Raw genomic sequence first — 57671 nt, 5'->3', positions numbered from 1 at the left:
CGTGCAGCTCGCCCGAGCCGGATCCCGCGTAGAGCGTGTCGCTGCCATCGCCACCGTGCAGGGTGTCGACGCCCGAACCGGCATAGAGCGAGTCGTTGTCAGCGCCGCCGTCGAGAGAGTTGTTGCCGTCGACTGCGAAGAGGTAGTCGGAGCCCGAGCCACCCAGGAGGGTGTCACCGACGCCGCCGCCTGCATACAGCGTGTCGTTGCCGGCGCCGCCGTCGAGAATGCTTCCGGCGGAACCATTCTCGTACAGCACGTCGTCGCCGCCTTCACCGTACAGCGTCGAATTGCCGGAGCCTGCGACGAGCAGGTCGCTGCCTTCGCCGGCGAACACCGTGTCAGCGCCTGCGCCAGCCTTGATCGTGTCCTCGCCGGCGCCGGTGAGAACGGTTGTGTCACCCGAAGAAATCAACTCTACGTAGTCGTCGCCCGTGCTGGTGACGACAAGAAGATCCTCGGTAGATCCGACGACAACTCGCGCATCCGCGGTGGTGTCGACGATAAACGCGTCGGGCGTGTTGTTGCCAGAGAACGTTACCGAAGGTTGAATGGGCTGACTGACGATTACAACTTCAGCAGGATCGGCAGTGACGCCGTAACCACTTTCGCTTGTGGTCGCGCTTCCGTTGAGGAAGACGCCCTGATCGTCCAGGTAATCAAGAATCTGTTCACGCACAGCAGCATCAAAGTTCGACGACAATTCAGCGTCGAGCTGAGCTCCATTAAGATCATAAGTGGCCATCGACCGCCCCTTCCGCCGCTAAAACTGGTGGCTTTCTGCGCTGATACTTCAGCGTCCGCATCCGCTTAGGCTAGGCGACCCGCCTCAACTAGGACGCCCGCCAAAACATCATAAGCCAAGGTAACGATAACCCGTGACAGCGCTTCTAGTTCATAGCTGCCAAGATGTCAACGAAGCTGCGTTCTGTTCTGTCAGCGGCTGTATAGTCGATGCCTATTACATTTTCACGAATAAAGAATACTGCAACCCTACCGCGCAGATTACCTTCAGATAACTGCATTGCCGCAACCTGCGATAGGCAGTCATCGCCGGTCATGCGCAAGATGCATCACAGATGCTCCGCGAACGCCGATATTCTGTGCACGTTGGAGAAGTTTTAAGATAATCGTGCCCGAATTCGCGAATCCGGGAAGCTTACGCGTGACTATCCGGCAACAGGCAGGGGCGTCTTACGTTTGCCTGCTTTGGACGGTTTAACGTATCCTGCGGACGGGCGACGCGTGCGTTGCACGTCAGTCAGAGCGGCCAGACGTGCCGACGGCGGCGCCTGCGGGGTGAGATCAGGATGAACCCGAACGACAAGCTGTCTCCCGTTCTCAGGGAATTGCGCCCGCTCGGGCCCGCTTACGGCGTCCTGCTGGGCTTCAGCCTTTTCCTGGCCATCATCTTTCTTGCCGCGCCGCTGTTCGCGGAGCAGGTGATGGACCGCGTGGTCTCCAGCCGCAGCATCAGCACGCTGGTGGCGCTTACGGTCATCGCGCTCTTCATGATGGCGATCTACAGCGTGCTTGACGTGGTCCGACGCAAGGCGCTGGGGCGGATCGGCATCGAGATCGACCAGCGCCTCAGCCGGCGACTGTTCGATGCGCTGCACCGCTCGTCCTCCGTGCAGAACAAGTCGGTCTCCACCAGCCTGATCGCCGATTTCAACATCGTTCGCGACTTCCTGTCCGGCCCCAATGTGCTGACGGTGATGGACGCGTTGTGGTCGCCTGTCTTCATCTTCATCATGGCGCTGGTGCACTGGGTGTTCGTGGTCATGGCCGTGGTGGTGTGGGGCCTGTCGGCCGCTCTTTCGATCATGAACGAGCGCCTCAGCCGCCAGCACACCGCCCAGTATCAGCGCGCCTCGCAGTCCGCCAACGAGTTCGGAATCGCGGTCGCCCGCAACACCGAGAGCGTGCGGGCATTGGGCATGATCGTCGCCCTGCGCCGCCGCTGGTACGACTACCACTCCGCGATGCTTGGCTGGCGCGACGCCGGCGGGGACAGGACGCGGCTGGTCGGGGGCATCCTGCTGTTCATCCGCAATTCGCAGATGATCCTGCTGTTCTCGGTTGGCGGCTATCTCTACATCATCGGCGAGATGAATTTCGGCGGCCTGCTGGTGCTCAGCATGGCCATGTCCCGCGGCATCACGCCTATTCTCGGCGTGGTCACCAACTGGGCCGCGTTCACGGGCTTTGCGGCCTCCTATTCCCGGCTGAACGGGCTGTTCGCCACTGCCGAGAAGCGGCCCGCCAAGATCTCGCTGCACGATGTCAGCGGCACACTTTCCGTCCAGCGCGTCTTCGCCACCCCTCCGGGTGAAGAGCGCATCATCCTCAACGACGTCACCTTTGCCCTGCCGCAGGGCCGGGTGCTTGGGGTGGTCGGGCCCAACGGTGCCGGCAAATCGTGCCTGGCCCGGGTGCTCGTCGGCGTCTGGCAGCCGCGGCGCGGGACCGTGTCGCTGGGCGACCACGATCTCAGCCATGTCGACGAGGACGCGCTGGGCCGTCGCCTCGGCTATCTGGCGCAGGAGGTGGAACTGCTCCCCGGCACGATCGCCGAGAACATCGCGCGGTTCGAACCCGACTTCGAGATGGCGGACGTTATCGCCGCGGCCGAGATGATCGGCATTCAGGAACTCATCCGCTCCCTGCCCGAGGGCTACAACACGAAGGTGGGGCCGAGCGGCCATGTCCTTTCGGGCGGCCAGCGCCACCGCATCGCCCTTGCCCGCGCGGTCTACGGCGAACCCCGCCTCATTGTACTGGACGAGCCGAACGCCAATCTGGATGCACAGGGCGAACAGGCACTGGCCACCACCATCCAGAAGCTTCAGTCCATGAGCATCACCGTGGTCGTCGTGACCCACAAGATGAACCTGCTGAACTATTGCGACGACATCCTCGTCCTCAATGCGGGGACGGTACAGGCCTTCGGCTCGCGTGAACTGATCGCCAGCCGCATGCCGCGCCTGAAGCCCGCCCCCGCCCTGTCCGTCATACAGGGCACGCTCAAATCGACCGGAGCCGACCGATGAAAGAGCTCGCTGCACCATCGACCGATCCCGTCCCGTCCGCCGACTGGCGGGGCACGGTGCGCGTCGGCCTGTTCGTCGTCATCTTCACCTTTGTCGGGCTCGGCGGCTGGTCGGCGGTCGCGGGGCTGAGTTCCGGTGTGCTCGCATCCGGCTCCATCCAGTCGGCCGGCAGCCGCAAGACGATCCAGCACCTCGAGGGCGGCATTGTGCGCGAAATCTTCGCGCGCGACGGCATGAAGGTGAAGCAGGGCGACCTCCTCGTGCGGCTCGACCCCACGCGAGCCGAAGCGACGGATCTTGCCAACCGGCAGCAGCTTGCCATCGCGCTGTCCATGGAGGCACGCCTGCTCGCGCAGCGCGACATGAAGGACGAGGTCGTGTTCCCGCCTGAGGTGACCTCGCTCCGCAACGATCCCCTGATTTCCACATCGATCATGGACAACAGCCGCCAGTTCGAATCGCGCAAGAGGAGCCTGCAGAGCGCCATCGACGTGCTTGAGGCGCAGCGCTCCCAGGCGCTGAAGGAGATCGAGCAGGCCGGCGTGCAGGAGCAGACGGCCAAGAACCAGATCGGCTCCATAAACACCGAGCTTCCGGCCCTGAAGGACCTGATGAAGCGCGGCCTGGTTCCCCTGCCCCGCGTGACCGCGCTGGAGCGCCAGATGATGCAGACGCAAGGCCAGCTTGAAGCCGCGCAGATCGCACGCGGCGAGGCCGGCAACAAAGTCGAGGAGGTCGCGGCCAAGATCGACCAGCTGAAGCAGGATTACCGGCAGGAGGCGGCGACCATGATGTCCGATGTGCGCGCCACGCTCGGCGAGCTTCAGCAGAAGGTGGTCATCACCAGCGACGCGGTGAAGCGTGGCGAGATCCGGGCGCCCGTGGACGGCACGGTGCAGGAGATGAAGGTGTTCACGGTGGGCGGCGTGGTGAGGGCGGGTGATCCCATCCTCGACATCGCGCCGCTCTCCGACGATCTGGTCGTGCGTGTGCGCGTCTCGCCCCTCGACATCGATCGCGTGGAAGACGGTGCGCGCGTCGAGATCCGCCTACCGCAGTTCGTGAAGTTCCAGAGCCAGGTCATCGAGGGCAATGTGACCGCGATCTCGCGCGACAGCATCACAGATCCGCAGCAGCCGCAGCTGGGGCCCTATTTCGCCGTCGAAGTGGCCGTGGACGGCGGCAGCGTGCCGGAGGACATCGCTGGCCGCTTGTCCGCCGGCATGACGACCCAGGTCATCATCCGCACGGGCGACCGCACCATGCTGTCCTACCTCGTCGCGCCGCTGATGAACCGCATCAACACCGCGATGCGGGAGCGCTGAGGCCGTTCACTCCACGGAAAGGTGGAGGCTGTCCAGATCGTCGAAGCTGAACAGTTCCCCCTCGTCGAGCACGGCGGGCAGGTCGGACAGGCCGGCAAGGAAGGGCGTGTAGTCGGCGGGGTTCGCTTCCGACGGACGTTCCGCAGCCGCAGCATTGCTCCTCTGCGCCATGCGCTCCGGCTTCAGCAGGCGCTGCGAAAAGATGCATGCCACGGCGATTTCCACGGCGTGGAAATCCACTCGCGCCATGGCCCGCAGCCCGCGGCCTGAAAGAGCCGAGAACCGGTCGCGGTCCACAACGAAGAAGGGGTCCGCCGCCTCAGCACGAGAGCCCGCGAGAAGCGGCACCATCAGCTCGGCCATGAAGAGCCGGTCCAGCACGGGCACCATCTGCCGCGCGGACTGCCGGACGCCGACGAGCATCTCATGCAGCTTCTGCATCATGGGCGACGGGGCACCGTTCTCCAGCAGGGGCGCGCCCTCCCCACCGAGCAGCGGCGACGACCTTGGCAGGAGCACGTCACGCATCGCATCGCCGGTGCCGCCTTCGGAGAGTTCGAATGGCTGCGCCCGGAGGGTCAGCGGGCGGTAACCACCAAGCCATTCGCCATTGGGCGCAACGAGGGGCTTCTTCAGATAGCCCGGCGCCACGATGACGCAGAGCTCGGGCCGGTCGCCCCTGAACCGCACAGCCAGCGGAAAGAAGTGGCTCGACAGGTGAAACTCGCTCAAGGCGATGGGCAGCCCGCCAAGCTCCTCGACGAAGCCGAAGGCCTTCGGGGGTGTCAGGCGGAGGGTGCCGGCATCCGCGAGAATGGTTCGTTCCATCGCCACCTAGTCCTCCCAGTCGCCTTGATCGGAGGACAGCAGAAAGTCCTGCTCGCTCTCGGGCTTGCTGGCCGCGGCACGCGCGGCGGCCAGCAGCATGCCGGCACGGTAGAGCGAGAGCCGGTGCAACCCGATGAGCTGGGCGGCCATGGCTCCATGCCGCGCCATCACGAAAGCCAGTCCGCCCGCGGCGAAAAGGGACTGCCTGACGATGAGCATGTCCGGGATGTCGACCTTCGTGCCCTCGACGTCGAACACCAGCTGCCATGGCTCGAGAAGGCCTCCGTCGAGCAGCGTTCGTCCGATCGCTTCGGTTGCGGGGGCGTGCTCGCAGAAGAAGTCGAGCGCGGCGAAGCGCTGCAGCGTCGCGCGGCTCAGCTTGTGGTCAGGCGTGGTTATGGGCGCGCCGACATTGTCGGCAAACTCCGCCACGTCATCGCACAGCATCTTGGGTGAAGCGTGCCCGATGGGCTGCGACGGGTCGAGCCCGAAGGGAAAGGCCTGCAGCAGCACAGGAAGATGGTTGAACGAGCCCCGCACCGGCGCGGGCACCGCGCCTATCTGCGGCAGGAGCGAACGCAGCGCGACCAGTTGAACGCCTCTGTCCTGCCGCTGCCATGCCAGCGGAAACCACGACGCAAGGCGCATGGCTTCGGTATAGACGATGGGGACGATGTTCGCTTCGCGGACGAGGCGATAGGCCAGCGGCGAGAAGATGCGCCTGGAGGAAACATCGCCGGTCAGTGGTATGAGGCCCTGAACGAGCATCCGCCCTTCTTTCGCTAAAGAATCAGGGTACATAGAAATCCAGCGGTGGTCTGATGCCCTACATCATTTCCTTTGTGCAGCGTAAGGGCGGGGTCGGAAAGACGACTTTGGCCGTTTCCGTTGCGTCGGAACTGCGACGGAGGGGCGCCGATCTTGGGCTCATCGACGCCGATCCGCAGGCTTCTTCCTGCGCCTGGGCAGAACCGGGCAACCTCACCTTCCCCGTCTATGAGATCGGCCTGAACGGCGACGCCGTCACGCAATGGGCCGAGCAGGTGAGGAAGGTGCCGCACCACTGCATCGTCATCGACACCTCGCCGAATGAACGCTCCGTCGCAGCGGCACTGGCCTTGTCCACGGTCTGCCTGATCCCCTGCACGCCGTCCGGCCTCGATGTCGATGCCACCCTCAAGACGCTCGATATTGTGCGTGCCGTGCGGGAGCGCCGCCGGCCGCGCCTCAATGTCGTGCTGGTGCCGAACCGCGTGGACCTGCGCACACTGGAAGGACGGCAGATCGTCGAGGAACTGCTGGAACTCGGCGAGCCGGTCGCACCGGCCGTGGGTGCCCGCACCACCTTTCTCCGCGCCTTTTCCACGGGCTCCTCGGTGTTCGAGCAGAAGCCCGGCGGCATGGCCGATCTTGAGATCAAGGAATTGTGCAACTTCCTCGAAGCCGGCTTCGGCCCGGCGAGCGCCGCCCCCGCACGTTCCTACAGCGCCGGCTAGACACGCGCGGCACGGCCCGGGAGAAGCCCTTGTTCTATGGCAATTTGCGGGATCCCGCCGACCGGGCCTTTCTGAAGGACGCCTTGCGCCGTCTCGGCGGCCTGTTCGGGCGCGTGCATGCCACCGACAATCTGATCGCGCTCGGCCGCACCTTCTCGCTGTTCGATGAGCCGCACTATCAGGACGTGCTGCGGCGGCAGGCGCGGAACACGCAGGAACAGAGCCTCGGCTTCCGGCTCAACACCCTGATCTGGGCCGCGCATCAGGCGCTGCATGTGCCCGGCGACTTCGTGGAACTTGGCGTGTGGCGCGGGTTCTGCTCGGCGGTGGTGGCGGACTATATCGGCTTCGAGACGGTGGATCGGACCTTCTGGCTTTACGACACCTTCGAAGGCATTCCGGCCGCCTATGACAGCGAGGGCCACGACAGCCCGGCGCTGCGCGAACCCGGCCTCTACGAGAAGGTTCTCGAACGTTTCGCCGATTACGGGAATGTCCGCGTCGTGCGGGGCGTGGTTCCGCACTCCTTCCGCGGCCAGTCACCGGACGCCATCGCCTATCTGCACATTGACCTGAACTCCACGCGTTCGGAGATCGAGGCGCTGGAGCATCTGTGGGATCGGGTTTCCCCGGGCGGGGTCGTGGTGTTCGACGATTACGGCTGGTGGAACTACCGCGCGCAGCACATGGCCGAGCAGGAGTGGATGAAGGCGCGCGGCATCCGCATCCTCGAACTGCCCTCCGGACAGGGCCTCGTCATCAAGCCCTAGCTGCGCCAGCGCTCCTCGGCGAGACCGGACAATTCTTCCTCGAAGGCGAGAAGCAGCGGGTCACGGCTCCAATGCGCAAGGGCGCGGGCGCGCCCCTCCTCTCCCAGCCTGCGGCGCAGGTCCGCATCGGCAGCGAGCCGTGACAGGGCGTGCGAGAATGCGGCTTCGTCGCCCGGCGGAACGACCAGCCCCCGCCCCAGGGCCTCGACGGCAACCTGCGTGCGCTCGGCGGCCATGGCGACGACCGGGCGGCCTGAGGCCAGCATGGGCGGCAGCTTTGACGGCATGACGAGGTCCATGATCTCGCTGCGCTGCGGCAGCAAGTGGATGTCCGCCGTGGCGAGCAGTTCCGGCAGCCGGTCGAGTGGCTGAAGGTCGAGGAACCGCACATTCGGCAGTCCCGCCATTGCATCCATCAGCACGGGCTTCATGAAGCCCGTGCCGCAGAGCAGGAAGATCAGTTCCGGTCGTGCCAGAGCCATCCGGCGGGCGGTGGGCGCCAGATGCTCCAGCCCCTGCTTCGCAGCCATGCTGCCGGAATAGAGCGCGACCACGTGCTCCCGGGTAAGCCCGAGTTCGGCGCGATAGCCGGTCATGCGGTCGAGCGGGCGCACGGCATCGGTGTCCACCCAATTCCGCAATTCGCGGACGCGATCCGGCGAGACACCCTTCCGCATCAACCCTTCGACCATGCGCGGCGAGATGGTGGAGACGGCATCGAAGCGGCGAAGCAGCGCACGCTCAACATGCAAGGCGGCGCTCTGCGCCAATCGCCCCTTCACGACGCCGAGGGTGAAGGCGGCATCGACCTCGAAGTCCTGCACATGCAGCCAGGATCGCGCCCCCGACAGCGCTGCCGCCGCCAATGCCGGACCGGCGGACATCAGCGATGGGGCTATTCCCACGACCACGTCGGGCCTGAGCCGGCGTGCTTCCCGCACGGCGACTGGGAAGGCGCTCACGGCAAAGCTGGCGCCGCTGGCAATGCGCTTCGCGCCACGCGGATCCGCCGGAACGTAGATCGGACAGCGGACGATCTCGACGCCATCCCGCTGCTCGCGGCGGTAACCGCGGCCGTCATAGCCCTCGCCGATCTGCCAGCTGGGGTAATGCGGAGGCGCGGTGATGACACGGACATCGTGTCCACGTCCTGCAAGCCAGGCGCACATCTCGCCGGTGTACTTGCCGATCCCGGTCAACTCAGGGGTGTAGTTGATGCCGACCACGAGAAGCCTCATGGGCGCGGCCCCGAGGAGTGGCGGTCACCCCGGACATCACCCGGCTGCACGTGCCTCCGGGCCGGGCTGCTGGCGCAGAAACCATTCGTAGACGGAGCGAACGCCCTCTTCGAGGCCGATGCGCGGCGCCCAGCCGAGCTCGCGCAGCCGCTCTCCGCTCATCAGCTTGCGCGGCGTGCCGTCCGGCTTTGAAGGATCGGTGCGGATTTTCCCCTCGAAACCCACGGCGCGGGCGACGAGGTGCGCCAGATCGAGGATCGGGAGATCGGTGCCCGACCCGACATTCACGTGCTCCGGCGCGGAATAGATCTTTGCCAGATGCACCAGTGCGTCGGCGGCGTCGTCGACATGCAGGAATTCGCGCAGCGGTGTGCCGGTACCCCAGATCACCATCTCGGACGCACCCCCAAGCTTCGCCTCATGCGCCTTGCGGATCAGGGCCGGGAGAACATGGCTGGTCTCGGGGTCGAAATTGTCGCCGGGGCCGTAGAGGTTGGTCGGCATGGCGGAGATCACGTCCATGCCGTGCTGCTGGCGATAGGCCTCCCCCAGCTTGATGCCCGCGATCTTGGCGATGGCATAAGCCTCGTTGGTCTGCTCGAGCGGGCCCGTCAGCAAGGCGGTCTCGGTGATGGGCTGCGGCGCGAGGCGTGGATAAATGCAGCTTGAGCCGAGGAACACTGTCTTCGCGACACCCGCGAGATGCGCGGCGTGAACGAGGTTGGCCTCGATCATGAGGTTCTCGTAGAGGAAATCGGCAGGCCGTGTGGCGTTGGCGAGAATGCCGCCCACCCGCGCCGCGGCGATGAAGACGAGATCGGGCCGCGCCTCGGCCATCCAGCGTTCCACCTCGGCCTGCCGGAGCAGATCGAGGTCGGCGCGCGAAGCCGTGATGATCAGGCAATCTTCCCGCTCCAGTCGCCGCACCAGCGCGGAGCCGACCATGCCGCGATGGCCCGCCACGAAGACGCGCCGTCCGGAGAGCGGGAAAACCACCTCAGCCATGGGAACTCAGATGAGCGACGCCGGACGCCCCACGCCGCATGACCTCCAGATCGGAGGCCACCATCTCGCGCACGAGTTCGTCGAAGCCCGTCTCATGCGTCCAGCCGAGACGCTCCCGCGCCTTGGTGGCGTCGCCGAGCAGGACATCGACTTCCGTGGGGCGGAAATAGCGCGGATCCACCTCGACCAGCACGCGTCCGGTGGCGGCATCGAGGCCGCGTTCCCCGATCCCCATGCCCCGCCACTCGATGCCGGTGCCGACCTCGGCGAAGGCGCGCTCCACGAACTCCCTCACCGTATGTGCCTCGCCGGTCGCGAGCACGTAATCGTCCGGCACCTCCTGCTGCAGCATCAGCCACATGCCGCGCACATAATCCTTCGCGTGGCCCCAATCGCGCCGCGCATCCAGATTGCCGAGGAAGACGCGGTCCTGCAGCCCGAGATGGATGGCGGCCACGGCGCGGGTGATCTTGCGCGTGACGAAGGTTTCGCCGCGCACCGGGCTCTCGTGGTTGAACAGGATGCCGTTCGAGGCATGCATGCCGTAGGCTTCGCGGTAGTTCACCACGCTCCAAAAGGCATAGAGCTTGGCCGTGGCGTAGGGGCTGCGCGGGTAGAACGGCGTCGTTTCCCGCTGCGGCACCTCGGCCGCCTTGCCATAGAGCTCGGATGTGGACGCCTGGTAGAACCGGGTCCGCTCCGTCAGCTTCAGCAGGCGGATGGCTTCCAGCAGCCGCAGCGTGCCCAGCCCGTCGGCATTGGCGGTGTATTCCGCGGTCTCGAACGAGACCTGCACATGGCTTTGCGCCGCCAGATTGTAGATCTCGTCCGGCTGGGTTTCCTGCACCACCCGGATCAGGTTGGTGGCGTCCGTCATGTCCCCGAAATGGAGAAAGAAGCGGGCGTCTTCCTCGTGCGGGTCCTGATAGATGTGCTCGACGCGGCCGGTGTTGAAGGAGGACGAGCGGCGCTTCAGCCCGTGGACGGTGTAGCCCTCGGACAGCAGCAGGTCGGCCAGATAGGCACCGTCCTGCCCCGTGACGCCGGTGATGAGCGCGGTCTTCGCCATCAGACCGCTCCCGCCACTCTGCGGCGGCGGCGGATGGACTGACCCTCCAGGAATTGCAGCGTCTGCGGCAGACAGACTGTCCGCAGATCGTAGTTCGCGATGACCGTCTCACGGGCACGAGCCCGCATTCCGAGGAGCCCCCGCCGCTCGCGAAGCGCCGAGACCACTGCGCCCGCCAGCGCATCGGTGTCGAAGAACGGCACCAGCATCCCGTTGCTGCCGTCAATCACCTCCGTCACCGGCGCGGTGTCCGATCCGATGACCACGCAGCCCGCGCTCATCGCTTCCAGCAGCGACCACGACAGCACAAAGGGATAGGTGAGGTAGACATGGGCGGACGAGATCTGCAGCGCGGCCAGGTATTGCTCGTGGCCGAGGAAGCCCGTGAAGTGCACGCGCCTCATGTCGAGCCCGTTCTGCACCTCGTCCAGATAGATGCCCTTCCAGCTTTGCCCCTTCGGCGGATGCGCGCCGTAGGAGGTGCCGTCGCCGCCGATGATGACGACATGCGCCTTCGGACGCTGCGCAAGCACGCGCGGCAGCGCGCGCATGAAGGCGTGATAGCCGCGCAGCGGCTCCAGATTGCGCGCCACGAAGGTGATGACCTCGTCCTGGGCGGAAAGCTCGATGCCGGAGCGCAGGCGCAGGCGCGCATCGGGGTTCGGGGCGATCAGGTCGGTGTCCACGCCGTCATGGATCACGCGGATCTTCGGCTGCAACGGCTCCGGGAATGTGGAGCGCTGCCAGTGCGTGGGCGCCAGCCCCTCGTCGCAGTCGAACAGGGCGAACATCGTCGCCGCATTCTTGAGGTGCAACGCGACATGGCCGTCGAGCCCGCTCTCCGGAAACTCCGGATCGAAGCCGACATCGCGGCCCTCAAGGCCGTAGAAGAACTCGCAATAGGCGACGATCCGGGTCTTCGGGAAGACGGTGCGCAGGGGCAGCGCCTCGCCCCAGCCGGGATGCGCCACGACCACATCCGGTACGAAGCCGGAGGCCCGGAGCGAGGACAAGGAATACAGCACCTGCTCGGCCCGCCGGCATTCCATGTCAAAGCGGCGGGCGAAGGGGTGCGAAGACGAGACGTCCATGTCGCCGGTTGAATAGCGCAGCGCACGCACGCCGGGGACGGCGCGAGAGGTGCGCGAGCCCAGCCCCACGACCGAATGGCCCGCCGCCACCAGCGCCGCTGCGGCGTGGCGGAACTGCGCCGGAAAATTGTTGTGTACGAACAGGAAGTTCATGACGCCGCACCCCCGCGCCCCGCTGCGGGGTAGAATGCACTACAGACGCCAAGTCTTACCAGAACATCTGCAAATGGGGTACGCCTGTTCCTGCGGCGGGCCTGCCGCCGGGGTTGGGCAGCATCCGCGCATGAGCCAGGATTTCACGATGCGCCGCGTGCGCACGGCCTTCGCCGCGCAGGGAGCGTCCCGCCTTGCGCGGCTGGCGGAACAGCTGCTTCTGGTGCCTCTTCTCCTCGCGGGATGGGGCACACAGACTTTCGGCGAATGGATCGCCCTGAACTCGCTTGGGGCACTGGCGGCGGTGGCGAGCCTCGGCATCGGACACGCGGTGTCAGCCGATATCGTGATGCGGCATGCGGAGGGCGATCATGCCGCTGCCTCGGAGAGCTTTGTCACGGGCCTCGCCCTGCTTGCCGTCTCCACGCTTGCCGGCGTGGCGCTGACCGGCCTCGGCGTGTGGCTGTTCGGCACCGGCGTGGCTGCCGGGAACATCATCCCGCCCCGGGACGCACCCCTCATATTGCTGATGGCGGCCGGGGCGATGCTGATATCGTTCTGGATCGAGCCCATGGTGGGCGTGCTCAGCGCCAGCGTCGGAGCGGCGCTGCCGAACATCGTGAGCGCGGCGGTGAAGGTCGTCGAAATCGCGGCCGTGGCGCTCGCGCTGGCCTTGGGGGCCTCGCCTCTCCTGATCGCCGCGATCCTGCTGCTCTCCGCGGTTCTGAATCTTGCAGTGGACGCCGTGCTCGTCCTCCGGCTCGCTCCATGGCTTTCGATCCGGGCCGGGGTCGGCCGCGCGCCGGTGCTCCGCAGCTGGCGCGCAGCCTTGGGCATCTGGTTTGCCTTCCTCTCCTTCAACCTTGTCGCGCTTCACGCCCCCCGCCTCATCATCGCGCACGCCTTCGGGCCGGCTGCCGTCACCGTGTTCACGGTGCTGACCACCTATACGCGGACGGCACGCAGCCTGGCCGCGATGATCGGCCAGTCCGTGCAGGCGGAGATCGGACGCGCCGCGGCATCGGGCCAGCGTGCGCTGCTCGCCCATCTCGTCGCCTCCGCTCTGGGAAGTTCGGCCGGCTTCGCGGCGCTGCTCCTCATCGGCGCAATGGCCGTAGCCCCTGTGGTCGTGCCGATCTGGACCCATGGGCAGGTGCCGCTCGACTGGCAACTTCTCGGGGTGCTCGCAATCGTGGCGCTCGCCGGGTCGGTGTTCGACACGGTGCTGAACGCAACCCTTCCCCTGCATCGCGTTATGCCCGCGGCCCTTGCTTACTGCGCAGGACTGGCGGTCGGTCTGGTCGCGGGAACGGCGCTGCTCGGCACGCTCGGCCTGCCGGCTCTTGCCGGTGGCCTGCTGCTGGCGGAAATCGCGGGCTCCGCCGCGGGGCTGCGCACCCTTTGGGTCCATGCGGGGCTGCGTTTGCGCAACCTGTCGTTCCAGCCGTGGCACTTCCTGATCGCACGGAGCGGGGAACGATGAGCGGCCCCTTAGTCATCGTCATGGGGGCATTTCCTCCGCCGGTGATGGGCCTTGCGGTCGCCAATGAGGCCATGCTGCACGCTCTGGAAGACGAAGGCGCCCAAACGCTCCGCCTCGACACGGCACCGCGTGGCCCGACGTTCCTGCCGCGCGCTCTGAGGGTGCTGGCAGCCCGCCTGCCGGTGCTCGGTCGCATGGCGGTGCTGGCCCTGACCTGCCGGAAGGCCGCCGTCTATTGCGGGCTGTCGCACGGCTCCGGGCAGGCGTTCGACCTCGCCGCGCTGCTCCTCGCCCGTCTCCGCGGCTTCCCCGTCACACTGCACCACCACGGCTATCTTTATCTCGACCGGCCCTCCGCGCTGGCGCGACTGCTGTTCCGCGTTCTTGGACGCACCAGCCGGCACATCGTGCTCAGCGAGGCCATGGCCGCCCAGCTCCGCCACGTCTATCCCGACGCGGCCAATATCCGCGTTCTGTCGAATGCGGCCCTCATCGACATCACGCGGCGTACGGAGGCTCCCGACGCCCCGCTGCGCACACTCGGCTTTCTGGGACATGTCAGCTGCGAAAAGGGAGCCGACCGCTTCGTCGACCTGCTGGACCTGCTGCGTGGTCGTGGTCTGGCCCTGGACGCGCTGGTCGCAGGGTCGATTGCGGACGACGCCGCTGCCCGGAAGGTGAAGGATGCCGAGGCCCGCGGTGTGCTTCGCTATCTTGGGCCGGTCTCAGGCGACGGAAAGGTTCGCTTCTTCGGAGCCGCCGACGTGCTGGTCCTGCCCAGCCGCTACCCCAACGAGGCCGAGCCCCTGGTGCTGCACGAAGCGATGGCCGCGGCCTTGCCCGTCATCGCCAGCGCACGGGGCTGCATTCCCTCGCTCGTGATGCCGGGCACGGGCTGCCTGCTCGATCGTGATGCCGCCGATCTGGCGCCCGCCGTGGAGATGATCGAGCACTGGGTGCGCGATCCGGGAGCTTTCCGGAGTGCCCGCGCCGCGGCCTTGGCCCACGAGATCTCGCTGGCCGCCATCGGCCAGGCAGCTCTCGACAGCGTTCTCGCTGAAATTCTCTCCGACGCCCGAGCCTAGAGCCCCAGCCACTGCGCCCAGCCGGGAAGCTCCCCGCCGCTGCGGGTGCGCACGAGAGCGGAGAGCGCCGCCCGCTCCTCGTCGGTCCGCGTCAGGAGCAGCGGCCGCAGCCGCGCCATCTGCGGCTCCTGCAGGATGGCACCTATGCCAACGAGATCGGCGACAATCGAGAGCTGGCGGGGGCCATCCAGCCGCTCCCAGATGCGCAGGCCAAGATCCACGCGCGCAAGCATCACCCCGTTCTCGCGCGGCGCAGTCCATGCCGAAAGATCGAGGCAGCGGATGACATCCTCGATGGCGGCACCGCGCGCCAGCCTTAGATTGGCCAAAGCGGCCCAGCCGGCGCCATATCCGGGACGCACCGCGAGCAATTCCTTGAGAACCTGCTCCAGCACTGCGCCGTCATCGCGGCCGGCGCGCCATGATGCTTCCTCGATCCCTGCCTGCCGCTCCAGCGCCACACCTCGGAGGGGCCAGTGCACTGCAAGCGCCTCCTCGGCGGTGCGCGGCGGATGAACGGAAAAGACGACGATCCGCGCGCCGTACCAGATCATCCCACTCGCTGTAATGATCAGTGCGGCCGCGACGGCTCGTCCGGAAGTGCTGGCCCGGGTCATCGGCAAGCTGCGCCCGTCAGGCCTGATAATAGGACGAATAATCGCTGCGGTAGCCGTATTCACCGCCGTAGTAAGCCGCCTTGTCGTGGTCCACCTTGTTGAGCACGATGCCCGCGACGCGGCGGTCCCCCTCGATCCGCTGGAGACAGCGCCGCACCATTTCGCGCGGGGTGGTGTTCCAGGCGGCGACAAAGACGACCGTGTCCACTTCCTGCGAGAGGACGATGGCGTCCACGACCGGCGCCACGGGCGCCGCGTCCACCACCACGTAGTCGAACAGTTCCCGCACCTGCGCAAGGAAGGCGCGCATCTTCTCCGAGCCCAGCAGATCGGAGGGCACCTGCGTGTGGGCGCCCGCCCCGATGACATAGAGGCTCGACTCCGGGTCCTTGAAGATGATCTCGCTGAGCGGCACGTCGCCCGCGAGGTGATCCACCAGCCCCTTGCGCTCCTTCAGCCCGAAGGACGCCGTAAGGGCGGGACGCCGCAGATCGCCGTCGATCAGGAGCACGCGCCCCACCGCCTGCGCGGCGGACAGGGCCAGCGCGGTGGAGACGGTGGACTTGCCTTCGCCCGGCACCGACGAGGTGACCCCGACGATCCGGGCGGGCGTGTCCACGTCGGACATCTGCACGCCCACGCGCACGCTGCGCAGCGCCTCGCTGAAACGCGACAGCGGGCGCACCAACAGGAAGCGGCCGGGGGTGACGGACTTGCCGTCCACCATCAGCTCGCTTTTCTTCAGCAGCGGCACGGAGGCGAGTGCCGGAAGCTGCGTCGCCTCCTCGACTTCCGCAAGCGTGCGGAAGCCGCTGCGCAGGGCCTCCATCGCCATCGCGCTGCCGACTCCTAGCCCCAGCCCGAAGAAGACCGACAGCCCGAGGAACAGCTTCTTGCTCGGAAAGCTGGGATCCGTCGGCACAAGGGCCGGCGACACCACGCGGGCCTCCGAGGAATCGAGCTTGGTCTGCTCTTCAGAGAGCTTGAAGCGCGAGAGGAAGCTCTCGTAGAGCGCCTTGTTGGCCGTGGCGACGCGCTGCAACTCGCGCAGTTGCACGGAAAGCTGGTTGTCGGCACCGGTGCGGCCCGAAAGTGCCTGCAGGTTCGTCTGCAGCGCCGTCTCGCGAGCCTTGGCGACCGAAAACTCATGCTCGAGGTTCTGCACCACCCGCGAGGACTCGCGGGAGACCTCCCGCTTGATGTCGCCGAGTTCCGCCCGCACCTTGACCACCGAGGGATGCCGGTCGCCATAGCGCGCGACCAGATCGGCTTCGCGGCGTGAGACCTCGGCCTCCTGCGAGCGGAGGCTGGAGATCACCGGCGAGCGCAGCACGTCGGGAATGGCGTCGATGCGCCCGCCAGCCGCGATGACGCGCTGGGCCTGCTCGTACTTCGCCTGCTTCTCGGCAGCTTCGGTCCGGATGCTGACCAGGCTGGCATTCAGCTCCGACAGCTGTTGCTCCGTCACGCTGCCGGTGCTGGATTCGACGAGATTGTTCTGCGTGCGGAAGGTCTCCACCGCCTGCTCGGACACCCGCAGTTCCTCGCGCAGCGTGTCGAGCCGGTCGCTCAACCATTGCGAGGCGCGGCGAGCCGCCTCGTAGCGAGCCTCGTACTGGTCGAGCAGATAGGCTTCCGCGAAGGCGTTCGCGAGGCGCGCCGCCTTCTCCGGATCGGAGGAGGACAGCGCAACCGTCACCACATAGCTCACGCCGATGCGGCGGACCTCGAGCGCATTCCCAAGCTCCTGAAGGGCGGCGACCTGCCGCGCAGTCATCGGCATCTGTGCCGAGCCCACACCCGTACCGCCGGGAGCACTGCTGCGCGGCGTCTCGCCGCCGAACAGTCCCCGCACCAATCCGGACAGCCCGCCGCTCTCACCCGAGAACTCCGGGTCCTCATCGAGCCGCTGCGCTTCCACGACGCGACGCCGCAGCGCCTCCGACTTCAGGATCGTGACCTGGCTGTCGATCATGGGGCTGTCCATGCTCAGTTCGGCCATCAGGCTTTCGCCCCCCAGCACATTGCTCTTGTTGGGGCCGAGCAGGATGTTGACCGTCGAGGTGTAGCTTGGTGTCAGCGAGAACAGGATGATGGCCATCAGCGCCACCACGCCGGCAGCAATGGTCAGGATCAGCCGCGCATGCCCCCTGAGCAGGGCAACCAGCGCACGCGCGTCGGGCAGCGACTTCTCCTCGGCGGGCGGAGCTGCGTTCAAGCGGCCATGCATGTTATCGGCCTCTCCGGATGCGTACCGGTTCCGCATGAAGGGGCGCGAAGTCGCGGCTGCCATAGGATTGGGCGTAGGCCACGCCCGCCATCGCAGCGAAGACGAGGGTTACCGCCTGCACCTGCAGGCTGAAATCCACCAATGAATGCAGGCCCACGAGCAGACACGCGGCAACGCCGACCGCGGGCGCGAAGATGTTCCGCCGTCGAACCGTTACTCCCCGCATCGTGCGCCAGAGGATCGACAGAAATAGGGCGAAGGCAGGCGCCGCGCCGATCACGCCAAGGCCGAACACGGCCTCCAGGGGTGAATTGTGGGCCTTGTCCCACGCAAAGCGCACGGGAATGGCGGTATCCCGATAGGTCGGGAAGGTGTCAGCAAAGGCACCGAAACCCGTGCCCATCGGATTGAGTGCGATGGCGCGCAGCACCGCTGCATAAACATCCAGCCGGCGCCCGGCATCGTCGCCGACATCCTCGAAGCGGCCGGCCACGGTGTCGCCGTAGACCCACGCCACGAGCATGATCGCCGCCGCGCCGCCAATGAGCACGAGGAGGCCCCAGCTGGTGCGGCTGCGCCGGCGCATGAAACATGCCGACACGAAGACCAGCAGGGCCGCCAGGCTGCAGGCGATGCCGGCGCGTGACCCGCTCATCATCAACGCGATAATCAGCACCAGGGCCGCGCCCACGGCCAGTCCCGCACGTCCCGGAGAGGCTTCGATCATAGCTGCCAGCCGGCGCTGCCAGCCGCTTTGCCCGCGCGCTGCACGGCGGAATGCGGCGGTGGCGACGGCAACGGCCGCGAGAAGCCCCAAGCCGGCATAAGTCGCGAAGCTGTTCCGGTTGACGAAGGTCGAGGTGACGCTGTCGCGGTAGGCGGTCTTCTCGAACCAGAGCAGGGTGGCGGGGGACAGGGTGTGGGCGATGATCCCATAGGCCGCATAGGCAAAGGCGATCGCGGCAATGGCTGTGAGCAGCCTGAGCGCCAAGGTCTCTGAACGCCCGAGCTGCACGGCGATCCAGAAGACGGCCGCCGCAGAGACCGCACGCAACACAGCGAGGCCGGTCAGGTCCGGCGAGAGGCTGATCATGCTGGGAAGCGGCTGTCCAAGCGCCTCGGCAGCACTGGCGCGCAGCGGGTCGGCACCGGGAAGCGGCAGCAGCTGAACGCACGCCACGCCGATGAAAAGGATGAAGAAGATCGCGGGCGCGGCCACGGCCCTCGGCGGAAGCGGCCACTCGGCCGTGCCGAGGAGACGCGGCAGCGCCTGCAGCAGCACCAGACCACCCATCGCCACGGAGACGAGCCCCCAGCAGATCAGGCGGTTGCCACCGAGCCAGAAGGGAGATGCCGCAAGCACCAGGACAAGGCAGAACCAGACCATCTCGGAGGCCGCTGCCGCGACGTCCCGCCCGCGCTCAGCCCACCTCGAAGACATTGCCGCCCGTTCCGGCAGCCCTTCGGCAGTGGACCTCAATACTGGAAACGCAGGGTCGCGCCGTAGACGTTCTGGACATAGCTGTCCACGTCCACAGCATCGGTGTCGAAGTCCGTCCGCTTGTAGTCGAGGCTGACGTTCCAGTGGCGGTCGATCAGGTACTTCGCGGAGAACCGGGTCTGCCAACGCTCGTCTTCGCGGTCGACGCCCTCGAAGGCGTTGTTCACATAACGGAAGGAGCCGGACAGGATCAGGTTGCGCAGCAATTCATAGTCCACGCCGAATGCGGCCGAGGACATGACGAGGCTCGATCCGTCGCCGTAGCCCGAGACGCCTGCTTCACGCGCCGCATTGAGCCAGACGGTCCAGAGCGGCGAGGCGAACCAGCGCAGATTGCCGCCGAAGGTGTAGGTCGAGATATCCTCGAAACCGGCGTCGTCGAAATCCTGGTTCAGATATCCGCCGAACACCTCGCCATGGATGAGGCGCGTGGCCTCGAACCGCACGCCACCGCGCAGCTGGTAGCCTTCGGAATCGAACACGTCCTCGTCGAAGCTGCGGCTGTTGAGGACAGCCTCGCCGAAGACGGCCGTCATCGGGCTGATGTCATAGCCCACGCGCAGGCTGCCGCTGCCGACCGTGTAATCCGGGAACGCGCTCTCCTCGAAGGGAACGCCGTCGAGGCCGTCGAAGCTCACATGCGCGCCGGCGCCGCCACCCGCCACCCAGAGGCGGTTGAAGCGCTTGCTGAAGCCCAGCCGGCCATCGAGTACATTGCGCATGACGCTGTCGTCGACCGTGACCAGCGCCTCGCTGTCGCCCGGCTGGACCAGCTGGCGCCGGAACTCGACGCTCGGCAGGATCGCGAAGTCGCGCTGCACGTCGATGCGCGCCTTGGCGCCGGCGATCGCATCCACATGGTCGTACTCTTCGGCGTCGGAATAGCGCACGGCATCGACACCGCCATAGACGTCGACCTGATGACGCGACCAGTCGGAGCGGATCTTCAGCTCAGGCGCGATGTGGAACTCGGCCGATCCGACTTTGTCGGCCGACGCGGTCACGTTGTCATTGTAGAACAGCGAGGTTGCGACGGATGGCAGGAACACGAAGCCGCCATACCGGATGCCGGCCGGATCGTAATAGGGGCGCAGGCGGTCCGTGACCGCCACAGGTCCGGTCTCCCGCTCGTTCACGGGCATATCGGCCGCGCGGACAGCCGCAGCCGAGCCCGCGAGGCAGGCCAAGCCGCCAAGCACGGTCACGAAGGCTGAACTGATCCTGGGCTTTGCCAAACCTTGCACTCCACCGCGTTCTTATGAGCCGCGCCTAATTGGGGCTGGCCAGACCGCCACCGAAATTGTCGTAGAAGAGCGGGACCTCGTAGCCGGGAGCGGTACCCCCGGCCACCAGCCGGCGGAAACCCCGCGCATGGGCCGTACGAAAGGCGCGGTCGGCACATGATGCGGCTGCGCCGATCGATGCCGCGCCGCTTTCCTGTCCGGCGGAGATAAGTTCGAGCCGGGCCGAGGCGAGAGCGCCCGCCAGCATTTCGGCATCTCGAGGCGCCGCATCACGCGCGGCCAGGATCACATCGGCCGCAAGCGAAGGCTGGCCGACGAGGAGATCCACGAGCGTGCTCTCGGAGCCGGCGCGCAGCGCAGAATTGATATCAGGAGAGACGGCTCCGGACAGGACGCATCCTGCACCGAGACTTGCCGCCGATGCCGGCAGAGCCACTGCGCCCACGGCGCACATGGCGGCGACGCCGAGCGTCAGCCTCTTGATCCCAGTCGGCACCATGGTTGATCCCCGCATTCCCAGCCAGATTTCTAGCATGAGACCGCTTAAGCATCAATGAAATGCAAAGTATAACCTGAGATTGCAAAAGTATTACCGATATACAATCACGGGTTGGTCTGAGATCAGAAATACCTCTCCGGTACACGCACGATGTCTCCGGGGCCCACCTTCACGTCGGGCGTTGCGGGCACCTTGCGCTCCTTCGGCTCGTTCGCGCGCTTCAGATAAACGCTGCTGGAGGAGCCCCGATAGGTGTAGCCACCCGCGGTCGCGACGGCCGAAACCACGTTCATGCCATTGCGGAATGGATATTCGCCGGGCTTCGCCACTTCGCCCATGATGAAGAAGGGCCGATAGCTCTGCACCTGCACGGAAACCTTGGGATCCTTCAGGTAGCCGCCCTTCAGCGCGGAGGTGAGCGCCGCCGCAAAGGACTGCGAGGTCAGACCGGCGGCCTGCACGCGCCCGACCAGCGGGAAGTCGACGGCCCCGCTGGAATCCACCTCGAAATCACCCGTCAGGTCTGCTTCTCCGAAGACGATGACCTTCAGCTTGTCGGAGGTGCCGAGCACATAGGCGCCCTCGGCAAGGGGCTCGGCGGCTGCGGCGGGCTGAACCGCGGCGAGGGTCGATCCGGTGCTTTGCGGGCCGCCCGCGCACCCCGCCAGTGCAACCATCAGCAGCAAAGTCGAGCCAAGAAAAAGCTTCTGGAGAACTTTTCGCTCATTGCGCATGGCACAACCTCTGCTTGCAGGGACGCATATACACCGGCGCTTTGTCTTCGGCATTACATGCGTAGACCGCCAACCGCAAGCCTGAGCAGCTCCGGATCAAGCCGTCAGGATGCGCACCCTCTCACCTTCCAGAACCGCGCAGCTGAGGGTTCCGGTGAGAAAGGCCCCAGTGTCGACATTGATGCGGTTCGGCCGGATGTCCGCCTTCGGCACAGGCGTGTGACCGTGGACCACCACCTTTCCAAAATCGGCGGTGCTGGACAGGAACTCGTCCCGGATCCAGGCGAGATCACGAGCCGACTGGCGGTCGAGAGGCACCCCCGGGCGCACGCCGGCATGGCAGAAGAAGTAGCGCTCCACCGTCAGGGACGTGCCGAGCCCCTTCAGGAACGCCATATGGCTCTCCGGCAGCGCCGCCAGCAGCGCTGTCCTCGCCTGCTCCAGTCCACGGCCGCGCATCACCTCGCCCACCGGCACGCCATAGGAGATGAGCGTCTCCACCGCCCCTTGCCGGCGCCAGCGCTCCAGAACGGCGGCGTCATCGAGAAAATTGAGCAGGATCTCTTCGTGGTTGCCGCGCAGCGCGACATGGGCGCAGGGGAAGCAGCCCTCCGCCAGCCTGTCGAGGACGCCGGCGCTCTTGGGACCCCGGTCCACATAATCGCCGAGCGTTACCACCAGCGCATGCTCCGCATCGGACGAAAGCTCCGCACCGATGCGGTCGATCAGCCGGTCGAGCAGGTCCAGCCGGCCGTGCACGTCGCCGATGGCATAGATGCGGGAGGGCTCGGGACCGGAAAGTTGAAGGGGCTGCGCGTGCAATAGGGCCTCTGGCTTGGGAACGCTGTGCGGAGAGGGAGAGATGGCCACTGTTGCGGAAAACTGCCAGCGGATTGCCCGCAGGGGAGGAACTCACCTCGATGCTCAGTCCGAAGGCATCCGGTCCGCTGGTCCTCCGGCCGGATGGAGCAGTTCGCCGCGACGACGATAGCATCCCATAGCCGTGGGGCCCGAGGTTTCTCCCGTTCCCGACATCATTGATTAAACACGGCGCGAGGTTCCACGTCCCTAGCGCAACCCGGCAGTGGAACCGTTTGCGCGGAGCGGCCATATTGCATCCAGAGGTTGCGATGGCTTTGATCCTGGTATGCTTGCTGTATGTCGATGCCGCAGTGGCGGCCCTGGCGCTTCTGCCAGGGCTCGCCCTCGCGGACGGTCCTGCCACGTGCCTCCACATCGCGGTCAGCGCGGCCAATGTGGCGGTGCTCTCGGCCGTTCTCCGCCATGAGGCTTCCGCCGCGGTCCTGGTGTCCGCCGCTTCCTGCGCGGTCGAAGCCGCACAATTGTTCATCGAGGGCCGGACTGCCTGTTGGGAAGATGTCTGCGCCAATGCCATCGGGGTCGCGCTGGGGCTCGCTTGTACGACATTGCTCCGTCCGAAGCAGCACCCGCCAGCCGCCGGAGGCAGGCTCAGCACCGCCGCGCCAGATCGCGTCTAATCAACCTTTGGTTGCATATTCTCGTGACATGAGCCCCGCTCACGCGTAGACATCCCACTCGACAGCACGGCTGACCGCGACGTCCGCGCTCGCGGCGGGGGCGATGCCACGGCGCTGCCACGGGATGTGCCACATGGCGGTCGAGAAAAGATCAGGGCTGGCGCGGGCGATGGCGCGGTACCGCAGCGGCATCGTGGCCGTGGCGCTGTTCAGCGGCCTGATCAACATCCTGACCCTTACCGGATCGCTGTTCATGCTGGCGGTCTACGACAAGGTCCTGCCGTCCCGCAGCATTCCCACGCTGATCGCCCTCAGCCTGTTCGCGGCCATGCTCTACGGCTTCCACGGGCTGTTCGAAGTGCTCCGGGGCCGCATCCTGAGCCGGGTTGGCAGCGGGCTCGAAGAGGCGCTGGGTCCGCGGCTCTTCTCATGGATGATCAGCCAGAGAGCCAGCGGCGACCCACGGGTGGACGCCTCTGCGCCGCTGCGGGACGCCGAGACCTTGCGCGGCTTCTCCGCATCGCCGGGGCCGGGCGCACTCTTCGACATGCCGTGGATCCCCGTCTACCTGGCGATCTGCTTTGCCTTCCACCCCCTCATCGGCTGGACCGCCACGGGAGGCGCCCTGCTTCTGCTGGCCCTGACAGCGGTCACGGATCTCCTGACGCGGGAGCCGTCCCGACACGTGCATGCGGTGCGGGAAGACAAAACCCGCATGGCGGAAGAATGCCGCCGCAGTGCCGAAGTGCTGGAGGCGATGTCGATCACGCCGGCTCTTGGCAGGCGCTGGGAGGGGATGCAGTCCGGATACCTCGCGCAGCAGCAATGGCTGGCCGACCTCGGAAACCTGCTCGGCACCATCACCAAGACCACGCGCCTCATGATGCAATCGCTGGTGCTCGCGGTCGGGGCCTATCTCGTCATCAACATGGAGGCATCCGGCGGCATCATGATCGCGGGTTCCATCCTCATGTCCCGGGCCCTCGCACCGATCGATCTTGCGGTGGGGCATTGGCGCGCCTTCGTCACGGCGCGCCAGGCCTGGGCTCGGCTGAACGTGGTCACCCGGGACATGTCCGCCGCGGAATCCCGGATGGCACTGCCGCTGCCGACGAGAAGCCTCGATCTGCAGAAGGTCAGCGTTGCGCCTCCCCTCTCGGCGCAGATCACGGCGCATGACATCAATGTGCAGCTTCAGGCGGGCGATGCGCTGGGCGTCATCGGCACCAGCGGCGCGGGGAAGTCCTCGCTCGTGCGCGTCATCGTGGGCGTGTGGAAACCCCTGCGCGGGGCGGTGCGGCTGGACGGTATCAAGATGGATCAGTGGCCGCGCGATGTGCTGGGCCGCGCCATCGGCTACCTTCCACAGGATGTGGAGCTGATCGCGGGCACCGTCGCCGAGAACATCGCGCGCTTCCAGGACGCAGAGCCTTCCGAGGTCGTCGAGGCCGCGCGCAAGGCCAATGTGCATCAGCTGATCGCAGGCTTGCCCGACGGCTACCACACCCAGGTCGGCCTTGGCGGCAGCTCTCTCTCGGCGGGACAAAGGCAGCGCGTGGCCCTGGCGCGCGCGATGTTCCGCGATCCGTTCCTGCTGATCCTGGACGAACCGAACTCGAACCTCGACGGCGCGGGCGAGGCGGCCCTTGCGGACGCCATTGCACGCGCACGAGACCGGGGCGCGATCGTCATCGTTGTCGCTCATCGCCCCAGCATCATGTCCGCGGTCAACAAGGTGCTGTTCATGGGCCCGAACGGTCAAACCCTTATCGGGGACCGCGACGCGGTGCTGGCGCGCGTCCTCGGACGCGATGCGATCGAAACCGGCAGCGCGGCCGATCCGCAGGCCCTTGCGGGAAACCGGAACAAAGCTGGCGACAGCGGCGCCGGCGCCGCTGTGCCGCAGATCACCGGGGCCGACGACGATCCGCGCCGGGCCACGGCGGAGGTGCAGTGATGCGGATGACGGAGCCGAGCCGCTTCGACGTGACCCGCCACACCGTCGCCGGGTTGCTGGCCATGGCCCTGCTTGTGGGTGGCGTCGGAACCTTGGCCGGTGCCACGCTGATGTCCGGCGCCGTCATCGCCCATGGCGCACTCGCCGTCAGCTCCAATGTGAAGCAGGTCCAGCATCTCGACGGCGGCATCGTCCGCTCCATCCGGGTGAAGGAGGGCGACAGCGTGGAGGCGGGCGACGTGCTCATCAGCCTCGACCCCGTGCTGGCCGAGGCGAGCCTCGCGATCCTCACGGGAGACATGGACCAGCACATGGCGCGGCTGGCGCGGCTCGAAGCGGAGCGCGACAGCCGGGACACCATAAGCTTCCCGGCGGAACTGGAGGCCCGCGCGGCGGGGAACCGCAAGGTGGCCGAGATGATGGCAGCCGAACGCACCCTCTTCGCGGCCCGGCGTACCGTGCGCGTCAGCAAGGTCGCGCAGTTGAGTGAGCGAGCGGAGCAATTGCGCCAGGAGATCGGGGGACTGACGGCGCAAATCACCGCCAAATCGCGCGAGATTTCACTGATCGAGGAGGAGTTGCAGGGCACCCGGAAATTGTGGGCCCGGCAACTGGTCCCCATCGCGAGGGTGACCGCGATCGAACGCGAGGCGGCCCAGCTTGGCGGCGAGCGGGGGTCCCTCACTGCCGCGATCGCACGTGCACGTGCGGCGATCGCGGAGACTGAATTGCAGATCCTGCAAGTGGACCAGGATCTGAAGGGCGAGGTGAGCGGCGAGGTGCGTGAGGCGCAGGCGAACCTGTCGAGCCTTGCCGAAAAGCGGCTGGCCTCCGAGGAGACCCTTCGGCGGCTGGACATCCGGGCGCCACAAAGCGGGATCGTCCATGAACTTGCAGTCCAGACCGTCGGCGGTGTCGTGGCCAGCGGGGGCGTGCTCATGCACATCGTGCCCCAGCAGGAAGCGTTCCGCATCGATGCCCGCGTGGCGCCGGATCAGGTCGATCAGCTGTTTGCCGGCCAGCATGCGGTGGTGCACTTCTCGGCGTTCGATCGCTCGACGACGCCCGAACTCAGGGCGACAGTGGGCCATGTGTCGCCGAACCTGACCGTCGACCCGAAGAAGGGAGACGCCTACTACCTGATCCGGCTCGATCTCACCGATGCGGAGGTCGCGAGGCTCGGCAACCTCAAGCTGATTCCCGGAATGCCGGTTGAATGCTTCATCCGCACGTCGGAGCGCACCATGCTGTCCTACGTGACGAAGCCCTTGATGGACCAGATGAACCGCAGCTTCCGGGACTGATCCTCCGAGAACCACAAATCTGTGTAAAACCTGTGGTTGCGTGATCCGGTTGTGAAATTGCAAGGATCCGTGGACTAAACCCCATCAGGGGTAGTATCGCGGTTTGGCGTTTGCCGCGGAGCACCTGCTGCAGCGACGAGGATCCGATGCCCCCCAAAAGCCGACTGGCACGGAAACTCACTTCGGCCATACCCTGGGCCATCGGCGAGGGCTTCCTTTCGGCTCTTGCAACCTTTCTCACCACCTTGGTCGCGGCGCGCTTCGTGGCGCCGGAACAGTTCGGCCTCGCCAGCATCGCCATAGCCGTGCCGGCCATCATCCAGGCTGTGCTCCTTACCGGGCCTACGGTGGCCTTGACGCGCGCGCCGCATGTCGACGGGCAGATATCGGACTCGGTCTTCTGGTCCATGATGGTGCTGGGCATCATCGGCTTCGTGCTGTGCGTGCTGCTCGCACCTGTTCTCGAGCACCTCTATGCCGAGCCTCAACTCTCCGGCCTGATGATCCTGCAAGGCACCACCTGCATTCTGCAGGCGGCAGCCGTCGTGCCGACTGCGCTCCTGTCCCGAAAAATGCGCACGCGCGCACTGACCACGCGCACGCTCTGGCAGAAGATCGCCGGCTTCGTCATCACCGGTGCGGCCGCTATAGCGGGCTTCGGCGCATGGGCGATCGTCCTAGGCTCGACCTTCGGAATGGCGGTCGCCACCGTCGTGCTGCTCTTCCGCCTGCCGCAGCGGCCGCGCCTGCGCTTCAGCTGGCCGGCCGCGTTGCCGACGCTGCGACTGGGTGCCCTGATCAGCGTCGAGGGAACCGCCGGCGCGGCGACGCCCCGTGCGATCCTGCTGATCTTCGGCTGGTTTCAGGACGTCGAGGCTCTTGGGCTTCTGAACTTTGGCGTGCGGCTGATCGACGAACTTGCGAACGTGGTCAACATGGCGACCGCCCGCATCGCATTGCCGATGTTCGCGTCGCTTCGCACCCACGGCCTTGATGTACGCGCAGCCTTCATCAAGGCGAGCCTGTTCGTCACGGCGCTGACCGGCCCCATGCTGCTCGGCCTCGCGGCGATCTCGGCCGATCTTGTGCCCCTCGTCTTCGGCGAACGCTGGACCGCGGCCGTTCTGGCCGTCCAGGTGGTGGCCTTCTTCTGGGCTCTCCGGTTCACGCGCATCTTTGCACCCGCCGTCCTGCTCTCGGAGGGAAAGCAGACGCCGCAGATCATCAACTCCTGGACCGCTCTCGTGGTCGGCGTCGTCGCCACGCTCGTGCTTGCCCGGTTCGAGTTCGGCGTTGCGGTGTGGAGCTATGCCGCGCCGGTCCTGGCCACCGTGCCGCTTGGAATGGTGCTGCTGGCCCGGCACAGCAGGGCGATCAGCGTGCCGGATCAGTTCTACGTCATGCGGCCCCTGATCGGCGCGCTGCTGATGTTCGCCGCCGTCGAGATCCTGCGCCACACCTTTTTCCTCGGAATGGACCCGGCCGTGCGGATCGTCGCCTCGGTCGCCGCGGGAATGCTGGTCTACACGGCCTGGGTGGCCGCCTTCGAGCGTGGCTCCGTCGCGCTCGTCGGTCAGTTCTTCAAGCAACGCCGGCAGAACAGGCTGCCGAACAGATCACGCGGGTCTTGAAAAGGTGCATGAGCGGCAAAGGGTGATCTCTCTGCCTGCTTGGTGGGCATCATGCGGAGAGTTCAGCCAGCAGGGCTGAATCACGCCTTCGCATCCGCTTCGCAACTCGCCTTGCCTTGAGAAAGCGTATACAACCTGAAGCTGCATCTTCGACTTCGAGGACTCAGCCGATGAACTCGACGGACGCCACCGCACGCGCGCATGCCACCGGATTTTCACTGCCGCGCATCAAGGTCTCGCTCGCGCGACTTCAGGCCATCGCACTTACATCCGATGCGCTGGCTCCCCTGCTTGCAGGGCTTTGCGCAGAGGTGATCTTCAGCCAGCATGTCGCTATCGCACCTGACGCAGGCCGGGCGGTTGGCGTTGCCGCCGTGACCGCGCTGCTCTTCATCCTGCTGATGAGGTCTTGCGGCATGTACGGGATAGAGGTGCTGACCTCGCGGCACAGGCAACTCGGCCGCCTCATCCTGTTCTGGACGACGGCCTTCGCCTTTCTGGGCGCCGTCGCCTTCGCGTTGAAGATCGTTCCCCTCTTCCCCCGGATGTTCATCGCGCCCTTCTTCGCCTGTGGGCTCGCGCTCGTTCTGGCCGGCCGCTACGCACTTGCCGCGTGCATCCAGCGCGCACTCGCCGAAGAGAAGATCGCGGGCCCGGAAACCGCCCTCATCGACTGTTGCTCCGACGCCCTGTCCGGCACCACATCCGCCGAGCTCAAGCGGCACGGCTTTCAGGTCAGCCGAAGCTTCGAGGTTCCGCGGCAGGCGACCCGCGAGGACCTGATGCGCATCGCCGACAACGTGGTGAAAGCCGTGCGCGGAAGCGACATCCAGCAGATCCTCATCACCACCGACTGCGAAACCCTGAGGTTCGTGCGCCCAATCCTGTCGAAGCTGCAATTGGCGCCCCTGCCCGTGCGCATCGTCATGAACGAACGGACGACAGAGTTCTTCACGGTCCAGCCACAGCGGATCGGCAAGCTGTCCTCCTTTGAGGTCCAACGTCCGCCCCTCAGCGGCACGGAGCAGGCGATGAAGCGGGCGCTGGACCTGTGCGTGGCGCTTGCCGCCGTTCTCCTGCTCGCACCGCTGATGTTCATCATCGCGCTGCTGATCCGGGTGGACTCGCCCGGTCCGTCGCTCTTTCGCCAGCAGCGGAACGGCTTCAACGGGCGCGGCTTCCGCATCCTGAAATTCCGCACCATGAATGTGATGGAGGAAACGGGCGAGGTGCAGCAAGCGTCCCGCGAAGATCCACGCGTGACCCGCGTCGGACGGCTCCTGCGCAAGTCCAGCCTCGACGAACTGCCGCAATTGCTCAACGTGCTGAACGGCCAGATGTCGATCTGCGGACCCCGTCCGCACGCAATCTCGCACGACGACTACTACTCACGCGAGGTGGCGAATTACGCCTCCCGGCACAAGCTGAAGCCCGGCATTACCGGCTGGGCACAGGCCCATGGCTATCGCGGCCAGACACTCACCGTCGACGACATGGCACGGCGCATCGAGCACGATATCTACTACATCGAGCACTGGAGCCTCTGGCTGGACATCGTCATTCTGCTGCGCACGGCAGTCGGCATATTCCGGGCGAAGAACGCCTTCTGAAAGACCTCAGGAGCGCGCCGCGGCTTCCCTCATGGTGCCGGTGACGCCACGAGCGAGGACCGCCAGAAGATCGGTCTGAGTGATGAGGCCGATCAGGCGGGTGTCGGCATCGACCACCAGCACGGCATGGACGGTGCCGCCGGTAAGCTGATCGGCAAGATCGAGGACAGGCGCAGCAGGCGCGACGGCAACGGGCGTCGACATGACCTGCTCGACGCGCTCACCCTCTCTCGAAAGCTCCGGCCACCCGATCTGCCCCAGTAACTTCCCCCCTGCTCCAACCACGGGAAGGATGCGGAAATCCAGCTCCAGCAGGCGCTTGCGCGCGGCCTCCAGCGAGGTGTCGGGGGTCACACCGATGACGTCCCGGGACATGATGTCCCCGGCCGAGAGCTCCACATAGGAGCGGGCAAGCGCCCGCCGCTCCACCTCGGTGAGAAGGCGCGCAAGATCCTCGTTGCTGATGTCGAAGGTTTCGCCGAGGTCCTGGATCACGCGCTCGACGTCCTCGATGCGGACCCCGACGCGTTCAGCCGCCGCCGGATCGGAGGTCGGGCGTGCCGGCGCGGGCGGCTTCGCCCGGTGAGGATAGGAGTGCCTGGAGACCTGATGGTACAGCAGGCCACCTGCCACCAGCAGGACTGCGTTAAGCCCGACCGGAACCAGCGGGAAGAGGAAGCCCGAACCCGCGACCGCCGGCCCGCCGAACACCGCCACCAGTGCGGCGGCACCGCCCGGAGGATGCAGGCAGCGCAGCAGCGACATGGCCATGATGGCCCCCCCTACCGCGACACCGGCGGCAAGTGCCGGCTGGTCGATCAGGTGGGCGACGAGGATGCCGACAAACGCCGAGACAACATTGCCCCCGATGGTGGACCAAGGCTGCGCTAGCGGACTGGCCGGCACGGCGAAGACCAGCACCGCCGACGCGCCCATGGGCGGAACCAGCAGGATGAGGTGCGGGCCGACGCCCGTCAGGAGGGCGCTGAGAAAGCCTGTGAGCGCGATGCTCACCAGTGCCGCCAGCGATGCAAACACCCGGTCGTTCAGCGTCGCGCCGGCGAGGATGGGCCGGAACAGCCGCCAGCCGGCCTTGGGCTCCGTCGTCGTTTCGCCGGTGTTCTGCATGATCGTTCGTCCCGTGCGAGTGCGTCGGGCGCGGCTCGCGGTGTTCGCTTTATGTGTGCGCTGCCGGCCTAGCTTGATGCAACCGAGGCCGTGGCTTCCTGGCCGGCGGCCTCCAGAGCCGCCAGCCTCTTCTTCAGCGCCTTGGCCTCTTCGAAGCGGGCGGTTACATCGCGCAGCACCGCGATCATCCCGATCACCACGCCGGCCGCATCCCGCAGCATGGTGATGGTGAACTCCACGGAGATGCGCCGCCCGTCCTTGCACAAAGCAGGTACCGAGAGAAGATCGCCCGCGCCATAGCGGCTCTCACCGCTGGCCGCCGTCTCGCGATATCCTTCCCAGTGCCGGGCGCGGAGCCCTTCGGGGATGATGATGTCGAGCGACTGGCCCATGGCGTCCGCCTCGGTGAAGCCGAAGATGCGCTCGGCGCCCGGATTCCACAGGGTGATGTAGCCCTCCCGGTCGCTGACGATCACCGCATCGGCCTGACCATCGAGGAAGGCCTCGCCTATGGCCTCGCGGGTCGTTGCGGGAGCATCTGCCTTCTTCCCCTCCTGCCCCCAGCTGTTCGCGGTGTTGGCCGGTGCGATGTCGAGCGCTTCGGGCCAGACTTCCAGCAGGTCTTCGACGGCTCCGAAGAATTCGTAGTGGATGCGCTCGGCCGCGATGCCGGAGGCGGCAAGGCCCGTCACGAAGCTGCGCAGGAACGGCACCGGGCCGCAGATGAAGAAATCGGCATCGGCCGGCACATGGCTGCGCAGCCATTCCACGGTGATGCGGCCCGCGACATCGAAATCCCGGCCCTGCGCATCCCCTTCGCCCGGCGCGCTGTAGAAGGTCGCGGCCTTGATGTTGTCGCTTCGCGCGGCGAGATCGCGGACATGGGCACCGAAGGCGTGGGTGCGGCCATTGATCGTGCCGTGCACGTAGAAGGCCTGAAGCGCCCGCCGGTCGCGGGCAATCGTCTCCAGCATGCTGACCATGGGCGTCAGCCCGACGCCGCCGCTCAGCAGCACCACCGGGCGGGGCTGGTCATCCGGAAGCACGAATTCGCCGGCGGGCGCGCCGACCTTCAGCTCGGTCCCGACGACCGCCTCGTCGTGGAGCCAGCGGGAAACCGTGCCCTCCGGCTCGCGCTTGACCGAGATGCGGTAGGTGGCGCCACCCGGCGCACATGAGATCGAGTAGTTGCGCTTCTGCGCGCCCTTCCCGGGCACATCCACGAGGAATGTTAGGTACTGCCCCGGTCTGTGAGCCGGGATGGCGCCGCCATCCACCGGCCTCAGGACGAACGAGGTGATCGTCTCGCTTTCCGGGCGCCGCTCCTCCACGCGAAACAGGCGCCAGCCTGCCCAAGAACCGGACGTGCCGCTGCTGCTGGGTACATCGCTCATCTGGGCTTCCTCGCGTCCGCCGAAAACATCGCCGGGCTGATCTGTTGGAACGCAACCGATAACGGCATCAGGCGGCGAGCAGTTCGTCGGCCGGGCCGAAGAACTCGTAGTGAATGCGTGTCGGCGCAACACCTTCCTGCTGCAGCCCGTGGACAAAATGGGCAAGGAACGGCTTGGGGCCGCAAAGGTAGAACTCCGCCTCCCCGAACGGCGTGTTGCGCTTCAGCCAATCCACCGTGATCAGGCCGGCCTCGTCATAATCTTGCCTTGCACGGTCGTCGGCGTGAGGCTCCAGATAGAAGATGGTGGCCTGGAGGTTCGGCTGTACGGCCACGCGGCGCACCTCGGTTCCGAGCGCATGCGTACCTCCGTTCAGCGCGCCGTGCACGAAATGCACGGGGACTTCCGCGCCACCCTCCGCCACGCTGTGCAGCATGCTCAGCATTGGGGTCAGCCCGACCCCGCCGCTCACCAGCACCACGGGGCGCTGAGGGGTGCCGTCAAGGTAGAACTCGCCAGCCGGAGGCGACACCTTCAGCACATGCCCCACCTCGACCTCATCGTGCAGCCAGCCTGAGACGACGCCGTTCGGCTCGCGCTTGACGGAGATGCGGTAGGCTCGGCCATCCGGGGCGTTGGAGATGCTGTAATTGCGCTTGAGCGGATGCTGGCCGGGTATGTCGAGCCAGAAGGTGAGGTATTGCCCCGGCTTGTGGCGGATGACGGCCCCGCCATCCACCGGCACCAGCACGAAGGATGTGATGATGCTGCTTTCCGGGATCTTCTCGGCGACACGGAAATCGCGCCATCCAGCCCACCCGCCATCGGCTGTTTCGAGGCCCTTGTAGAGCGCCTGCTCGCGGGCGATCAGGATATCGGCCAGGAACCAATAGGCCTCGCCCCAGGCTGCGAGCACCTCGTCGGTCGCCGCATCGCCGAGCACCTGCTTGATGGCGGCGAGCAGCGCATTCGCCACGGCCGGATAGTGCTCGGGCAGGATCTGGAGGCCGACATGCTTCTGAGCGATGCGCTCCACAGCCGCGCCGAGCACCCCGAGATTTTCGATATTGCGGGCATAGGCGAGGATCGCATCGGTCAAGGCACGGGGCTGAGACCCGGTTTCGCCGTGATGCGACTGGTTGAACAGATCGCGGATCGCGGGGTCCTCGAACATGCGCGCATACATCGCCCGCACGATCTCGAAACCATGCACTTCGAGCGCGGGAACGGTTGCCTTGACGATCTCGACGGTGCGCGGGCTGAGCTGGGAAGCCATGACGGCCGACTCCTTGGCGGCGTGGCGCCGCGTGGCATACCTAAACATGTACGAACGATGCATGTTTACTCGGCCTGCTTAGCACCTTGGATAAAACATGCAAGCCGAATATATCTTTGAAGAAGGAGGCCGCCGGAGCCCATATGCGCCTGACGCGCTACACAGATTATTCCATCCGCGTTCTCGTCTACCTCGCGGCACATCCCGAGCGTCGGGCGTCGATCGGCGATATCTCGCGCGCCTACAGCATCTCGCAAAACCACCTGATGAAGGTGGTGCATGAACTGGGAAAAGCCGGATATGTCACGACCGTGCGGGGCCGCGCGGGCGGCATCCGCCTGGCACGTCCGGCCTCGGAGATCACCGTCGGCCAGGTGGTGCGCTCCATGGAGGGCGGCTTCGATCTGGTCGATTGCAGCAGTTGCGCCATCGCCAGGGGCTGCGGGATGACGCGGGTGCTGAAGGAGGCGGTGATGGCCTTCCTCGCCGTGCTCGACAGCTATACGTTCGCGGACATCCCGCAGCAGGGCATGGACATCGCGGCCATGCTGCGCGCCTTCCAGGTACCGGTGGTGCCAGTTCCCGAGCCTTGCGCCGCAACCCTCGAACCGGACGCCTGAAGGATCAGGCTGCCGCGGTCTGGATTTCGGGATGGGCCAGGACGACCCTGTTCCGGCCCCGGCTTTTTGCCTCGTAGAGAGCCTTGTCCGCGCGCTCGATGACATCGTCGATGTCGCGGTCGGCGGCACCCGCGAGAGCGGCACCGATAGACACGGTCACCTTGACGGCCTGCGCCTCCGGTCCCTGCATCATCGCCTGGGAGATGCGCGCGCGAACGCGTTCGGCCAGGATTTCGGGACCCGTTTCCTCGGTGTCGCGCAGCAGCACGACGAACTCCTCGCCGCCGATGCGGGCGACCTTGTCCAGCGAGCGGGCTTCCAGCAGCAAGATCTTGCCGATCTCGTGGATTACGAGGTCGCCGAATGCATGCCCATGCTCGTCGTTCACAGCCTTGAAGTGGTCGATGTCGATCATCAGCACGCCGAGGGGCCGGCGGTACCGGCGGTGATACGCCATCGCGTCCGTCGCGAGATCGCGGAAAGCGCGGCGGTTCAACAGGCCGGTCAAGGCATCGGTGTCGGCAAGCACCTGCAGCGCCCTGTTTTCCGCAGTCAGCGCCTCGTTCGCGGCCCGCACCTCAAGGGTCTGGTCCTGCATCGCCTCCGCGGACATCACCCGGCGGAGCAGAGAGCGGATGGCAAGCGACAGGCGCATCACGTCCTTGGACGACTTCTTGAGCTCGACCATGGTGGTGCCCGGCGAACGGCCGATCTGGTCGACGCTTTCAGCCAGCTGGCACAGGGGGCGTGTCAGGCGATGCGTGACACCGGCTGCGACGAACACGCCGGCGACCGCGACGCCCAGTCCCACCAACATGATGATAATCGCCAGGTTATTGGCCGGCGCCATGGCCACATCCAGCGGGCGGCGCGCGATCACGGTCCAGCCGAGACCGGGGTAATCGAGGTAACCCTTGGCGACCACGGCCGCCATCATCGTCCTTGTAGCCTCGTCCTCCAGCGTGACCCGGCCGCTGCTCCTGATGCGTTCCAGCGCGGCGGCGTCCAGCGGGCGCGAACCGAAGCCGGGACCGAGCAGCGCCGTTCCATCCTGCGCCAGCACCCAGATTTCGGTCTGCAGGCCGCGGTCTACCGTGTCGAGCACCGCGCGGCGCACCGCTGTTGCCCAGGTCCAGCTCATATGGGCACCGAGCACGCCAACCACCCGGCCATCCGAGCCATTGACGGGCACGGCGACATCGACGAACCGGAACGGCGCATTGTCCGGCGACGGACCGAGAAGGCCCGCCAGAAGCTTGGCGTCATGCACGTCCTGGGCCGTCGGGCCCTGAAGTCCCTGCTTGAACCACGGCCGTGCGGCGACGCTGTTGCCTTCGAGCATCCCGGACGTCGAGGCTTTCACAGTGCCGTCCGCCGTCGCAAAGCCGATCCAGGTGTATTCAGACAGGGAGGCCTGCAACTGCTCCAGAACATTGCGGGCGTCGCCGGCGTCGTCGGCCTCCCAGATGCGCCGCAGCGGCTCCATGGCCGCGAGATTGCGCACGTCGCGGAGGCGTTCGAACATGCGCATGTCGAGCCGCTCGGCCATGTTGGAGGCGAGGGTCGTCATCTCGGCCTCTACACGGGCCTTGGTCTGCTGGCGCGCGATCAGGGCCGCGCTGATGGACGCGCTGGCCACGAGCACCAGGCAGAGAAGTGCCGCGACAAGGCCCATCTGCTGGCCGAGCGTCGCCTTGTCCCTCAGAGACGACAGACGCTTGGGCAAACTCTTGAACACGTGCGACGTACCCCCATCGGTACAACAATGTACGAGAAAGCTTGTCCAAAGGTTGCTCGGCTGGGTCAACTTTGCCGCGTCTCAGCGTCGCTGTGGCCTAGCCGCTGAGCGGCACGTTCCTTCGCTGGAACTCCCGCGCGAGAGCCGGAACGTCCCCAACCACGGACACCGCTCCCAGCGCCAGAAGCTGCCGGTCGTGCCCCGCCCGGATGTGCGAGCCGCCGACGAAGCCGATGACCTGCATGCCCGCCGCAAGAGCCGCGGTCGCGCCGGTAATGCTGTCCTCCACCACAAGGCAGCGCTCGGGCGCCACACCCATGACATTCGCGGCATGAAGGTAGAGGTCCGGCGCCGGTTTGCCGCGGGCGACATCCTCGGCGCTGAAGACGCGCCCTTCCACAAGACGGTCGAGCCCCGTGATCGCAAAGGTCTTGCGCAGTCGCGCATGCTTGCTGTTCGACGCCACGCAGAACGGCACGGCGAGCCTGCCCAGGAGCGCGTCAATCCCGCCGAAGGCCTTGAGGTCCGTCAGGTAGAGCGCGTCCAGCCGGCGCCGCTTATCCTCGTTGAACCCGGGAGGCACCTTGTGCCCCATCAGGCGTTCGAGTTCGCGGCGCGTGCCGGCCTCGTCCGTGCCGACAAGGGCATCGATCACCTCTTCCGGCGACATCACAAGCCCGGTCTCCGCCAGGCTGTCGGCGATGGCACGTCCAGCCAGGATTTCGCTGTCCACCAGCACGCCGTCGCAATCGAAGATGACAAGAGCCGGGCCCTCCGGCGGCTGGGTGGCGCGGCCGGCGGCGGCGAGGTGTGGATCGGGCGTTTTCATGGGCTCGCAGTATCGGCAGGTCCGTCCGCCATCAACCCGGACCTTGGTGGGCCTCAGCGCGCGATGAAGCGGAGGACGCGGTCGGCCATGGCCCCGTAAGGGGGACGCATCAGGCGGGTTCCGCTGTAGCGGCTCTGGACGAACACCGAGCGGCGGTGGGTGAAGGCATCGAAGCCGGCGCGCCCGTGATAGGCGCCGTAGCCCGATGCGCCGACGCCGCCGAAGGGCAGCGCCTCCACCGCCACGTGCAGCACGGTTTCGTTGATGGCGACACCTCCGGACCGGGTCTTGGCGATCATCTCGTCGATCCAGCCGCGATCCCTCGCAAAGAGGTAGAGCGCGAGAGGGTCCGGCCCGGATGCGATATGTGCCGTAACCTCTTCGGTTCGCGTATAGGTCAGCACCGGAAGCACGGGGCCGAAAATCTCCTCGCGCAGCACGCGGCTGCCCTCCGGAGGGTCAATGACCAGCGCCGGTGCGAGCTTGGGGGTCGCCGGCTCCGCTTCGAAAAGCGGCACCCGCTGCAAGCCATCCTGAAGCGCCAGCAGCCGCGCACGTCCGCCGTCGCCGAGCACCGCGCTGTAATCCGGTCCGGCGCCATTGTCCGGATAGAACCTCCGCGCCGCGTCGCGGCAGGCCCTGACGAAAGCGTCACGCAGGTCAGCCGGCACGAAGACGTGGTCGGGCGCCACGCAGGTCTGGCCGGCATTCAGCAGCTTGCCGCCGATAATGCTGTCGGCGGCGACCTTCAGATCGGCGGAGCTGTGAACGACGGCGGGCGATTTGCCCCCGAGTTCGAGAAGCACGGGGGTCAGGTTGTCGGCGGCCGCGTGCAGCACTTCACGTGCAATCCGGCCGGAGCCGGTGAAGACGATCTTGTCCAGAGGCAGCCGCGTCAGGGATGCGGCCACATCGGCGCCTCCGGTTACAACGGCGAACTCATCCGGGGCAAAGTTGTCGCGCACCAGCTGGGCGAGCAGATCTGCCGTGGCAGGCGCAAGTTCCGATGGCTTGAGCAGGACGCGGCAACCCGCCGCCAAGGCTCCGACCACGGGCATCAGCGAAAGCTGCACCGGGTAGTTCCACGGCGAAAGGACGCCGACGACGCCGAGCGGCTGCTTGACCACCCCTCCCCGTGCCGGCCAATAGCGCCAGCCAACAGATACCCGCTCGTCCGCAGCCCAGCGCCGCAGGCGTGGAAGAGCGTGGTCTATGGCAGCGAGGACGACGCCGACTTCGGACATCAGCGTCTCGTGCCGCGAGCGCCCTCGAAAATCCACGTCCACGGCGGCGGCGATGGCTTCGGCCCCGTCTCTGACGACCGCGCGCAGGCGCTTGAGCCGGTCCCGCCGCTCTTCGGGGGTGAGCCCGCCCCGCTGGTCCTGCGCCGCGCGCAAAGGCCCGAACGCAGCATCCACACCGGCCTCATGCATCAGCTCTGCGCCTGATAGGCACGGCCCCGCCATTGCGTCCGGATGCCGAGCTTCTGCCGCACCAAAGCGGCCCACTGGATGCCGAGCAGAACGAGCACCCCGAGGGGCCGCAGGATCACAGAAGATAGAGGCTCCCCGACCTGTCGGGCCTGCGCGGTCCACGCGGCCAGCACAGCGATGCAGGCGATGCCGGAGATGAGCAGCGAGGCGACGTTTCCGACAACGATGGAGACCAGCAACAGCACGAACGGCAGCACCTGCCCGCCGAGCAGCAGCAGCGTCCAGATCGGCAGGGCAACCGGACGCGCCATGCCCTCCGTCGCGTTTTTCAGCAGACCACTGACGAGAGCCGGTGCGCTGTCGTACATCCTGCAGTGCGCAAGTTGTGTCCCATCGACGAGTTCGGTCCTGAAGCCGCGCTCCCGGAACAGGCGCGGCAGCTTCAGGCCGTCGTGCAGCGATGTGCGGATGGCCGCATGACCGCCGGCAGCGATGTAGGCGTCGCGGCGCACCATCATCATCTGCCCGCAGCCGGCGGCGAGCGTCGGGCGGGGATCGCTGCGCATCAGGCGCATGGGCAGATAGCCGAGCAGCAGGCCGTTGATCATGGGTATGACCATGCGCTCCAGCAGGCTGCCGGTGATCTGGCGCGGTACGCCGCTCGCGAGGTCGGCGCCGGCGAGGCGCATGCCTTCCGCAAGCCTCGCGCCACCTTCGGGGGCAAGTCGCACATCGGCATCGACGAAGAGCAGCACGGGCCTGTCCGTCAGCCCGGCGAGTACTTGGCAGGCGTGCTGCTTGCCGTTCCAGCCGGCGGGAAGCGCGGGTGCCTGCTCCAGCCGAAGGCGCGGGTCCCCGGTCATGCGCTCGCGGACGATCTCCGCCGTGCGGTCGGTCGAGGCATCGTCCAGCACGAAGACCTCCACATCGGCGGCGGTGCTCGCAAGCGCCGCATCCAGGCATGCGCCGATGCCCGCTTCCTCGTCCCGCGCCGGGATCAGGATGGCAATTCGCGGCGGGATAGCCGGAAGCGGCGGCGTCCGCAGCACTGGCAGGTTCACGAAGGTCATGACGGCCGGCAGCACGGCCAGCACCAGCGCGAGGATCGCAAGGAGGGTCATCGCGGCTCCGGCCCATGCGTGCCGGTGAAGCGTTCGCCGCTCAAGCCCGCCCGCGCCCGGCGCCACAGGTCGTAGACGCCTCCCACCCCGGTGCGTCCGGCTTCCAGCGGGGTGAAGAGATCGGCGTTGCGGGAGATGGCCTCCGCCGCCAGCCGGTCCATGCTCTCTTCCAGAGCCTGCTCCAGCAGGGCCAGCCTTTCGCGGCTGGAACGGGCGCGCAGCTCCGCCGCCGTGGTCGCCTCACCGAAGCGCACCAGCAGCTCCGGCTTGCGCTCGTCCCAGAACACATAGTCCAGCGCCAGCGGCACGAAGACGGCGTCCTCGCACCAGTCCGCCACATGGGCAATGCCGGGCTTGAGGACCAGCGGGCGCTCGCGCACATCGGCGAAGCGCCCCTGCGCCGTCACCAGCAGGATGCGCGCAGGATCGGCAAGCACCGCCGAGGCGATGTCCCGGAAGCGCACGGCGCCGGCACGGCTTTCGATGTCCACGCCAAAGACGCCGATGCGTTCGAAGAAGCCGTAGCTCTTCAGCATCCGCTCATCGATGGGTGCGAAGCCCGGCCGCCCATGGAACAGACGGTCCCCCAGGAGCAGGAACGCCACCGGATCCCACCACGAGGGATGGTTGCTGTAGAGCACGAGGTGCGGCGTGCCGGAGGCCGGCAGCGAACCGGACTTCGAAAACCGCATGGCATGGAAATCGCGCAGCAGTGAATGCCGGAAGATACGCGTGAACAGCGCCACCATGCGGGGCGAGCGCCGCCGCAGGACGTCCTCGGCGCTGTTCGGCGCGCCCGGCATCTATTCCGCAGCTTCCGCCGGACGCGCTGCGCGATCGCTGTCCAGTGCGTCGGCGGCAATCCAGCCGGACATCATCACCATGGGCATTCCGGGGCCCGGATGCGCCGCCCCGCCCGCGAGGTACAGCCCTTCGATGTGGCGGCTGCGATTGCCAGGCTTGAACGCTCCGGTGAACTTGCCGTGGCTTGCCAGCCCGTAGATGGCCCCGTTCAGGACCTTGTAGCGGTCATGGATGTCCTGCGGCGTCAGGTGGCTCTCGAAGACGATGCGCTCCTCGATGTCGTGCAGGCCCGCCGTGCGCTTCAGCTTGTCCAGGATTGTCTGGCGGTAGGCCGGGAACATGGCGTTCCAGTCATGGTGGGGCCGAAGATAGGGCGCGTGCACCAGCACATAGAGCGCCTCGCCGCCTTCCGGAGCCACCGTCGGGTCCGTGATGGCTGGCGCGGCGATGTAGCAGGTTGGGTCCGGAGCCGGCTCGCCACGTTTGTAGATGTAGTCGAACTCCTCCTTGGCATCGCGCGAGAACACGAAGTCATGGTGCTGGAGGTGCTCGTAGCGCTTGGACAGGCCGAGATAGAGCACCACGCCCGAGCAGGCGGCCTCATGCCCCTGCCGGTCGTAATGCTCCGCCGCCTTGCCGCCCACGAGTTCGCGATAGGTGCGGATCGCGTCCATGTTCGACACCACCGCGCTGACGGGATGGACCGAACCGTTCGCCGTCTTCACCGCCTTCACGCAGTCGCCCGGCATGTCGAGGCCGGTAACCTCTGTGTCGGTGATGAAGCGGGCGCCATGCCGTTCCGCGAACGCCTTCAGCGCCTCGGCCACCGCGCGTGTGCCACCCCGCGGATACCAGACGCCGCCGCTCGCCTGCATATGGGCGATGGCGCACAGCACCGCCGGCGAGGCGAAGGGCGATGAGCCGACATACTGGGTGTAATGGTCCAGCATCTGCGCCACGCGCTCTTCCGGCACATGGCGGCGGATGATGCCGGCGACCGACTGGCCCATGCGCAGCGCCAGCACGTCCGAAAGGGTCTTCGGATCGAGATTGCGCCGGAAGTCCATCGTGTCCTTCAGGCCCTCGACGGACTTCCAGAAGAAGAAGCGCTCCGAGATATCGTTCAGCCGCTCGGCCAGCTTCTGGAACCGCCGGTAGCCGTCGCCGAGCTTCTTGCCCGGCGCGAACGCCTCCAACTCCCGCTCCATGTCGTCCACGCTCTCGCGCAGGTCGAGCACGCCGCCGTCCTCGAAGAAGCAGCGCCATTGCGGATCGAGCCTGATGAGGTCGATGTGGTCTTCCAGCTTTTCGCCGGCTTCGGAGAAGATGCGGCGCAGCACGGCCGGCACGGTCAGGATGGTCGGCCCCATGTCGAAGCGGAAGCCATCCTGCTCCAACAGCGCCGCCTTGCCGCCCATCCAGCTGTTCTTGTCGAACACCACGACGTCGTGCCCGCGTGCGGACAGGACGGCGGCTGCAGCGAGACCGCCAAGTCCGCCGCCGATGACGCCTACAGGATGGATGCCTCTGCTCATCATGACCTCTGACGATCTGGTGAAGCGCGATGGCGAACCAAAACGGGCGCCATGCGTAGTCTAGCTATCTCTGCCGGAGCATTGGCAAGAGGACGGGAGCGGACGGGATGAGCGGTGCGGCGACGGTTCAGGGCACGACCTTCCGCACCGAACAGACCCGCCATCCCGCTACCCCGATCTTTTTGGCTGCCGGCGCCATCCTCGTTGTGGATCTGGTCTGGCTGGCGGCAAGCGGGATCGCGCTTGAGGTGCAGGGCTTCGGGGTCGCCGCCCTCGTCATCGCCGCACTCGCCGCTGCCGGCGCGTTCTGGACGCGCGTGAAGCCGGAGCCCGTGCTGGCCGGCATGGCGCTGTCCACCGCTGGCCTCGGCGCCTTCACCATCGCGATCGCCGTGCTGCACTATCTTGCAGCCGCGCTCGGCCGTCCGCTGTTCGACGACCAGCTGTCTGCCTGGGAGAGCGGGCTCGGCTTCGACTGGCCGGCCTATATCGCGTGGATCGAGCAGCACGAGACACTCGCCCATCTGCTGGCGCAGGCCTACCACACCAGCGGGCCGCAGGTCGGATTGGTGGTAGTGGCGCTGAGCGCCGCGCGGGAGTTCGACCGCCTCTGGGCCTATGTCCGGATGTTCTGCATCACGCTGGCCGTGGCAATCGGCGTTTCCGCGCTGTTCCCCGCCGAGGGGCCGTACGCCCATTACGGCGTTGCCGCCGGTCTTGACCGGCTGGAGACGGTGGGTGCCGTCTGGCATCTGCAGCCGCTGGAAGCGCTGCGGAACGGAACGCTGCAGACCTTGGCGCTGACCGACATACGCGGCCTCGTCACCTTTCCGAGCTTCCATGTCTGCCTGGCCCTGCTGACCGTCTGGGCGCTGTGGCGCATCCCGGCGCTGAACCTCGTGGCCCTCCTCGTGAACGCCGCCATCGTCGTGGCGACCCTCAGCGCGGGCGGCCATTACCTGCCGGACCTGCTGGCCGGCGGCGCGGTCGCGGCCTTTGCCATTGCAGGACTGCGGGTTCATGCCGTGAGCCTCGATTCCAGCCCCAAATCGCGCAGGATCAGGTCGGACGTGATCCGGGCGCCGTCATAGATCACCGGCAGTCCGGAGCCAGGATGCGTGCCGCCGCCCACAAGGTAGACGCCGTCCACATCCTCGAAGCGGTTGTGCGGCCGGAAGTAGAGCAGCTGGTCAAGACTGTGGGACAGGTTGAACGTCGCGCCGCGATGGATCGCCAGTTCGCTGGTCCAGTCATCCGGGGTCACGATCTTCTCGGTCCGAATGCGCGCGCCTAGTCCTGTCAGCCCAAGTTGCTCCAGCCGCTGCACCACGAGATCGCGGAAGGGCTGGCGCTCTGCGGCCCAGTCCGTCGCGCCGCAATGGCCGACCGGCACAAGCACGTAGAGCGACGAGCCGTCGCGTCCGCCGAATGCAGGATCGGTGCGGCTGGGGTTCTGCACGTAAATCGAAGGCTCAGCCGGCGGACGCAGCCCGTTCTCGATGGCCTCGATATTTCCGCGATAATCCTTGGACAGGAAGATCGTGTGGTGGTCGAGCTCCGGGTAATCGCCCTCGATGCCAAGATAGAGCATGAAGGTGGAGCAGGAGAGCTTGGTCTTGTCGATCTTGGCGTCAGACCAGCGGCGCCGAAGATGATTGGGGATCAGCTTCGGGATATTGGCCGCAAAATCGGCGTTCACGACAACCACATCGGCTTGGCTGACACCGTCTGCCGTGCGCACGCCCTTGGCGGTGCGGCCCTCGAAGACGATCTCCTCGACCGGGTCGCCCAGCCGGATCTCCGCACCGAGCTGGCGCGCGGCCGCCGCCATGGCCTCGCTGAGCTGGCCGCAGCCCCCGAGCGGGTGCCAGATGCCGTACTCGAACTCCAGAAAGGCCAGGATCGTGAACAGGCTGGGGCAGCGGAACGGCGACATTCCGAGATATTTGGTCTGGAACGAGAAGGCCAGGCGCGTGCGCGGATCGCGGAACAGGCTGCCCATATCGGTGTCCACCGAGCGCAGGGGCGCAAGCATCCGCAGCGAGGACAGCACGTCGGGCGCCAGATAGTCCGAGAGGCTGTTGAACGGCTTGCGTAGCACGGGCGTGAAGGCCTTCAGCTTGCGCCGTCCACGCTCCAGGAACAGCCGCACATTGCGAGCGTCCTGCGCATCGATCTTGGCGATCTCGCGCTCCAGCCGGTCTAAATCCTGAGTCGCATAGATGTCGGGCCCGCCCTCGAAGGCGAGGCGGTATTGCGGGTCGACACGCTTCAGCGTGAGGAAGTCGTCCATCTCCAGCCCGCACTGGGCGAAGATGCCGCGCAGGATGTCGGGATAGAGAAAGAAGGTGGCACCCACATCGAAGCGATAGCCGCCGTTCTCGATGACACGCGTGCGGCCGCCGACGGCTCCGAGCCTCTCATGGACGGTGACCTGCATGCCCGAGGCGGCCAGCAGCATGGCCGAAGCGAGACCGCCCGGCCCGGCCCCTACGACAGCGGCGCGGGCGGGTTTTGAACTGGCGAAACGACGAGAGGACATGAAGGAATACGATCCTGCGAGACCCGTTTGTAGAGCGGACGCTAACGAAGGCTAGACACAGTGGCGGGAAGCGTTCAAATGCGGTCATGGATGACCGGATTTCGTCCCTGAATTTCTCCTCAGGCGGGCGCGTGGCGCTTACAGCGTGTCAGATCCGCATGGCGCGCGCCGCCCTTCGGTGGAGCGTGGACGAGCTGGCGCGGCGCTCAGGGGTCAGTGAGAAGACCATCCGCCGCATAGAGCAGGTCTATGGCGTGCCGAATGTCACGCTGGACACCATGCACAAGCTGCAGTTCTGCTTCGAGCAGCAGGGCATGACGATGATCCCCGAGGATGGCGGCGCCGAGGGTCCCGGGGTGCGCTACGGGCGCTATCCCGGGCGGGTTCTTCGCGCATCACCTGATCTTGATGGCGACAGCGACGGTGAGCGGAACGGCACGCCCGAATAATGCTTTGCGGGGGTGCTAGCGGGCTTGTTGCCAGCCGCGATGTGGTGGCACCCTGTACCGTGGATCCTGCGGAGCATGTGATGGACAACGACCTCGAAATCGTCCTGCTGGTGACAGCCCTCGTGGGCGGGACGATCCTCGAGATGCTCCATCTGTTCTGGGTGCCCTACGCCTAGGCCACGCCAGATCAGCCACCACCTGAGCGCGCCCGCGCAACCGCGCGGTGCCAGCCGTCCAGCTTGCGCGCGCGGTCACCGTCGAGTTCAGAGGGCGTGAAACGCCTGTCCAGCTTCCAGCCGCGGCCGAACTGGTCGGGCGGCGGGCACAGCCCGGCCTCCAGACCCGCCAGATAAGCCGCGCCCAGTGCCGTGGTCTCGGCGATAACCGGACGATCGACCGGCGCGCCCAGCATGTCGGCCAGGAACTGCATGGCCCAGTCCGAAGCCACCATTCCGCCATCCACGCGCAGCACCGCGCTCTCATCCGTCGGCCAGTCGGCGCGCATGGCCGTGTAGAGATCGTGCGTCTGATAGCCGACGCTCTCCAATGCGGCGCGGGCGATCTCGGCCCGTCCGGTGCCCCGCGTGATGCCCGTCAACATGCCGCGCGCTTCCGAGTCCCAGTACGGTGCGCCCAGACCGACAAAGGCCGGCACGAGATAGACGTCCTGCCCGGGATCGGCGGCTTCGGCGAGCGCCTGCGTCTCCGAAGCCGTCTTGATGATGCCGAGACCGTCCCGCAGCCATTGCACCGCCGCGCCGGCCACGAAGATGGCGCCCTCCAGCGCATAGGTGCGGCGGCCATTGAGCTGGTAGGCGACGGTGGTCAGCAGCCGATTTCGGGAGGCAACGGGCGTCTCCCCGATATTGAGCAGCGCAAAGGCGCCGGTGCCGTAGGTCACCTTCATCATTCCGGGGCGGAAACAGGCCTGCCCCACCACGGCCGCCTGCTGGTCCCCCGCGATGCCGCAGACGCGGATGGCACCGCCGAACAGGTGCGGGAGCGTGGTGCCGAAATCGCAGGATGAATCCCGCACCTCCGGAAGCACGGCCTCCGGCACGCCGACCAGGCGCATCAACTCCGGATCGTAGGCTCCCTTGGCGATGTCGTAGATCATGGAACGCGAGGCGTTCGTGGCGTCTGTGGCGTGCACCGCCCCGCCGGTCATCCGCCACAGCAGGAAGCTGTCCACCGTGCCGAAGGCCAGTTCGCCCCGCTCCGCCCGGTCCCGCGCTCCGGGCACCTGGTCGAGGATCCAGGCGATCTTAGTGCCCGAGAAATAGGAATCCACGATCAGCCCCGTGCGCGCGGACACCAGTTCCTCCGCGCCCTGCACCTTCAGTTCGGCGCAGCGCTCAGCCGTGCGGCGGTCCTGCCAGACAATGGCATTGTGGATGGCGCGACCGGTCTGCCGGTCCCAGACCACCGTCGTCTCGCGCTGGTTGGTGATGCCGAGTGCGGCGACGTCGGAGGCCTTCAGGTCGGCGCGCGCCAGAACCTCGTTCACCGTCGCGATGGTGGTGGCCCAGAGATCCTCCGGATCGTGCTCGACCCAGCCCGGCTCGGGGAAGTGCTGAGGGAATTCCTTCTGCGCAACGGCGACCACGTCGAGCGCGGCCGTGAACAGGATGGCCCGCGTGGACGTGGTGCCCTGGTCCACCGCAAGGATATGGCCGGCCATGATCTCTCCCCTCTGCCGACGGTCTTGTGCCGCCTGTACGACGGAGGCCGGGATCGCTCCCGGCCTCCGATCTCGTTGCCTCTCCCTTCCTCATGCCGGGCTTGACCCGCATGAGGAGCAAGATCAAGGCGCCTTGGCAGGCTCCATAGCCGGCGCGCCACCTGCACTTGCCCGCGCATTCGGCGGGTTCGCCGGCCACGACTTGATGAGGGTGTCGTAGTCGATCGTCTCGCCCTTGGGCTTCTCGTTGTCGAGCTTGGGCTGGGGCGCGATGTTGCCGTCGGCCTTGGCCTTGTCCATCCAGTACTGCGCGGTCTGCTTCTCGTTCAGCTTCGGACCGCACTCGCCCTGCACGCCGGCACGTTCGAGGCGGGCCATGACCTGGTCCTGCGCGTTGGCCAGCGAGTCCATGGCTTCCTGAGCGGTCTTCGCGCCGGAGGATGCGTCACCGATGTTCTGCCACCAGAGCTGCGCCATCTTCGGATAATCCGGGATGTTGTTGCCCGTGGGCGACCACTGCGTCCGGGCCGGCGAGCGGTAGAACTCGATGAGGCCGCCGAGCTTCGGCGCACGTTCCGTGAACGTCTTGTCCCAGATGTCGCTCTCGCGGACGAAGGTGAGGCCGACATGGCTCTTCTTCAGCGAGACGGACTTGGAGTTCACGAACTGGGCGTAGAGCCAGGCCGCCTTGCGGCGTTCCAGCGGCGTGGACTTCAGCAGCGTCCACGACCCGACGTCCTGATAGCCGAGCTTCATGCCCTCCTTCCAGTACGCACCCTTCGGCGACGGGGCCACGCGCCATTTCGGCGTGCCGTCCGCGTTCACCACCGGCAGGCCGGGCTTCACCATGTCGGCGGTGAAGGCGGTGTACCAGAACATCTGCTGGGCAACATTGCCCTGCGCGGGAACGGGGCCGGACTCCGAGAAGGTCATGCCGCCGGCCTGCGGAGGCGCATACTTCTTCAGCCATTCCACATATTTGACGATGGAGTAGACCGCCGCCGCGCCATTGGTGTCGCCGCCGCGCTCGACCGAGGAGCCCGTGGGCCGGCAGCCTTCCATGCGCACGCCCCATTCGTCGACGGGAAGGCCGTTGGGCAGCCCGCGATCGCCATTGCCGGCCATGGAGAGCCAGGCATCGGTGAAGCGCCAGCCCAGCGAGGGGTCCTTCTTGCCATAGTCCATGTGGCCATAGACCTTGACCCCGTCGATCTCCTTCACGTCGTTGGTGAAGAACTCGGCGATGTCCTCATAGGCCGACCAGTTCACCGGCACGCCGAGTTCGTAGCCGTACTTGGCCTTGAACCGCTCCTTCAGCTCCGGCCGCTGGAACCAGTCCTGCCGGAACCAGTAGACGTTCGCGAACTGCTGGTCGGGCAGCTGGTACATCTTCTTGTCGGGCGCGGTGGTGAAGCTGGTGCCGATGAAGTCCGGCAGATCGAGCGTCGGGCTCGTCACGTCCGCCCCCTCGCCGGCCATGAAGTCGGTCAGCGGGATGGCCTGCTTGTAGCGGAAATGGGTGCCGATCAGGTCGGAGTCGTTCACCCACGCATCGTAGATGTTCTTCCCGGACTGCATCTGCGTCTGGATCTTCTCGACCACGTCGCCTTCCTGGATCAGGTCGTGCGTCAGCTTGATGCCCGTGATCTCGCTGAAGGCCTTGGCCAGCGTCTTCGATTCATATTCGTGCGTGGTGATGGTCTCGGAGACGACGTTGATCTGCATGCCCTTGAAGGGCTCCGCCGCCTTGATGAACCAGTCCATCTCCTTCATCTGCTCTTCCTTGGAGAGCGTCGAAGGCTGGAACTCGGTGTCGACCCAGCGCTGCGCGGCATCCCTGTCCGCGAAGGCCGGCACGCTTCCGAGCACCAGAACCATGGCCGTTGCCGCCATGCCGGTGATGTGTCTGCGCATGTTGTCCTCCCACGTTCGTTCTTCTTTTTTCAGCCACGGGTCCCGAACGCTGGCCCGCGGAATGTCAGTCTCGTCGTCCTCACACCCAGCGGAACACCGCGAATGCGTAGACGACGGAAACGGCAAGGGCCCACCAAAGATCGGGGCCGACAAAGGCCAGCCAGCCGAGATGGATGAAGGCGGCGCCGAGAAGCGAGATGAACAGCCGGTCTCCGCGCGTGGTGGTGATGCGGAGCACGCCGCTGCGTTCACCGGACGGGGAGATGCGCTCCCACACCGTCATGCCGACGAGGAACAGCGCGATGGTGCCGAAGAAGGCGGCGGTCTGAGGCGTCCACGCCATCCAGGCGAAGCCGGAAAGGTCATCCATGCCGCGCGCCCCTTCTCCTCTCCCCGGCAGGGAGAGGGCGACACGCCGCAGGCGTGCGGGTGAGGGCCGGAAGGAAATCGAGGCTTTCAGCCCCCCTACCCCGACCCGTTCCCCTCAAGGGAGAGGGAGCGTGCGCGCCGTGCGGATGCCTCATCACACCCTCCCCAGGGCGAAGCCCTTGGCGATGTAGTTGCGGACGAAATAGATCACGAGCGCGCCGGGAATGATGGTCAGCACGCCGGCCGCCGCCAGCACGCCCCAGTCGATGCCCGAGGCCGAGACGGTGCGCGTCATGGTGGCCGCGATGGGTTTGGCCGAGACCGAAGTGAGCGTGCGCGCCAGCAGCAGTTCCACCCACGAGAACATGAAGCAGAAGAAGGCAGCGACGCCGATGCCGGACGCGATGAGCGGCACGAATATCTTCAGGAAGAAACGCGGGAAGCTGTAGCCGTCGATATAGGCCGTTTCGTCGATCTCCCGGGGCACGCCGGACATGAAGCCCTCGAGGATCCACACGGCCAGAGGCACGTTGAACAGGCAGTGCGCGAGCGCCACCGCCAGCGGCGTGTCGAACAGGCCGATCGCCGAATAGAGGTTGAAGAAGGGCAGCGCGAACACAGCCGGCGGCGCCATGCGGTTCGTCAGCAGCCAGAAGAACATGTGCTTGTCGCCGAGGAAGCGGTAGCGCGAGAACGCATAGGCCGCCGGCAGGGCCACCGCGATCGAGATGACCGTGTTCAGCACCACATAGCTGATGGAGTTGATGTAGCCGTTGTACCAGGCCGGATCGGTGAAGATGACGGCGTAATTGGCCAGCGTCGGCGCCATCGGCACCAGGGTCATCGTGGTCAGGATCTCCTGGTTCGTCTTGAACGACATGTTCACGAGCCAGTAGATCGGCACCAGCAGGAACAGGATGTAGAGGACGAGGATTGCCCGCTTCATGACGTGCCCTCCGGCGCCCTGGCGCTCTCGTCGCGGTTCATCACCGTGTAGAAGATCCACGAGAACAGCAGGATGATGAGGAAGTAGACGATCGACATCGCCGCCGCCGGGCCGAGGTCGAACTGGCCGAGCGCCATCTTCACGAGGTCGATGGACAGGAAGGTGGTGGAATTGCCCGGCCCGCCGCCGGTCAGCACGAACGGCTCCGTGTAGATCATGAAGCTGTCCATGAAGCGCAGCAGCACCGCGATGACGAGGACGTGCTTCATCTTCGGCAGCTGGATCAGCCGGAACACCGACCAGCGCGACGCTCCGTCGATGCGGGCGGCCTGATAATAGGCCTCCGGGATGGAGCGCAGCCCGGCATAGGCCAGCAAGGCCACCAGAGACGTCCAGTGCCAGACATCCATCACCACGATGGTGATCCAGGCGTCCTCTGCATCCTGCACATAATTGTAGTTCAGGCCGAGGCTGTTCAGCGTGTAGCCGAGCAGGCCGATATCGCCGCGCCCGAACATCTGCCAGATGGTGCCGACCACGTTCCACGGGATCAGCAGCGGCAGGGCCATCAGGACGAGCGTCACCGAGGACCAGAAGCCCCCTCGCGGCATGCACAGAGCGATGAGGACGCCGAGCGGGATCTCGATAGCGAGGATGATGGCGGAGAAGGTGATCTGGCGCAGCAGGGCCGCGTGGAAGCGCTCGGAGGCCAGCAGCTCGGTGTACCAGGAGGTGCCCGCCCAGAAGAACTGGTTGTTCCCGAAGGTGTCCTGAACCGAATAGTTCACCACCGTCATCAGGGGCAGGATGGCCGAGAAGGCGACCAGCAGGAACACCGGCAGGACAAGGAACCAGGCGCGGTTGTTGAACGGCTTGTCCATCACGCCTCCCCCTCGACGAGGTGCCCGCCGGCATAGACGTGGACGCGGTCCGGCACGGGAACGGCGACGCCCGCGCCGGTGGCAACCTGCGCCCCCTCGGGAAGCACGAGGTTGAGGTCGTGGTCCTCGAAGCGGGCGCGGGCGATCTTGATGCGGCCGATATCGTCGACGCGGCTGATGCGGATGGGCAGCCCCTCCCCGCTCGCGGCGAAGCGCAGGTCTTCGGGACGGATGCCGATCTCGATGCGCTCGCCATCGGGCAAGCGGGGATAGCCCTGTGCCAAGCGGATGGTGGAGCCGCCGACCTGCGCGCGATCCCCCTCCACCCGCGCGGGCAGCACATTCATGCCCGGCGAGCCGATGAAATAGCCGACGAATGTGTGGGCCGGCCTGGCGAACAACTCCGCCGGAGTGCCGATCTGCACCACCTCGCCCTCGAACATCACCACGACCGTGTCCGCGAAGGTCATGGCCTCCGTCTGGTCGTGCGTCACATAGATCATGGTGCGGCCGACGCGGGCCTGAAGCTGCTTCAGCTGCGAGCGCAGCTGCCATTTCAGCGCCGGATCGATCACCGTCAGCGGCTCGTCGAACAGCACGGCCGCCACGTCGTTGCGGACAAGGCCGCGCCCGAGCGAGATCTTCTGCTTGGCGTCGGCTGTCAGCCGGCTGGCACGGCGGTTCAGCTCCGCCGACATGTCCAGCATGGCCGCGATCTCGCGCACCCGGCCATCGACTTCGGACCGGCTCATGCCCCGGTTGCGCAGCGGGAAGGCAAGGTTCTCGTAGACCGTCATGGTGTCGTAGACGACGGGGAACTGGAACACCTGCGCGATGTTGCGCTGTTCTGTCGGCACGTCGGTGACGTCGCGACCATCGAACAGCACGCGGCCCTCGCTCGGACGCACCAACCCGGAAATGATGTTGAGCAAGGTGGTCTTGCCGCAGCCCGAGGGGCCAAGCAGGGCATAGGCGCCACCGTCGCGCCATTCGAGGTTCAGAGGCCGCAGCGCGTAATCGGACGGCGCCTGCGGGTTGGGCCTGTAGGCATGGGCGAGTTGGTCGAGTTTGATCGTCGCCATGTGCGCCGCCTCACGCCGCTTCCGCGCGCTCGGGCGCGCTGAGGAGTTGCCCGGCCGCGTCGAACAGGAAGATGCGGCGCGGGTCGAGATGGACCTCGATGGGCGTTCCCGGCCGCAGATCGTGGACGCCATGCGCCAGCGCGATCCAGCGGGCACCGCCATGTGTCACATGCACGAAGCTCTCGGAGCCGGTGATCTCCACGACAGCCACCGTCGCGGCCAAAGCCACGCTGCCGGCGTCGCGGCGTTGCAGGTGAAGATGATCGGGACGGAAGCCAAGAACCGCGGCCCCGTCCGGCAGCGCCGCATGCGTAGGCGGCAGCGGAAGGACGATGCCTTCCGGCGTGCAGGCGACGCCGCCGCGAATGTCCGCTTTCAGGAAGTTCATCGGCGGATCGGAAAACACCGCCGCCGTCCTCTGGTCTACGGGCTGGCGGTAGACGTCGAGCGTGCGGCCGAACTGCGTAACGCGGCCTTCGTGCAGGGTTGCCGTATTGCCGCCGAGCAGCAGCGCTTCCGAGGGTTCGGTCGTCGCATAGACAAGGATAGCACCGGCGGCGGCGAATATCTTCGGGAGCTCTTCGCGCAGTTCCTCGCGCAGCTTGTAGTCGAGATTGGCGAGCGGCTCGTCGAGCAGCACGAGCGAGGCGTTCTTCACCAGCGCGCGGGCCAGCGCGGTGCGCTGCTGCTGGCCACCGGAGAGCTCCAGCGGCGTGCGCTCCAGCATGGGTTCGAGCCGCAGCAGGCGCGCGGCTTCCATGACGCGGCTGTCGATCTCGCTCTTCGGCCTCCCGGCCACGCGCAGCGGCGAGGCTATGTTCTCGTAGACGCTGAGGGCGGGGTAATTGATGAACTGCTGGTAGACCATCGCCACATTGCGGCGGCGCACCGGCACGCCGGTGACGTCGTGCCCCTCGAACAGCACGCGACCCGATGTCGGCGGCTCCAGGCCGGCCATGATGCGCATGAGCGTGGTCTTGCCCGAGAGCGTGGGCCCGAGCAGCACGTTGAGGCTGCCCGCCTCAAGCGCCAGCGAGACATCGGCGATATGCGTGCTGCGCCCCACCACCTTCGAAACGGCATCGAGGACGAGCGACATGGCGTTTCCTCAGGCCGCCGAATGAGCGCTGAAGCGCCCAATCGTCATGTGGGTTTCGAGCGCGGCGCGCTGCTCCGCATCGAGATGAAGGCCGAGCTTGGAGCGTCGCCACAGCACATCTGCTGCGCTGCGCGCCCATTCATGTTCCACGAGGTAGGACACCTCGGCCTCGGTAAGGCCGGCGCCGAAATCCCGGCCGAGATCCTCCGTGCGCTTTGCCGGCCCAAGGATCTGGGCGGCGCGTGTCCCATAGGCGCGGATGAGCCGCCGGGCCCATCCCGATGACAGGAACGGATAAGACGCACGCAGGCGCGCCATCAGGCGTTCTGCATCTTCTGGTGAAAAGTCGCCGCCTGGCAGGGGGGCGTTCGCGGTCCACGAACGGTCAGGGGGGAGATGGGCGGACAGCCGGTCGAGGACCGCCTCCGCCAGGCGGCGATAGGTCGTGATCTTGCCGCCGAACACGCTGAGCAGCGGCGGCAGGCCATCGGGTGCATCGAGGTCGAGCACATAGTCACGCGTGGCCTTCTGGGCCGTGGATGCGCCGTCATCGTAGAGCGGGCGCACGCCGGAATAAGTCCACACCACCTGATCGGGCGTCACCGGTCGGCGGAAATATTCGCTGGCGCTGGCGCAGAGATAGTCGATCTCGCCCTGTGAAGCCGACACTGCGGACGGGTCGCCCTCATAGTCCTGGTCGGTGGTGCCGATCAGGGTGAAGTCCTGCTCGTAGGGGATGGCAAAGATGATCCGCCCATCGGCGTTCTGGAAGATGTAGGCGTGGTCGTGGTCGAACAGCTTGCGCACCACGATGTGGCTGCCCTTCACGAGGCGGATGGGTGCGTGCGAGGGCCGCTGCAACTGGTCATGCAGCACCTCTCCCACCCACGGGCCGGCGGCATTGACCAGCACGCGCGCGGTGATCTGCCGGGGCGCTCCGTCACGCTCCACCGCGACGCGCCACGCGCCTTCTTCGCGCACGGCCGAGACGCAGCGTGTGTGTGGGTTCATGCTTGCGCCATGCGCGGCGGCATCCATGGCGTTGAGCACCACCAGCCGCGAGTCCTCGACCCAGCAATCGGAATATTCGAAACCGGAGCGCAGTTCGTCCTTGAGCGGCGCCCCATAGGGCGAATGCGCGAGGTCGATGGACCGCGCGCGCGGCAGCAGCTTGCGGCCCCCAAGGCTGTCGTAGAGGAACAGGCCGAGCCGCAGCATCCAGCGCGGGCGCAGGCCGACATGATGCGGCAGCACGAAGCGCATCGGCCAGATGATGTGCGGGGCGATGGCGAGCAGCCGCTCGCGCTCCATCAGAGCTTCTCGGACGAGCCGGAACTCATAGAACTCGAGATAGCGCAGGCCGCCATGGATGAGCTTGGTGGAGGCCGAGGAGGTGGCGGAACCGAAGTCGTTCTTCTCGCAGAGGAAGACCTTCAGCCCACGGCCGGCCGCATCCCGTGCGATGCCGCATCCGTTGATGCCGCCGCCCACAATGGCGATGTCGTACATCGCTTCGGCCACGTTTCCCTCGCCTGTCGTGAGCGGGTCATTGCCCGCTCCTCTTTGTTAAAAGCGAGGCTAGGAGAAAACGAAACGAAGCACAATAGGCACGAAACGAAAGCTTTATCGAAAATCAGCCGACATCATCCGCGTCCGGCTCACCGCTGGTTTCGATGACCTCGACCCCGTGCTCGCGGCAGGCGGCGGCGACCGGCTCCGACGAGAGCCAGTCGGTCACGAACACATTGACCTGGCTCATATGCGCCACGCGGATGGGCGCCGAGCGCTCGAACTTGAAGCGGTCGGCCGCGAGGATGACCTTGCGTGAATTGCCGATGATGGCCTGGCTGACGCGCACTTCCCGAAAGTCGTAGTCCAGCAAGGCGCCGTCCGGATCGATGGCGGAGGTGCCGATGACGGCGTGATCCACCTTGAACTGCTTGATGAAATCCACCGCCGCGCCGCCGATCACCCCGCCATCCGAGCGGCGGACCGGACCACCCGCCACGATCACGTCGATGCGCGGATGCGGGTAGAGGATGCTGGCGATGTTGAGGTTGTTGGTGATGACCAGCAGCCCCTCATGATCGGACAGGGCCCGGGCGACCTCCTCCGTGGTGGTGCCGATATTGAGGAACAAGGACGAGTTGTTGGGGATCAGCCGCGCCGCCGCCTCGCCGATGGCGCGTTTCTCCCGAGAACCGATCTGGCGCCGCGCCTCATAGCCCAGGTTCTCCACGCCCGACGCCACCATGGCGCCGCCATGGACGCGCGACAGCAGCCTCCGTTCGCAGAGCTCGTTCAGATCCTTACGGATCGTTTGCGGCGTGACCTCGAAACGCGAGGCGAGGTCATCGACCGCAACGCGGCCGCGGGCGCGGGCGAGATCGATGATCTCCTGCTGGCGCACGCTGATGTCGGGCATGGAAAGCGAACTTTCGTTTTGTTTCGTTTTCAAGCATGCGCGAAATCATGCGCCGCGCAAGCCGGCTTCGTTCCTCCTAGCAGAACCGCCGGGATACGGCGTATGGGTCCCGGCCTGCGCCGGGACGCCGCCAAGTCGCTCCGCAGCGTTCCGGCGCAGGCCGGAACCCACAGCCTCTGACACGGCTAGCGCTGCTCCCCACGCCGAGGGCGTGAGTTCAGGTGCCGCAGAAGGTCTGGTACACCCGCTGCTCCTGCGGCGGGGGAAGCGTATAGGCCTCCCGGCCGGGCTGGTCCTCGAAGGGCCGCGACAGCACGTCGAGCATCTCTTCAAATGGCCGGAGATCGTTGTCCTCCGCCGCCGCCATGAGCGCCATCTCGACGCGGTGGTTGCGGGGGATGTAGGCCGGGTTCACCGACCGCATCCGGTCGCGCACCTCCGCGCCGTCGGCGCCTTCTTCCGCCAAGCGGGCACGCCAGACCTCAAGCCATGCATCAAGGCCGTCCGTGGTTTCGAACAACTCACGGACGCCTTCCTCTCCCGCACCTCGCTCAACCGCATCGGCCAACCGCCGGAAGGTCAGCGTGAAGTCCGCGCGGCCCGAGAACATGGCCTGCAGCAGATCCCGCGCCAGCTCCGCATCGCCCTCTCGCGCCGTCGCGAGACCCAGCTTGCGGCGAAGCCCGCCCACAAAGCTGTCGTTGAAGCGCTTGGCGAACCCGCCGATCAGCGCCTCGGCCTTCTCCACGCCGCGGTCGGTGTTCTCGTCGAGCAGCGGCAACAGGCACTCGGCAAGGCGGGTCAGGTTCCACTGCGCGATGCCCGGCTGGTTGCCGTAGGAATAACGCCCCTGCCGGTCGATGGAGCTGAACACGGTGTTGGGATCATGCGCATCCATGAAGGCGCACGGGCCGTAGTCGATGGTCTCGCCGGACACCGTCATATTGTCGGTGTTCATCACGCCATGGATGAAGCCCACATGCAGCCATTGCGCGATCAGGGACGCCTGCCGCCCGATCACGGCATCGAAGAACGCCGTGTAGCGGTCCTCATGGCCTGCGAGCTCCGGATAGTGCCGGGCGATCACATGGTCGGCCAAAGTCCGGGTGGCCTCCACGTCTCCGCGCGCCGCGAAGTACTGGAAGGTGCCGATGCGGACATGGCTTGCCGCAACGCGCGTCAGCACGGCGCCGGGCAATTGCGATTCGCGCCAGACGGGCTCGCCTGTCGCCACGGCGGCGAGCGAGCGTGTCGTTGGGATGCCGAGCGCGTGCATGGCTTCGCTGATGAGATATTCCCGCAGGACCGGGCCGATCGCCGCCCGCCCATCACCCCGGCGCGAGAACGGCGTGGGGCCGGAGCCCTTCAACTGGATGTCACGGCGCTGACCGTTGCGGTCGATCACTTCGCCGAGGAGGATGGCACGCCCGTCGCCGAGCGCCGGCACGAAATTGGCGAACTGGTGGCCGGCATAAGCGAGGGCAACGGGTTCTGCGCCCTCCGGGACCTTGTTGCCTGCAAAAACCTCCACGGCCTCAGTCGTCTCGAGCGCGTCGGGATCGAGCCCGAGTTCAACCGCCAATGCGCGGTTCAGCTTCAGGAGGCGCGGCGCGGCCACGGGGGTGGGCTGCACGGCGGCATGGAACGGCGCGGGCAAGCGCACATAGCTGTTGTCGAAAGGGAAATGCACGGGGATCTCTGCCTTACGGGCAGCGGACGATAGGTGCCACCCTCTCCTGCCTTACATGGACGGCGGCCCGCATGGCGCAAGGCTGACCGGGCCGCCGCGCACCATCAGATGCCCCGTCAGATGATGGGCTTTCCGCCGGTGACCGCGATGGTCGCGCCAGAAATGTAGCTTGCCTCGTCTGAGGCCAGCATCACATAGGCCGGCGCCAGCTCGGCTGGCTGTCCCGGCCGCTTCATCGGCACCTGCTCGCCGAACGACTTCACCTTCTCCGCCGGCATTGTGGAGGGGATCAGCGGCGTCCAGACCGGACCCGGCGCCACGCAGTTCACGCGGATGCCCTTCTCGGCCAGAAGCTGGGCCAGGCCGCCGGTGAAGTTCTGGATCGCGCCCTTGGTGGTGGCATAGGCCAGCAGCTGCGGGCTGGGCGTGTCGGCATTCACCGAGGTGGTGTTGATGATGGAGCCACCCTCCTTCATGTGCGGCACGGCAGCTTTCGACAGGTAGAACATCGCGTGGATGTTGGTGCGGAACGTGATGTCCCACTCCTCGTCGCTGATGTCCCCCACATCACTGAAGGTCGCCTGATGGGCGGCGTTGTTCACCAGCACGTCGAGCCCGCCGAGTTCGGAGACCGCCCTGTCCACGATGGCGCGGCAGTGCGCAGGTTGGGAGATGTCGCCCGGCATCAGCACGCAGGTGCGGCCGGCGCTCTCGACCAGCCGCTGCGTTTCGCGGGCATCCTCGTCCTCGTTAAGATAGCTGACGAGCACGTCCGCGCCCTCACGCGCGAAGGCCAAAGCGACGGCGCGGCCGATGCCGCTGTCCCCGCCCGTAATGATAGCCTTCTTGCCGGCCAGCCGGCCCGACCCCTTGTAGCTGTCCTCGCCATGGTCCGGCACGGGATCCATCTTCGCGGTCTGGCCCGGCATCGGCTGCGGCTGATCGGGAAAGGGCGGCTTGGGGTAGTTCTTGAGCATCGGTTCTCTCCGGGGACACGATGGTGATGCCCGTCGGGACGCGGCGAAATGAGCAGGACGCAGCTGCGCCAACGGGCCTGTGCATGGTCAAAGATCGAGCTTGCATCCGGTTCCCTCCACGACGCCGTACAGAGGGAGAATGGCGCCCCGCACACATCCGCAGCACCTGCCAAACGACTGACGGAATTACGCTTTTGCAGTTTTTATGAAGAGGATGCGAAAAATCGATTCCATGGCTGTTGACACCAAAAGCGCGACCCCTTAGATAACGCCTCACACCGGACGGGGCGCCGCTGAGCGCTTCACTGGTTCTTCA

General features: G+C 66.4%; 50 protein-coding genes (1 of these 50 running past the window's edge). 14 read left to right on the top strand and 36 right to left on the bottom strand.

All coding sequences use genetic code 11. From position 1 onward, the window contains the following. Both SCD90_RS06820 and SCD90_RS06815 read right to left on the bottom strand, forming a co-directional pair. A protein-coding gene (locus SCD90_RS06820; RefSeq protein ID WP_319843899.1) for a calcium-binding protein crosses the window boundary here: on the bottom strand, window positions 1-679 show its start. 833 nt of this gene lie to the left of the window's left edge; only the first 679 of its 1512 coding nucleotides appear in the window; the start codon lies at window positions 677-679; its stop codon lies beyond the left edge, outside the window. Between the two features lie 211 nt (window positions 680-890). Continuing rightward, window positions 891-1061 (bottom strand): hypothetical protein, encoded by a 171-nt coding sequence (locus tag SCD90_RS06815; RefSeq protein ID WP_319843898.1) that lies wholly within the window; start codon window positions 1059-1061, stop codon window positions 891-893. A gap of 249 nt (window positions 1062-1310) precedes the next feature. Here SCD90_RS06815 and SCD90_RS06810 point away from each other — a divergent pair, with 249 nt between their 5' ends. Continuing rightward, window positions 1311-3053 carry a type I secretion system permease/ATPase gene (locus SCD90_RS06810; protein WP_319843897.1) on the top strand — a complete coding sequence of 581 codons (1743 nt, stop codon included), beginning with the start codon at window positions 1311-1313 and terminating at the stop codon, window positions 3051-3053. Beyond that, window positions 3050-4378, top strand: a complete 1329-nt coding sequence (locus SCD90_RS06805; protein WP_319843896.1) for an HlyD family type I secretion periplasmic adaptor subunit — start codon at window positions 3050-3052, stop codon at window positions 4376-4378. Before SCD90_RS06810 ends, SCD90_RS06805 begins: the two co-directional genes overlap by 4 nt. A 6-nt stretch (window positions 4379-4384) precedes the next feature. Here SCD90_RS06805 and SCD90_RS06800 read toward each other — a convergent pair whose 3' ends face one another. Further along, window positions 4385-5206: a SapC family protein gene (locus tag SCD90_RS06800; protein WP_319844129.1), complete on the bottom strand. Its 822-nt coding sequence runs from the start codon at window positions 5204-5206 to the stop codon at window positions 4385-4387. Window positions 5207-5212: 6 nt separating this feature from the next. Next, window positions 5213-5974, bottom strand: a complete 762-nt coding sequence (locus SCD90_RS06795) for a SapC family protein (RefSeq protein WP_319843895.1) — start codon at window positions 5972-5974, stop codon at window positions 5213-5215. A gap of 53 nt (window positions 5975-6027) precedes the next feature. Between SCD90_RS06795 and SCD90_RS06790 the strand changes: the two genes are divergently transcribed. Further along, complete coding sequence (locus SCD90_RS06790; RefSeq protein ID WP_319843894.1) at window positions 6028-6702, top strand: ParA family protein; 675 nt, start codon at window positions 6028-6030, stop codon at window positions 6700-6702. A 29-nt stretch (window positions 6703-6731) separates the two neighbouring features. Then, window positions 6732-7472 carry a TylF/MycF/NovP-related O-methyltransferase gene (locus tag SCD90_RS06785; protein WP_319843893.1) on the top strand — a complete coding sequence of 247 codons (741 nt, stop codon included), beginning with the start codon at window positions 6732-6734 and terminating at the stop codon, window positions 7470-7472. Here SCD90_RS06785 and SCD90_RS06780 read toward each other — a convergent pair. Genes SCD90_RS06780 through SCD90_RS06765 form a run of 4 tightly spaced genes read right to left on the bottom strand, consistent with a single transcriptional unit; the run spans window position 7469 to window position 12028 of the window. Beyond that, window positions 7469-8710 (bottom strand): WcaI family glycosyltransferase, encoded by a 1242-nt coding sequence (locus SCD90_RS06780; protein WP_319843892.1) that lies wholly within the window; start codon window positions 8708-8710, stop codon window positions 7469-7471. The two genes, SCD90_RS06785 and SCD90_RS06780, sit on opposite strands and share 4 nt — an antisense overlap. Before the next feature lie 36 nt (window positions 8711-8746). Beyond that, the gene (fcl, locus tag SCD90_RS06775) at window positions 8747-9715 is read right to left on the bottom strand and encodes a GDP-L-fucose synthase (protein ID WP_319843891.1); all 969 of its coding nucleotides are present in this window, start codon (window positions 9713-9715) and stop codon (window positions 8747-8749) included. Then, window positions 9708-10784: a GDP-mannose 4,6-dehydratase gene (gmd, locus tag SCD90_RS06770; protein ID WP_319843890.1), complete on the bottom strand. Its 1077-nt coding sequence runs from the start codon at window positions 10782-10784 to the stop codon at window positions 9708-9710. The genes fcl and gmd overlap by 8 nt, the downstream gene beginning before the upstream one ends. Next, a complete protein-coding gene (locus SCD90_RS06765; RefSeq protein ID WP_319843889.1) occupies window positions 10784-12028 on the bottom strand; it encodes a glycosyltransferase in 1245 nt (414 codons plus the stop codon). Before SCD90_RS06765 ends, gmd begins: the two co-directional genes overlap by 1 nt. A 130-nt stretch (window positions 12029-12158) precedes the next feature. On the opposite strand from SCD90_RS06765, the gene SCD90_RS06760 reads away from it, so the two are divergent. Together SCD90_RS06760 and SCD90_RS06755 are read left to right on the top strand one after the other, a co-directional pair. Continuing rightward, window positions 12159-13511 carry a polysaccharide biosynthesis protein gene (locus SCD90_RS06760; RefSeq protein WP_319843888.1) on the top strand — a complete coding sequence of 451 codons (1353 nt, stop codon included), beginning with the start codon at window positions 12159-12161 and terminating at the stop codon, window positions 13509-13511. Then, window positions 13508-14596, top strand: a complete 1089-nt coding sequence (locus SCD90_RS06755) for a glycosyltransferase family 4 protein (protein WP_319843887.1) — start codon at window positions 13508-13510, stop codon at window positions 14594-14596. Before SCD90_RS06760 ends, SCD90_RS06755 begins: the two co-directional genes overlap by 4 nt. On the opposite strand, the gene SCD90_RS06750 is transcribed toward SCD90_RS06755, so the two are convergent. The 7 genes from SCD90_RS06750 to SCD90_RS06720 form a co-directional block, all read right to left on the bottom strand. After that, window positions 14593-15213: a hypothetical protein gene (locus SCD90_RS06750; RefSeq protein WP_319843886.1), complete on the bottom strand. Its 621-nt coding sequence runs from the start codon at window positions 15211-15213 to the stop codon at window positions 14593-14595. The two genes, SCD90_RS06755 and SCD90_RS06750, sit on opposite strands and share 4 nt — an antisense overlap. Window positions 15214-15229: 16 nt before the next feature. Further along, the gene (locus SCD90_RS06745) at window positions 15230-17431 is read right to left on the bottom strand and encodes a GumC family protein (protein WP_319843885.1); all 2202 of its coding nucleotides are present in this window, start codon (window positions 17429-17431) and stop codon (window positions 15230-15232) included. A 13-nt stretch (window positions 17432-17444) separates the two neighbouring features. Further along, on the bottom strand, window positions 17445-18884 hold the full coding sequence (locus SCD90_RS06740) for an O-antigen ligase family protein (RefSeq protein WP_319843884.1): 1440 nt from the start codon (window positions 18882-18884) through the stop codon (window positions 17445-17447). 35 nt (window positions 18885-18919) lie between these two features. After that, entirely contained in the window at window positions 18920-20179 is a 1260-nt protein-coding gene (locus SCD90_RS06735; RefSeq protein ID WP_319843883.1) for an outer membrane beta-barrel protein, read from the bottom strand. A 34-nt stretch (window positions 20180-20213) separates the two neighbouring features. Next, on the bottom strand, window positions 20214-20687 hold the full coding sequence (locus SCD90_RS06730) for a hypothetical protein (protein WP_319843882.1): 474 nt from the start codon (window positions 20685-20687) through the stop codon (window positions 20214-20216). Between the two features lie 122 nt (window positions 20688-20809). After that, a complete protein-coding gene (locus SCD90_RS06725; protein WP_319843881.1) occupies window positions 20810-21421 on the bottom strand; it encodes a polysaccharide biosynthesis/export family protein in 612 nt (203 codons plus the stop codon). A gap of 96 nt (window positions 21422-21517) precedes the next feature. Then, the gene (locus SCD90_RS06720) at window positions 21518-22243 is read right to left on the bottom strand and encodes a metallophosphoesterase family protein (RefSeq protein ID WP_319843880.1); all 726 of its coding nucleotides are present in this window, start codon (window positions 22241-22243) and stop codon (window positions 21518-21520) included. A 308-nt stretch (window positions 22244-22551) separates the two neighbouring features. On the opposite strand from SCD90_RS06720, the gene SCD90_RS06715 reads away from it, so the two are divergent. The 5 genes from SCD90_RS06715 to SCD90_RS06695 all read left to right on the top strand — a co-directional run bounded on the left by SCD90_RS06715 (window position 22552) and on the right by SCD90_RS06695 (window position 29422). Next, window positions 22552-22920 carry a VanZ family protein gene (locus SCD90_RS06715; RefSeq protein ID WP_319843879.1) on the top strand — a complete coding sequence of 123 codons (369 nt, stop codon included), beginning with the start codon at window positions 22552-22554 and terminating at the stop codon, window positions 22918-22920. 133 nt (window positions 22921-23053) lie between these two features. Further along, a complete protein-coding gene (locus tag SCD90_RS06710; RefSeq protein WP_319843878.1) occupies window positions 23054-24877 on the top strand; it encodes a type I secretion system permease/ATPase in 1824 nt (607 codons plus the stop codon). Next, a complete protein-coding gene (locus tag SCD90_RS06705) occupies window positions 24877-26181 on the top strand; it encodes an HlyD family type I secretion periplasmic adaptor subunit (protein WP_319843877.1) in 1305 nt (434 codons plus the stop codon). The genes SCD90_RS06710 and SCD90_RS06705 overlap by 1 nt, the downstream gene beginning before the upstream one ends. Window positions 26182-26327: 146 nt before the next feature. After that, window positions 26328-27812 carry an oligosaccharide flippase family protein gene (locus SCD90_RS06700; RefSeq protein ID WP_319843876.1) on the top strand — a complete coding sequence of 495 codons (1485 nt, stop codon included), beginning with the start codon at window positions 26328-26330 and terminating at the stop codon, window positions 27810-27812. A gap of 170 nt (window positions 27813-27982) precedes the next feature. Then, window positions 27983-29422 (top strand): undecaprenyl-phosphate glucose phosphotransferase, encoded by a 1440-nt coding sequence (locus SCD90_RS06695; protein WP_319843874.1) that lies wholly within the window; start codon window positions 27983-27985, stop codon window positions 29420-29422. 6 nt (window positions 29423-29428) lie between these two features. On the opposite strand, the gene SCD90_RS06690 is transcribed toward SCD90_RS06695, so the two are convergent. From SCD90_RS06690 to hmpA, 3 genes are all read right to left on the bottom strand, one after another. Beyond that, window positions 29429-30550: an HPP family protein gene (locus tag SCD90_RS06690; protein WP_319843873.1), complete on the bottom strand. Its 1122-nt coding sequence runs from the start codon at window positions 30548-30550 to the stop codon at window positions 29429-29431. 68 nt (window positions 30551-30618) lie between these two features. Beyond that, complete coding sequence (locus tag SCD90_RS16595) at window positions 30619-31944, bottom strand: PAS domain S-box protein (RefSeq protein ID WP_425265649.1); 1326 nt, start codon at window positions 31942-31944, stop codon at window positions 30619-30621. Window positions 31945-32011: 67 nt separating this feature from the next. Next, entirely contained in the window at window positions 32012-33220 is a 1209-nt protein-coding gene (gene hmpA / locus SCD90_RS06675) for an NO-inducible flavohemoprotein (RefSeq protein WP_319843872.1), read from the bottom strand. Window positions 33221-33363: 143 nt separating this feature from the next. Here hmpA and SCD90_RS06670 point away from each other — a divergent pair, with 143 nt between their 5' ends. Next, on the top strand, window positions 33364-33840 hold the full coding sequence (locus tag SCD90_RS06670) for an Rrf2 family transcriptional regulator (protein WP_425265658.1): 477 nt from the start codon (window positions 33364-33366) through the stop codon (window positions 33838-33840). A gap of 4 nt (window positions 33841-33844) precedes the next feature. On the opposite strand, the gene SCD90_RS06665 is transcribed toward SCD90_RS06670, so the two are convergent. The 6 genes from SCD90_RS06665 to SCD90_RS06640 form a co-directional block, all read right to left on the bottom strand. Beyond that, a complete protein-coding gene (locus SCD90_RS06665) occupies window positions 33845-35578 on the bottom strand; it encodes a sensor domain-containing diguanylate cyclase (protein ID WP_319843870.1) in 1734 nt (577 codons plus the stop codon). Between the two features lie 97 nt (window positions 35579-35675). Then, a complete protein-coding gene (locus SCD90_RS06660) occupies window positions 35676-36407 on the bottom strand; it encodes an HAD-IA family hydrolase (protein WP_319843869.1) in 732 nt (243 codons plus the stop codon). Window positions 36408-36460: 53 nt separating this feature from the next. Further along, window positions 36461-37840: an aldehyde dehydrogenase family protein gene (locus SCD90_RS06655; protein WP_319843868.1), complete on the bottom strand. Its 1380-nt coding sequence runs from the start codon at window positions 37838-37840 to the stop codon at window positions 36461-36463. Next, window positions 37840-38961 (bottom strand): glycosyltransferase family 2 protein, encoded by a 1122-nt coding sequence (locus SCD90_RS06650; protein WP_319843867.1) that lies wholly within the window; start codon window positions 38959-38961, stop codon window positions 37840-37842. The genes SCD90_RS06655 and SCD90_RS06650 overlap by 1 nt, the downstream gene beginning before the upstream one ends. After that, entirely contained in the window at window positions 38958-39764 is an 807-nt protein-coding gene (locus tag SCD90_RS06645; RefSeq protein ID WP_319843866.1) for a lysophospholipid acyltransferase family protein, read from the bottom strand. Before SCD90_RS06645 ends, SCD90_RS06650 begins: the two co-directional genes overlap by 4 nt. Then, the gene (locus SCD90_RS06640; protein ID WP_319844127.1) at window positions 39765-41300 is read right to left on the bottom strand and encodes a phytoene desaturase family protein; all 1536 of its coding nucleotides are present in this window, start codon (window positions 41298-41300) and stop codon (window positions 39765-39767) included. Between the two features lie 107 nt (window positions 41301-41407). Between SCD90_RS06640 and SCD90_RS06635 the strand changes: the two genes are divergently transcribed. Next, window positions 41408-42391 carry a phosphatase PAP2 family protein gene (locus tag SCD90_RS06635; RefSeq protein ID WP_319843865.1) on the top strand — a complete coding sequence of 328 codons (984 nt, stop codon included), beginning with the start codon at window positions 41408-41410 and terminating at the stop codon, window positions 42389-42391. On the opposite strand, the gene crtI is transcribed toward SCD90_RS06635, so the two are convergent. Beyond that, a complete protein-coding gene (gene crtI / locus SCD90_RS06630) occupies window positions 42319-43842 on the bottom strand; it encodes a phytoene desaturase family protein (RefSeq protein ID WP_319843864.1) in 1524 nt (507 codons plus the stop codon). The two genes, SCD90_RS06635 and crtI, sit on opposite strands and share 73 nt — an antisense overlap. Window positions 43843-44000: 158 nt before the next feature. On the opposite strand from crtI, the gene SCD90_RS06625 reads away from it, so the two are divergent. After that, complete coding sequence (locus SCD90_RS06625; protein ID WP_319843863.1) at window positions 44001-44291, top strand: helix-turn-helix domain-containing protein; 291 nt, start codon at window positions 44001-44003, stop codon at window positions 44289-44291. Window positions 44292-44478: 187 nt separating this feature from the next. Here the strand turns inward: SCD90_RS06625 and glpK are convergent, their stop codons facing one another. From glpK to SCD90_RS06570, 11 genes are all read right to left on the bottom strand, one after another. Then, window positions 44479-45972 (bottom strand): glycerol kinase GlpK, encoded by a 1494-nt coding sequence (gene glpK / locus SCD90_RS06620; protein WP_319843862.1) that lies wholly within the window; start codon window positions 45970-45972, stop codon window positions 44479-44481. A gap of 123 nt (window positions 45973-46095) precedes the next feature. After that, on the bottom strand, window positions 46096-47886 hold the full coding sequence (locus tag SCD90_RS06615; protein WP_319843861.1) for an ABC transporter substrate-binding protein: 1791 nt from the start codon (window positions 47884-47886) through the stop codon (window positions 46096-46098). Between the two features lie 79 nt (window positions 47887-47965). Next, window positions 47966-48256, bottom strand: a complete 291-nt coding sequence (locus SCD90_RS06610; RefSeq protein WP_319843860.1) for a DUF2160 domain-containing protein — start codon at window positions 48254-48256, stop codon at window positions 47966-47968. A 153-nt stretch (window positions 48257-48409) separates the two neighbouring features. Then, window positions 48410-49201: a carbohydrate ABC transporter permease gene (locus SCD90_RS06605; protein ID WP_319843859.1), complete on the bottom strand. Its 792-nt coding sequence runs from the start codon at window positions 49199-49201 to the stop codon at window positions 48410-48412. Continuing rightward, a complete protein-coding gene (locus SCD90_RS06600) occupies window positions 49198-50082 on the bottom strand; it encodes a carbohydrate ABC transporter permease (protein WP_319843858.1) in 885 nt (294 codons plus the stop codon). Before SCD90_RS06600 ends, SCD90_RS06605 begins: the two co-directional genes overlap by 4 nt. After that, window positions 50082-51164: an ABC transporter ATP-binding protein gene (locus SCD90_RS06595; protein ID WP_319843857.1), complete on the bottom strand. Its 1083-nt coding sequence runs from the start codon at window positions 51162-51164 to the stop codon at window positions 50082-50084. The genes SCD90_RS06600 and SCD90_RS06595 overlap by 1 nt, the downstream gene beginning before the upstream one ends. Window positions 51165-51174: 10 nt before the next feature. After that, window positions 51175-52263, bottom strand: a complete 1089-nt coding sequence (locus tag SCD90_RS06590) for an ABC transporter ATP-binding protein (protein WP_319843856.1) — start codon at window positions 52261-52263, stop codon at window positions 51175-51177. A 9-nt stretch (window positions 52264-52272) separates the two neighbouring features. Then, window positions 52273-53772 carry a glycerol-3-phosphate dehydrogenase gene (gene glpD / locus SCD90_RS06585; RefSeq protein WP_319844126.1) on the bottom strand — a complete coding sequence of 500 codons (1500 nt, stop codon included), beginning with the start codon at window positions 53770-53772 and terminating at the stop codon, window positions 52273-52275. A 124-nt stretch (window positions 53773-53896) separates the two neighbouring features. Beyond that, window positions 53897-54688, bottom strand: a complete 792-nt coding sequence (locus SCD90_RS06580; RefSeq protein WP_319843855.1) for a DeoR/GlpR family DNA-binding transcription regulator — start codon at window positions 54686-54688, stop codon at window positions 53897-53899. 217 nt (window positions 54689-54905) lie between these two features. Then, window positions 54906-56384 carry a protein adenylyltransferase SelO gene (locus tag SCD90_RS06575; protein WP_319844125.1) on the bottom strand — a complete coding sequence of 493 codons (1479 nt, stop codon included), beginning with the start codon at window positions 56382-56384 and terminating at the stop codon, window positions 54906-54908. Between the two features lie 110 nt (window positions 56385-56494). Further along, window positions 56495-57355: an SDR family oxidoreductase gene (locus SCD90_RS06570; protein WP_319843854.1), complete on the bottom strand. Its 861-nt coding sequence runs from the start codon at window positions 57353-57355 to the stop codon at window positions 56495-56497. Window positions 57356-57671: the final 316 nt, after the last annotated feature.

Origin of the sequence: Terrihabitans rhizophilus (genome assembly GCF_033898525.1) — a bacterium.
In the GTDB taxonomy this organism is placed as follows: Bacteria; Pseudomonadota; Alphaproteobacteria; order Rhizobiales; family Methylopilaceae; genus Flaviflagellibacter; species Flaviflagellibacter rhizophilus.
Note: the sequence above shows the minus strand (reverse complement) of the source record. Positions and strands in the feature narration are given on the sequence as shown.

Coding starts and splice junctions, on each gene's coding strand:
- glpD (WP_319844126.1), bottom strand. CDS start 53,772: ATGTACGACATCGCCATTGTGGGCGGCGGCATCAACGGATGCGGCATC.
- SCD90_RS06610 (WP_319843860.1), bottom strand. CDS start 48,256: ATGGATGACCTTTCCGGCTTCGCCTGGATGGCGTGGACGCCTCAGACC.
- SCD90_RS06655 (WP_319843868.1), bottom strand. CDS start 37,840: ATGCATGAGGCCGGTGTGGATGCTGCGTTCGGGCCTTTGCGCGCGGCG.
- gmd (WP_319843890.1), bottom strand. CDS start 10,784: ATGGCGAAGACCGCGCTCATCACCGGCGTCACGGGGCAGGACGGTGCC.
- SCD90_RS06760 (WP_319843888.1), top strand. CDS start 12,159: ATGAGCCAGGATTTCACGATGCGCCGCGTGCGCACGGCCTTCGCCGCG.
- SCD90_RS06800 (WP_319844129.1), bottom strand. CDS start 5,206: ATGGAACGAACCATTCTCGCGGATGCCGGCACCCTCCGCCTGACACCC.
- crtI (WP_319843864.1), bottom strand. CDS start 43,842: ATGTCCTCTCGTCGTTTCGCCAGTTCAAAACCCGCCCGCGCCGCTGTC.
- SCD90_RS06635 (WP_319843865.1), top strand. CDS start 41,408: ATGAGCGGTGCGGCGACGGTTCAGGGCACGACCTTCCGCACCGAACAG.
- SCD90_RS06765 (WP_319843889.1), bottom strand. CDS start 12,028: ATGAACTTCCTGTTCGTACACAACAATTTTCCGGCGCAGTTCCGCCAC.
- SCD90_RS06730 (WP_319843882.1), bottom strand. CDS start 20,687: ATGGTGCCGACTGGGATCAAGAGGCTGACGCTCGGCGTCGCCGCCATG.
- hmpA (WP_319843872.1), bottom strand. CDS start 33,220: ATGGCTTCCCAGCTCAGCCCGCGCACCGTCGAGATCGTCAAGGCAACC.
- glpK (WP_319843862.1), bottom strand. CDS start 45,972: ATGGCCGGCCATATCCTTGCGGTGGACCAGGGCACCACGTCCACGCGG.
- SCD90_RS06605 (WP_319843859.1), bottom strand. CDS start 49,201: ATGAAGCGGGCAATCCTCGTCCTCTACATCCTGTTCCTGCTGGTGCCG.
- SCD90_RS06660 (WP_319843869.1), bottom strand. CDS start 36,407: ATGAAAACGCCCGATCCACACCTCGCCGCCGCCGGCCGCGCCACCCAG.
- SCD90_RS06790 (WP_319843894.1), top strand. CDS start 6,028: ATGCCCTACATCATTTCCTTTGTGCAGCGTAAGGGCGGGGTCGGAAAG.
- SCD90_RS06600 (WP_319843858.1), bottom strand. CDS start 50,082: ATGGACAAGCCGTTCAACAACCGCGCCTGGTTCCTTGTCCTGCCGGTG.
- SCD90_RS06640 (WP_319844127.1), bottom strand. CDS start 41,300: ATGAGCAGAGGCATCCATCCTGTAGGCGTCATCGGCGGCGGACTTGGC.
- SCD90_RS06715 (WP_319843879.1), top strand. CDS start 22,552: ATGGCTTTGATCCTGGTATGCTTGCTGTATGTCGATGCCGCAGTGGCG.
- SCD90_RS06625 (WP_319843863.1), top strand. CDS start 44,001: ATGGCGCGCGCCGCCCTTCGGTGGAGCGTGGACGAGCTGGCGCGGCGC.
- SCD90_RS06670 (WP_425265658.1), top strand. CDS start 33,364: ATGCGCCTGACGCGCTACACAGATTATTCCATCCGCGTTCTCGTCTAC.
- SCD90_RS06795 (WP_319843895.1), bottom strand. CDS start 5,974: ATGCTCGTTCAGGGCCTCATACCACTGACCGGCGATGTTTCCTCCAGG.
- SCD90_RS06740 (WP_319843884.1), bottom strand. CDS start 18,884: ATGTCTTCGAGGTGGGCTGAGCGCGGGCGGGACGTCGCGGCAGCGGCC.
- SCD90_RS06695 (WP_319843874.1), top strand. CDS start 27,983: ATGAACTCGACGGACGCCACCGCACGCGCGCATGCCACCGGATTTTCA.
- SCD90_RS06755 (WP_319843887.1), top strand. CDS start 13,508: ATGAGCGGCCCCTTAGTCATCGTCATGGGGGCATTTCCTCCGCCGGTG.
- SCD90_RS06570 (WP_319843854.1), bottom strand. CDS start 57,355: ATGCTCAAGAACTACCCCAAGCCGCCCTTTCCCGATCAGCCGCAGCCG.
- SCD90_RS06710 (WP_319843878.1), top strand. CDS start 23,054: ATGGCGGTCGAGAAAAGATCAGGGCTGGCGCGGGCGATGGCGCGGTAC.
- SCD90_RS06805 (WP_319843896.1), top strand. CDS start 3,050: ATGAAAGAGCTCGCTGCACCATCGACCGATCCCGTCCCGTCCGCCGAC.
- fcl (WP_319843891.1), bottom strand. CDS start 9,715: ATGGCTGAGGTGGTTTTCCCGCTCTCCGGACGGCGCGTCTTCGTGGCG.
- SCD90_RS06645 (WP_319843866.1), bottom strand. CDS start 39,764: ATGCCGGGCGCGCCGAACAGCGCCGAGGACGTCCTGCGGCGGCGCTCG.
- SCD90_RS06780 (WP_319843892.1), bottom strand. CDS start 8,710: ATGAGGCTTCTCGTGGTCGGCATCAACTACACCCCTGAGTTGACCGGG.
- SCD90_RS06595 (WP_319843857.1), bottom strand. CDS start 51,164: ATGGCGACGATCAAACTCGACCAACTCGCCCATGCCTACAGGCCCAAC.
- SCD90_RS06725 (WP_319843881.1), bottom strand. CDS start 21,421: ATGCGCAATGAGCGAAAAGTTCTCCAGAAGCTTTTTCTTGGCTCGACT.
- SCD90_RS06590 (WP_319843856.1), bottom strand. CDS start 52,263: ATGTCGCTCGTCCTCGATGCCGTTTCGAAGGTGGTGGGGCGCAGCACG.
- SCD90_RS06705 (WP_319843877.1), top strand. CDS start 24,877: ATGCGGATGACGGAGCCGAGCCGCTTCGACGTGACCCGCCACACCGTC.
- SCD90_RS06750 (WP_319843886.1), bottom strand. CDS start 15,213: ATGACCCGGGCCAGCACTTCCGGACGAGCCGTCGCGGCCGCACTGATC.
- SCD90_RS06690 (WP_319843873.1), bottom strand. CDS start 30,550: ATGCAGAACACCGGCGAAACGACGACGGAGCCCAAGGCCGGCTGGCGG.
- SCD90_RS06615 (WP_319843861.1), bottom strand. CDS start 47,886: ATGCGCAGACACATCACCGGCATGGCGGCAACGGCCATGGTTCTGGTG.
- SCD90_RS06815 (WP_319843898.1), bottom strand. CDS start 1,061: ATGACCGGCGATGACTGCCTATCGCAGGTTGCGGCAATGCAGTTATCT.
- SCD90_RS06810 (WP_319843897.1), top strand. CDS start 1,311: ATGAACCCGAACGACAAGCTGTCTCCCGTTCTCAGGGAATTGCGCCCG.
- SCD90_RS06650 (WP_319843867.1), bottom strand. CDS start 38,961: ATGACCCTCCTTGCGATCCTCGCGCTGGTGCTGGCCGTGCTGCCGGCC.
- SCD90_RS06700 (WP_319843876.1), top strand. CDS start 26,328: ATGCCCCCCAAAAGCCGACTGGCACGGAAACTCACTTCGGCCATACCC.
- SCD90_RS16595 (WP_425265649.1), bottom strand. CDS start 31,944: ATGAGCGATGTACCCAGCAGCAGCGGCACGTCCGGTTCTTGGGCAGGC.
- SCD90_RS06580 (WP_319843855.1), bottom strand. CDS start 54,688: ATGCCCGACATCAGCGTGCGCCAGCAGGAGATCATCGATCTCGCCCGC.